This is a genomic window from Sphingobacterium sp. CZ-UAM (assembly GCF_002000245.1).
Classification (GTDB): domain Bacteria; phylum Bacteroidota; class Bacteroidia; order Sphingobacteriales; family Sphingobacteriaceae; genus Sphingobacterium.
On record NZ_MTCM01000010.1, the window covers coordinates 1 to 57,671 of the forward strand.

Sequence of the window (57,671 nt, forward strand, 5' to 3'; positions counted from 1 at the left end):
TAACCCGAAGGTCACTAGTTCGAGTCTGGTCCCCGCTACTAAAGAAGAGAGCCGGTTTGCAATGACCGGTTCTTTTTAAAGAAATCAAAAAATACATTGCGGGGTGGAGCAGTTGGTAGCTCGTCGGGCTCATAACCCGAAGGTCACTAGTTCGAGTCTGGTCCCCGCTACTAATGAAAGAGCCGGTTTGCAATGACCGGTTCTTTTTAAAGAAATCAAAAATACATTGCGGGGTGGAGCAGTTGGTAGCTCGTCGGGCTCATAACCCGAAGGTCACTAGTTCGAGTCTGGTCCCCGCTACTAAAGAAGAGAGCCGGTTTGCAATGACCGGTTCTTTTTAAAGAAATCAAAAATACATTGCGGGGTGGAGCAGTTGGTAGCTCGTCGGGCTCATAACCCGAAGGTCACTAGTTCGAGTCTGGTCCCCGCTACTAAAGAAGAGAGCCGGTTTGCAATGACCGGTTCTTTTTAAAGAAATCAAAAATACATTGCGGGGTGGAGCAGTTGGTAGCTCGTCGGGCTCATAACCCGAAGGTCACTAGTTCGAGTCTGGTCCCCGCTACTAAAAGAAAAGCCGAGGTGAGAGCCTTGGCTTTTTCTGTTTTACACATTCCTGCACTTTTCTTCAGGGTTAGACTCTCCAATGAATGTCTTTCATCTTATTCTTTTTTGTTTGTCTTAAAATGTGAGATTATTTATTGTGTTTCATGGTATTAAAAATATGCTGAGTTTATTAGGTTCATAAATCAACTGCGATGAATAAGGTATAGTCGAAAAAAATGATGCTACAATTGGATAGTTATGCAATCGTTTGTTTGAAATAGCGCAATCGATTTCGTTGTTTTTGCATTTTGATATGCCCGTATCTTATTCTAGTTTTAGCATTCATGTACCTAAATTTTGATTAGCACGCTAATCAATTTTTAAACTAACTTTTAAATATTATGATTTCAAAGATTCTCGACAATCACAAGTTGAGTCTGTTATCGTTAGCTTTACTGATTTCAAGTACACACATTTCAGCTAGTGCTAATGGTCTTAAATTTGCAGACCACAATGTTCTGTTGAATAATGCTGTTTTTCAGCAAAAAGTAACGGGGAAAGTGCAGTCAACGGAAGGGGCGTTAGCAGGTGTAACTATTAAAGTCCGTGGTACTTCACGATCTACTTCAACAGGAGCAAATGGGGAGTTTAGTATTGATGCAAAGAATGGCGATGTATTGATCGTTAATTACGTCGGCTATAAAGCTCAAGAGATTACTGTAACTGGGCCAGTTGTCAATATTAAGCTTGAATCCAATAATGAAACATTGGAGGAGGTTGTTGTGGTCGGTTATGGTATTCAACAGAAAAAAGAAAGTCTAACAGGCGCGTTACAAACTGTGACTGGGGGTAAACTGCGGGATGTAACAACTCCAGCTGTAGAAAACATGTTGAATGGTAAAGCGGCAGGTGTATTTGTGTCACCAGGGGCAGGTAAACCGGGGTCACGTGGAGCGGTAGTAATTCGTGGGCAGGCTAGTATCAACGGAACGACTAGTCCGTTATGGGTAATTGATGGGGTGATTGTAGGATCCAATCCAGGAGATATTAACCCCGATGATATCGAGAATTTGACAATTTTAAAGGATGCGGCTTCAACATCTATTTATGGTTCTCAAGGAGCTAATGGTGTAGTAGTCGTAACGACTAAAAAGCCAAAAGTACAGAAAATGGCTCTAAATTTCTCTAGCAAATTAGGTTTTAATCAGCTTAATAATGGGAATTTGGAAGTGATGAACGGAGCAGAGCTCTATGACTATTATGCATCTTTCGCCAATGCAAATGAAATTAAATTTACACGTTGGAAACCTGAATTGCGTAATGACAATTTTGATTGGTGGAAAGTAGCGACGAAAACGGGGTTTGTCCAAAATCACAATATTTCCTTACAGGGAGGAAATGAAACTTTACAGTCATTTTTATCGTTGGGATATTATGATGAGATAGGGGCTGTTAAAGGTTATGATTACAATCGCTATAATGTGCGTATGAATACTGTCTATAAGCCGTTCAGCTGGCTATCCATTAAACCTTCCTTATCAGGAGCGCGTAGAGGAGTAGACGATAAACAGTACTCTACAACAGCAATGTATTCTAATCTTCCTTGGGATAGTCCTTATGATGAAAAAGGGAATCTGGTACCACATAGATACAGTGGCTGGGTAAATACACAAAATACAAACTACCTTTATGATCTACAATGGAATTTTGGTGAAAATACCAATTATGAGTTGATGGGTAATTTGGATTTTGATATTAAATTGACCGATTGGTTGACTTTTTCATCTGTAAATAATTACAGATATAATACGTATGCATCTAGTGGATATACAGATCCTCGCTCAAATGGTGGATTAAGTGTAAATGGAAGGTTGACAGACTACAGATCTGAATATGCGCGTCGTTACACAAATCAAATATTGCGTTTTAACAAGACTTGGGGTAAACATTCAGTCAATGGAATTTTGGCTTATGAATTTAACGATTACTGGTCAAAAACATTAGATGTTTATGGTACTGGATTTATTCCAGGTTTTGAAGTATTGGATGTTGTTCAGAAACCGGAACGAACAAAAGGCGGAATTAGCGAATGGGCTACACAATCATATTTATCTAACGCGAATTATGCTTACGATGACAGGTATTTGGCACAAGTCTCCTTTCGGCGAGATGAAGCTTCTAACTTTGGTAAGCAATTTGGTAATTTCTATTCGGTCAGCGGGGGATGGAATGTACATAAAGAAAGTTGGTTCAATGCTCCATGGGTAGATAATCTGAAGCTAAGAGCTGCTTATGGTACCGTCGGAAATCGTCCGAATATGTTATATCCACAATATAATTTATATTCTGTGTCTACAGCTGCAGGATATAACGGATTGCCGGGGGCTCTTATTGATCAGATAGGAAACCAAGGGTTAACGTGGGAAGAAACAGCAACCACAGGTCTTGGTGTTGATGCAGCATTTCTGAATAAACGTGTAAGAGTAAATTTCGATTGGTATGATAAAAATACAAAAAATATTCTTTTTAGAGTTCCTATATCTTTAATGACTGGGGCATCTGGTATATGGAAGAATATTGGTGAAATGAACAATCGAGGGATTGAGTTGACGTTTGGAGGTGATATCGTACGTAACAACGATTGGTTATGGAGTGTGGACGTGAATTTGGGTCGGAATAAAAACAAATTGACTGATATATATAAAACCAGACAGCCTGATGGAACTTATATTGCACGTCCAGTTATCACAGGAGACCCATTGGGTATAGCGGGGTCCGCGAATAGAATTCTAGAAATAGGGTTACCAGTAGATACTTACTACCTACCGGAATGGGCTGGAGTTAATTCGGAAACGGGAGCACCTATGTGGTATAAGGTTACTAGGGATGCTAGCGGTAACGAAACTGGACGAGAAACTACGTCCAATTATGCTCAAGCAACCCAAGAGAGAATAGGTAAGGCATCTCCTGATGTTTTTGGGGGTATTAATACATTTTTGAGTTATAAACAATTTGATCTAGCCGCAGTGTTTGGTTATTCTATAGGCGGACAGATTTATAATTATGCACGTCAGGAATATGATTCAGATGGTACATATACAGATAGAAATCAAATGAAACTGCAAGATGGTTGGACTCGTTGGGAAAAACCTGGTGATAATGCTACACACCCTATCGCAAAATATAACAACCAAGATAAGGGAAACTCTTTTTCGTCCCGTTATTTGGAAGATGGTGATTTCTTTAGAATGCGTTCGTTGACACTTGGATACAATTTTAATCTAACTAGATATAATATAAAAAATATACGCGTGTTTTTTACGGGAGAGAACTTGTTTACTTTGACAAAATATTCCGGTGTGGATCCGGAAATTCCAGTACGCGAAGATAATGGTGCTATTGTAAGCTCAACTGGACCTGGAGTATATCCAGCGGTGCGTAAATATATGTTTGGTGTTAATGTTTCATTTTAAAATAGAGAAAGAGAGTTTTATGAAAAAGATATTATTTATTCTTTTAGCTGCGGTATCTATAACCGCTTGTGATGTGGATCGTTTTCCCTATGGATCTATGGATTCTGATCAGATAACACAGAATCCTGAAGCATTATTGGACGGATTGCTGAATGGGGCTTATGCGCAATTAAAAGCTTGGTCTGATCCAATGCATAGAGCTGGTGAATATGCGGGTGATAACATGATGATCCGTGGATCTTCTACGGATGCATTTTACGAATTTATTTCCTTTGCACGGACCCCAAATAATGGGCGGCTGTCTCAATTTTGGGATTCGGGATATAAGGCTATTGCCCAGACATCGAATATTATTAAGATGGTGAAAGAGGGACAGAGTGCAGAAGTAGATAGCAAGTTAGGTGAATGTTATTATTTGCGAGGTTTGATGTATTTTTATCTTGTTCGCGCTTATGGAAGACCCTACTATCAAAATCCAGAAAAAAACCTTGGTGTGCCAATAGTGAATGGTACACCTGATGATGTGGTGAATAATTTGAATTTACCAGATAGGTCTACTGTGAAGGAAACTTATGAGCAAATTATCAGTGACCTCAAAAAAGCAGAGGCTATGATTACAATAAATCGAGGATCTATATTTGGGTCAAAGGAGGCTGCTCAGGCAATGCTTTCTCGTGTGTATCTGTATATGAGTGGTACTTATACTTCTCCAAATGCTGCTTATGCGCAGCTGGCTGTTGATTATGCAAATAAGGTTATCAATTCTGGAAAATATAATTTGCTGTCTAGAGCTGATTTTATGAAATATAATACATTTCTTCCAGAAGCAAATAAGGAAACAATTTTTGCTGTAAAACGTGTAGCGTCAGAATTTTCGGGTTATGATCACTATTATGGAGTTGGGGGTATGTATGCGAATATTGGCGGTATGGGCTGGGGCGAAATGTTTGCCAGTGCAAAATACATTGATTTGTTGAACGAAACCGGACGAAATGACTGGAGACCGAATAGCTATAAAATAGTAGATGCCCGGGCAGCATTTATCGAACCTACTTATGCAAAAGATGCTGCCACAGGTTCTTATACTGAGGTTTTCCGTTTTGTTAAACAGGACGGGGCGAATGTATTAAATTATGTGCAAGCTAAAGTAACGAAGTCAGGTGCTACGGTAACCGCAACAGAAGGTGCTGATAGCTATACACTGGTACCGGTTGACGCTTCACAAGGAATTTATAATATCAATTACAAGGATGGTAAGACTTACAAAGGCGTGTTAGATTATTTTATTTCTTTAAATAGAGTATACCCACAGTTTTATATTACCAAGTGTTCCAGAGAAGGTGAGGATTCTCATTTGCATTCACCTGTAATCAGTAGATTAGGTGAAATTTATTTAAATCGTGCGGAAGCGTATGCTAAATTGAGGAACTATGGTGCCGCATTGGGAGATTTGAATACAATAAGAAACCGATCTATTGTAAATGGGGGATATACTTCTCTAGATGCTACTAATGCAAGTGAACGAATTGACAAGGAACGTCAATTGGAGTTAGCTTATCAAGCTGAACGTAGCTATGATGTGTTCCGTAATGGGACTTCGTTAACCCGACATTATCCAGGGCCACATAAGCAATTTGAAGATATTCAACCAACTGACTTTAGAGTTGTGTTCTTTATTCCTCAATCGGCGATCAATTCCTATTCGGGAACTTTAACTCAAAATCCAACGTCTAACTAGACGAATATTTATAATTAGACCCCTATAAGTGGCTTTACCTTGAGGTAAAGCCATTTTTGTTTTTTAATTCGATTAATTCCTTTGTTTTCTTTTTTTATTTTCTTTTGTAATTATTAAAGGTGTTTTATTTAATTTTTGTGTAATTGTGTCGTTTTTTCTATTTTAGAGAAACTCATTTATGAACGTTTTTAAATCTATTCACCAATCTGATGAAACGGATATATTGCAATTATGGCCATTTGTGAATATGATTCAGGAAGAAGATCGATTCGATTCCAAACTTACAATAATAACCGAAGACACTAACGACTAGATAAGATCTAGATCCAGTTCATAATCAGCTTAATAGAATTTCAGTGGGGCAGATGAATAGTGATATCTTTTTTATTAATTCTAAATAATGTATGGTAAAAAATGCGTGGACTTTTATGACGCTAATGGCGCTTTTCTTATTTGCTGGCAATCTCGCTGGACAATCTAATGACCAATTTATTTTAAACGGAGTGATTGACACAATTCCAAATGCGCAATATTTTGTGTCCTTTCAAAGCAAGGGTAAGGTATTTCGTGATACTATTTCATTAGACGAAAAAGGTAGATTTACCTATATAGGAAGAATAAGTGAACCAACTATTTTCAGGTTAAATATCAAAAATGATTTTAATAGCTATTTTGTCGGCGATGCTACTGTTTATAGCTTTTGGGTGCAACCCGGGAAAACGATGAATTTTAAGGGAAATCGGGGTTGGCTGGTTAGAGGTGCAAAAGGGCTAGCGATAAAGGATAAGCAATTTACAATCAAAGGCTCAGATTTTGAAGATATTGAACAATCCTTTAAGAGAGAAATTACGGTAGCCATGGAAGTTGCAGAGAAAAAGAAAAAAGCTGATTTGGATAGCAAAGAAAGAATTGAGCTAATTGATAGTATTGTTAATAATTTTGTTTCTCGGCAACCTTTAAACTATTATGGATTGTACTTGCTTCATCAAGAATCAAAAAAAAGGAATTCTGAAGCTGTATCTCTGAGAAAAATATTTGACCAATATCCTGATGAATTAAAGAATACATATCTGGGATTGGAAACAAAAGATAGAGCTTATATTAAACTTCAAACCGAAATTGGGGCTAAATTACCGGATTTTGAACAAGCCGATACCAGTTTGAATTTGGTCAAATTATCTGATTATAGGGGTAAATATGTTTTGATAGATTTTTGGGCATCTTGGTGCCTCCCTTGTCGTAAAGAGAATCCCAATTTAGTTGAGGCTTATAAAAAATATCATGCAAAAGGTTTAGAGATAATTGGTATTTCATTGGATAATGATAAAAAATTATGGTTAGATGCGATTAATAAGGATGGTTTGGATTGGACTCAGTTGTCCGATTTAAAATCATTTGATAATGTCGTGGCTAAAAAGTTTTATATCCATGCAGTACCTGACAATTTTTTAATAGATCCCAATGGAATAATAATAGGGAGGGGATTAATAGGGACCCAACTGTCTGAAATGTTGAAAAAAATATTTGATTGATTTGTGCAATTTCTTGGATTGGATTTTTCAGATAAATGGCTTTACTTCACGGTAAAGCCATTTTTGTTTTTGTGTCGCCATAATCCCTTTTGAATCCGTATCTTTGTACCCTTAACGTGTAATTTAGCATAAAAGTGCCATCTGCTGTGAGAGTGGGTGGATCAAATAAAATAAATATGGCAAATATTGTTGCAATTGTTGGTCGTCCAAATGTTGGTAAATCTACCTTATTCAATCGTCTTACGGAAAGTAGAAAAGCGATTGTCGATGACTTTAGCGGGGTGACGCGCGACCGTCATTATGAGACGGCGGAGTGGATCGGAAAGAAATTTACAGTAATCGATACAGGTGGTTTTGTCCATGGTTCGGATGATGTCTTTGAAGAGGCCATCCGTGATCAGGTATATATCGCTATTGAAGAAGCTTCTGTTGTTATATTCATGGTAGATGTTACTACGGGTATCACTGACTTGGATGATGAAATCGCTGATATCCTCCGCAGAAGTTCTAAACCGGTATATGTGGTTGCCAACAAAGTTGACCACGCGAAGTTGCATCATGAATCAGCCGAATTCTATGCATTCGGTCTCGGTGAAGTATTTAATATTTCTTCTGCTACAGGTTCTGGTACCGGAGAATTATTGGATGCTGTTGTATCACACTTTGAAGAGGAGCAGGAGGAAGAGGAAGCCCTACCGAAATATACAATTGTAGGTCGTCCGAATGTGGGTAAATCCTCGCTTACAAATGCCTTGATCGGGAAAGACCGTAATATTGTGACGCCTATGGCGGGTACAACACGCGATTCTATCCGTATTCACTACAACCAATATGGACATAATTTCCTTTTGATCGATACAGCTGGTCTTCGCCGTAAATCAAAAGTAAATGAAGATATCGAATTCTATTCGGTCATGCGTACCATCAAAGCCCTCGAGGATTCTGATGTGACGATTTTGATGTTAGATGCACAAGATGGTCTGGAAGCCCAGGATGTGAATATCTTCAATCTGGCTGAGAAGAACCGTAAAGGGATTGTGATCGTGGTCAACAAATGGGATCTGATCGAGAAAGACAACAAGACCATGAAAGCTTTTGAAGATCGTATCCGCGAGAAAATTGCGCCATTCACGGATGTGCCGATTATCTTTACTTCCGTAACGGAAAAACAACGTGTCCTAAAAGTATTGGAAGTGGCGGATAAGGTATATGCCAATAAAACGAAAAAAATCCCTACATCGAAGTTGAATGAAGTGATGTTGGATATTATCGAGAGCTATCCACCTCCATCCTTAAAAGGAAAATATATCAAAATTAAATATGTGACACAATTACCTGGTAGAACACCAATGTTTGCCTTCTTCTGTAATTTGCCACAATATATCAAAGATCCATATAAACGCTTTATTGAGAATAAATTGCGTGAGCACTTTGACTTTACAGGTGTGCCTATTCAAATATATTTCAGACAAAAATAGATTTCCAAGCAGATAACAAACATGGACCATAATCTCTTTTTATACAATACGCTTTCGCGAACAAAGGAAAAATTCGAACCTATCCACGCCAACCTGGTTGGGATGTATGTCTGTGGACCTACCGTTTACAGCGATGTACATTTAGGTAACTGCCGGACTTTTGTTTCCTTTGATTTGATTTTTAGATATCTACGTCATTTGGGCTATAAAGTACGTTATGTGCGGAATATTACAGATGCCGGGCATTTGGAGGGCGATCGTGATGAAGGAGATGACAAATTTGCAAAAAAAGCTAAATTGGAACAGCTGGAACCAATGGAAATCGTACAGAAATATACCATCGGTTTTCATGATGTGTTACGTCTTTTCAATACCTTGCCTCCAAGTATCGAACCCACTGCGACAGGACATATTTCAGAGCAGATCGAAATGATCGAACAGATCATCAGCAATGGTTATGCTTATGAGACGAATGGTACTGTCTATTTCGATGTGGAAAAATATGTGCAGCAGTATGATTATACCGTATTGACCAATCGCAAATTGGAAGATATGTTAAACAATACCCGTGAGCTGAGCGGTCAGGATGAGAAAAAGGGACGCTTGGATTTCGCTTTGTGGATCAAAGCTAAGCCCGAAACAATCATGCGCTGGCCAGCCCCTTGGAGCGTCGGGTTTCCCGGATGGCATATCGAGTGTTCGGCGATGAGCAGAAAGTATTTGGGCGATCAGTTTGATATCCACGGAGGTGGAATGGATTTGGCGGCGACGCATCATACAAACGAAATTGCGCAGTCCGAAGCATGTAACCATACCACACCTGCCAAGTATTGGATGCATACCAATATGTTAACGGTAAATGGGGCGCGGATGTCCAAATCTGCGGGTAATGGATTTTTGCCAGGAGAACTCTTCACGGGTAATCATCCTTTGTTAAATAGAGGATATTCGCCAATGGCTGTTCGTTTCTTTATGTTGCAGGCGCATTATAGAAGTACATTGGATTTTTCCAATGAAGCACTTGACGCCGCTGACAAAGGATATAAACGCTTGATGAGTGCAATAGGACTCTTGGATAAACTAAAAGTTTCAAAAGGAGCTGATTCATTCAATCTGGCTGAGATCCGTAATAAATGTTATGCGGCAATGGACGACGATTTCAATAGCCCGGTTTTGATTGCAGAACTGTTTGAATTGGTGCGGATCATTAATTCGATCTATGATGGCAAAGCCAAGGTCTCTGAAGAGGGACTGGAGAAGCTAAGAGTTTTCATGAAAGAATTTGTCGAAGACATCCTTGGACTGCGGAATGATCAAGCATCCGGAACGGATGATATTGATGATGTCATGAATTTGGTGATCAAATTACGTAACGAAGCAAAAGCGAATAAGGATTTTGTCACTTCAGATCGTATCCGTGATGAACTTAATGCAATTGGTATCCAACTGAAAGATAGTAAAGAAGGTACACTTTGGAATAAGATTTGATAGATAAAAAATCGAATTTAAAAAAAGGGCAATCAATTGCCCTGAAAACCGAGTGTAATGCGTTCATCTGAAACAATAAGATGAACGCTGATAAATAATCATTTGCATATGAATTTTTGGAATAGGTTATCCGTTGTTGCATTGATGAGTACAATGGGAACAACATTGTACGCACAGATACCCGAAAAAGTAGGAAGTTTGCTGCAGGCCGATAAAGATGCCGCCGCATTATCTAAAGCTTCTACTCCACATCAGGCGTTTTTATCTATTATCGATAAGGAATCTACATTTTACGTACCTTCGGCGGTCAATGCATACAATTACCTCAATAATAGACCTAATATTCCAGATGTATTAAATTGGCAGCCTACTTTTGCCCTTGTCGCAAAGAGCTTGGAGTTTGGCGTAACATCAGGGTCCATGGACTTTCAAAAAGTAGGCGCGCGGTTGCGTCACGGGGAGTACTTGACCGTCTGGAAACGTAATAAGAAAGGTAAATGGTTGGTTGATATCCGTGCCGAAGTGGAAAACAACGGTAAAGATAAGGATGGTGAATTTGATCTGGAATATATAGAACCAACGGATTCCTGGTACCTTAAGCATCGCTCTAAAGTACGTCTGAACCAACGGGAGGATATTGTACTGGAAACAGATAAGCTGATGTCTACTGTCCTTAAAGCGGATAATCCCACAGCATACAAAGAATTTTTAAGCGAAGATGTCCGGTTTTTATTTCCCTGGACCAGTCCAATGGAAGGGAAGAGTAAGATGATGGCTTATCTGAAGAAACAACGCATGACGATCGAGACGGTTCCTGAGGAAGTAAAACGTTCGTATAGTGGGGATTTTGCTTATACAAAAGGAACGGCGACCGTACGGCAAAAAGATAAGGTCGTCAAGTATAATTATATCCGCGTATGGCAGTTAAGCGAATTAGCAAAGGATGATGTGAAGAAAGCGAATTGGAATATTCTGATCGAAATGATGTTTGAGAAATAGATAACCGAACATAATATACGCATAAAAAAGGCTTGAATATTGATTCAAGCCTTTTTTATGTGCGGAGCATATTAACTCCTATTTCTTTCTCCATTTTTCTAGTTCCTCACAGGCTCCAAAATCATCGCTGATATCAATGAATGTGTTCTTCGCCTTGTCGTCAAACCATTTGCTTAGGTTCCGACGTACTTTATCTTCTTTCGCAGCTTCTTTGATCTTTGTAAAGTCCTGATCTAAATTTGCTTTATGTGGCGCGATACGGGTTTTTAGGTAGTTAAAACGATAACCTACATCGCCAGTTTTGTCTGTGAATTGTTCCGGTTTAGAATATTCCCCTGGTTTTAATGGGTCAATGGCTGTAAATACGGCCTTATCCAATCCATCCATCGGAATTAAAGTTGTACGGCTGGATCCTTGTGGATTTAAAACCATACCACCATTAAATTTGCTTTCTTCAGCATCAGAATTGTTCGTTGCAGCGTGATAAAAATCTAATTTCTTGTCAACAACCAGTTTGTAGATACTGTCCAGTTTATTTTTGGTTCGCTCCATTGCCGCAGCTCCGGGATTCATTTTCATCAGGATATGACGGGTGTGTACCTCTTCGCCACGTCTTTCAAGTACCTGAATGATGTGGAAACCATACTTTGATTCTACAATTGGTGATATTTCCCCCGGCTTTAGTTTAAACGCCATTGCAGAGAACTCTTTTACATAGTTGTCACGGGTACCGAAGCCAAGGTCTCCGCCATAAGGTGCAGAACCTGGATCTTGGGAGTAGAGGCGCGCCATCGTTCCAAAATCCGAACCGTCGACAATCTGCTTGCGGATGCCTTCTATTTTCTCCCGCTGTTCTTTTTTCTCTTCGTCGGTCAATTTTGGCATCATGACAATTTCGCCGATTTCAACTTCTGTATTGAAATAAGGAAGACTATCTTTATTCAATCCTTCAAAATAACGTTTTACTTCCAATGGCGTTACATCCACTTTCTGTACGATATTTTGTTGCATCTTATTCGCTTTCAGCTGCTCAAAAACACTTGCACGCATTTCTTCCTTGTATTGTAACAAAGAACGGTTCAGGAACTTCTCCAGGCGTTCCTGACCACCAGCTTGTTGGGACATATGGCGCAAACGGGAATTTAAGTTATCATCCACCTCGGTTTCAGTGACGTCGATTGAGTCAATTACCGCCTGTTGGGAAAGTAATTTCTGAATGATCAATTGTTCAAGAACTCCACATTTGAACTTTTCATCAGGTTTATTTCCCTGCGCAAGCCATTGTGAATATTGCATGTCCAGATCGGATTGTAGGATAATCCCTGAACCCACCGTAGCCACTACCCGGTCAATAACCTGACGTTGTGCAAAGCTGGCTTGAATGGATACAAACAGCAACAAAAACAATATATATATGTTTTTTTTCATCTAAATAATATGTTTCTAAACGCCGATGAAGCAACCATGACCCGTTTAATCATATACAAGTCGTACAGATTGATGTCACAGTAGATTCATCTAAATCACTAATAATCTCCCGATTCTATCGTTCAATATATACTATTTTGAACAACAGCACAAAATTATCAGATTATATGAATTATTCGTATTTTTATTTAACAATATTTTTATAATCCCAATATTTCAAATGGGAATTTTAGACTTGTTAAAATTGATTCGCTAAAAATACGGATTTGCCTCTTAGAAAGGGCGGTTTTAACCTAATTTAACAAGTTTCTCAGCAACAGTAATAACATAAGAAGGTATCTTTATTTTTTTGTGCTACACCGTTAGCAAGAGGAAAATTCGTTGATTATTTTTAATAAATTGTACACACATGAAAAAAGCTTTTATTTATCTGATGACATTTCTGCCTTTTGCAAGTATTGCACAACAGATTCCAATGTTTGTTGGAACTTATACGAACAAAACAGAAAGTAAAGGTATTTATATCTATAATTTCGATACAAAAACGGGTGAAGCTTCCTTGATCGGCACGCAGGAAAGTAAGGATCCTTCATTTCTGGCTCGAAATAACAACTTTATCTATGCTGTCAATGAACTTCCAAATCAGGAGGGTACTGTGTCCGCTTATTCCTTTAAGGATGGAAAGCTGACCTTCTTGAACTCGCTGCCTACTGGAGGGGAGTCACCTTGTTTTGTTGAAGTGCACCCTAAAGGAAATTTATTGGCTGTAGCTAATTACACGGGAGGATCAGCAGCATTATTTGAGCTTGAAACAAATGGTGTCCTGAACAAAAGAAGCCGACTGATCCAACATGAAGGTAAAGGCGTTGATCCTGTCCGTCAAGAAAAACCCCATATACATTCTACTTTCTTCTCTAGTAAGGGTGATCGTTTATATATACAGGATCTCGGTTTGGATCAAATTTCTGTATTTCCTGTCAATAAATCCGGAAGCGCTTATAGTCTGGCAGAGGAACCTGAGGATTTCTTTACCCCGGCAGGTGGTGGCCCTCGCCATATTGTCTTTGATAAGAAGGAAAAATTTCTCTATGTTGTATTGGAAATGACAGGGCAGGTGGCGAGCTATAAGAAAGAAGGCGATGATTGGATGTATCAAAACACTTACGAAATTAATCCAGAGGGATTCAAGGGCCAGAATGGCGGCGCAGATATCAAAATATCTGCCGATGGCAAGTTTTTATATGCGACCAATCGTGGTGACGCAAATACGATAGCGACCTTCGCCGTGGAGAAAGATGGGGCATTAAACAAATTATCCAATACTTCGGTCAAGGGGAGAGGACCACGGAATTTTAATCTTTCTCCAGATGGGAAATACTTGCTGGTTGCGAATCAATATACCAACAATATTGTGCTGTTTAATCGGGATACAAAGACTGGACTATTAACGGATACAGGAAAAGAAATCAAAGTGCCTGCTCCGGTCTGTATTATATTTTAGTCTTTCGATTTAAGGGTACGGAGACTTATCCAATGAAAAGATCTTGGAAAGATAAGGCATCAAAACACTGTTGTGATGCCTTATTTTTTTGATGAAACTCTGTCGACAGTATTCTTTTTAAGAATATCTCCGGAATAGCTTAAAAATCTTCTTTCCGACAATCCAGTTGGCCTTCTTTTTCCAAATCGTTTAAGACAGTTCCTTTCCAGGTCTTGACACGCTGTATATAAGCTGCCCGTCCGATCATATGGGCCGCAACCGGAGCGGTCAGGATTAGAAAGAAACCAATTGCTATTGCCTTGGTCGTCACAGATACATCCGGGAATGTCATCGCAGCACAGATCAACAAGAGGCCGACCCCTAGGGTTGCAGCTTTTACAGTCACTGAGAGGCGCAGATAGAAATCAGGCATCCGTAAAATGCCAATCGATGCAAATAATATGGCCAGTGCACCGATGGTGCTTAAAATTGCTAAGGTAATATCAGTCATCATTGCGTTGTTTTTCCAAATAAAATGAAAAGGCTATAGTTCCCAAAAATGCGATAAGTGCTAGGATCATGGCAATATCTAAAAATACTTCCTGCGAAGTGCGTATACTATAGACTGTAATAATTCCGATTCCGATTGTGATAATGAGATCCAGTGCAATGACCCGGTCAAAGATCTGTGGACCTTTGTATAAACGGATAAATGCCAGAATAACCGATAAGGCTAATATGGGGAGGATAACATAATCGAAGTAAGTAGCTAAAGTCATCGTAAGAGTTCTAAAAGTCTTCGTTCAACATTGTTTTTTAGGGTGGAGACAAATTGTTCTTTGCTCTTCATGTACATCACATGGATAAAAAGTGTTTTTTTGTCCTCGCTCACATCCAAAATAAGCGTACCAGGCGTCAGTGATATAAAAGTAGAAAGCAAATTGATCTCCAGGTCTGTCTTGGCATCCATCGGATACTTGACAATAGCCGGGTTGATAAAAAACTTTGGCGTGATCACATCGTAGGCAACCTGAACATTGGCGACGATCATTTCCCATAAAAAAAAGAGGATGAAACTCACCGTTTTGGGAACACGATAGAAATAACGCTGGTCGGCCTCATTCTTGTTCATAACCCAAAGAATCGCGAAACCGAGTAAAAAGCCAAACAGGAAATTCGTATAATACATCGATCCCGTCAGTGCTACCCAGATAAAAGATAGCATCAGGTTCATTAAAAACTGTTTTATCATATCAATTCTGCCCTCCTAATACAGCATTTATATAAGGTGAAGTATCCAGTAATTGTGTAGCGATCTTGTCTGCAACATGTATGATAGCTTCTGCATTAAATCCGATATACAACGAAGCTGAGGCCAACATAATCACAGGTAAGAGCAGCATTGTTCTTTTATAGCCGATCATTCCCGCGAATTTATCTTCAATGATGTCGGGCTTGGGGGTATCTTTCCAAAATACCTGCGCCCACATTTTGGCAATCACAAACAGTGTAATAAAACTACCGATGATCAAAGCGCCTGCAAAAGCGTATTTTTCCAGTTGAAAGGCATCTCTAAAAAGATAGATCTTGGGCCAGAACCCAGATAATGGCGGGATACCGACTAAAGAGAAAAGTACCACCGCAAAAAGCAGGGAAATCTTCGGATACTGTGCATATAGGCCTCCGAGCTTGTTCATGTCCATGGTTCCCCGAAGCTGGCGGATAACACCGGCCATTAAGAACAGGTTTGTTTTCACCATAATATCATGAATAAGATAAAAGATTGCACCTAACAGCGCCCATTTGTTATATAATCCCAAACCACCGATCATAAAACCGATATGGCAGACAATCAGGTAAGAAAATAATCTGCGGACATTGGTTTTTATTAATGCGCCAAAAGCACCTGTTAAAATGGTCAGTATGGCCAAAACGACCAACAGTTCTTTGGCAAAATGGTTTGGGATAAACAATAAAGAAAATACCCTAAACAGTGCATAGATCCCAACTTTAGTCAAGAGTCCGCCAAAGGTTGCGGCTACAGCCGAAGGCGGTGTATGATAGGAAGAGGGCAGCCAGAAATAAAGTGGGAATACTGCCGATTTGATACCAAAGCCGATCAGGAAAAAAGTGGCCGTGATTTCGACCAGTGCCTGATTTTGTATTTTGGGTATACGCAAAGCCAGGTCTGCCATATTGAGCGATCCTGAGATGCCATACAGAATTCCGATACCCGTCAGGAAAAAGGTAGAGGCCAATATATTCATGGCCATATATTTTACAGCTCCTTCCAATTGTGATTTACGGCCACCAAGTGTCATCAATACAAAGGATGAAATAATGATCACCTCAAACCACACATAGAGATTAAAAATATCTCCGGTCAGAAATGCGCCATTTAGCCCCATCATCAGAAAATGAAAAATAGGGAAATAGCCGTATAAAATGCGTTGTCTCCCGACACCGACACATGAAAAAATCGATACCGCAAGTCCGGCAATGGAGGTCAGGACGACCAGGGTACTACTAAAAAGGTCCGCGACAAAGACAATCCCAAAAGGGGCTTTCCAATTGGCGGCATTCATCGTCAGGATTCCGCCATCATAGACCTTGAAAAAGAGCTTAAATGCAAGAATAAGTGCTAAAAGGCTTCCTCCCACGCTTAGAAAACGTTGCGGGGTAGATTTGCGCCAAAGCATCAGCTGGACAATAGCAATAAAAAGGTGCACGATAACCGTGGCAATAATCTGGTTGTCTATCATATATCTTCTTCCTCAGGCGTATTCAAATTATCTAAATCGTCCGTGCCCAATAAGGCGTAAACACGTTTAAGTAGTACAATAGCGAACGAAGTCAGCCCAAAACTGATAACGATTGCCGTTAAAATTAGGGCTTGCGGTATGGGATCGGCATAAATATCCGTGAAGACCTTTAGGTCAGGGCCGATGATCGGTGGTTTACCTTTGACAATATTCCCCAACAGAAAGATCAATATATTGGTCCCATTGCCCAATAACATAATTCCCAATAAAAGTTTCACCATGCTGCGTCGCAAGATGAGGTATATTCCGGCGGCATATAGAATACCGATCAATAAAACGAGAATCAGCTCCATTATTCCTCCTCCGTATTTAAAGCAATTGTGAATAAAATAGTCAATACAACGCCAATGACGACAAAGTATACGCCGAGGTCAAAAAATAAGGCTGTACCGATCATCCCAATGACGGGAATTTTTTCCTCCAGCCAAAGTCCGGTCATAACGGGATAGCCAAAGAAAGTTGGTAGAAACATGCTCACTGCGGCAATGCCCAATCCGATCGGAATAAGGGATAACGGTTTGTATTGGATAAGCTTCATGGTGTTGTGAGGACCAAAAGCGAAACTATGCAGTACGAAAGCAATTGAGGCCACCAAGCCCCCCACAAATCCTCCTCCGGGATAATAATGCCCCCGAAGTAGGAGAAATACAGAAAACAATAAAAGTATTGGTAGGAGATACCGCGTTGCGGTTTGTAATATCGTGCTATTCATTTATTCGAGTATTTAGATATTAGTATTGAGTATTGAGATTCCGGTGATACAAACCAATGGGTTTTCATAGATCGTCCATCGCTCCTAATCATCATTACTCCACTAACGTGTCATAAAATATTTATTCTTTATCAGAAGATTTTAAACGTAATTTCAATAAACTGTACACGCCAAGTGCCGCGATGCTTAGTACCACAATTTCAAACATGGTATCAAAGCCTCTAAAGTCAACGAGCAGTACATTGACAACATTCTTTCCTTTGGCCATTACATAGGCATAGTCACCATAAAAGTCACTGATATCGGTGGTTGTAGGTTCATGTAACACACGTAAAGCAACCATAGATAACATAATCCCAAATATAATCGCTACTACTGCATCCCGAATAATGGTGCGACGGTTTGCCAGATTTAAAAAAGATGGCAATTTAAACAGAACCAGTACAAACAGAACAACGGTTAGGGTATCGATCGTAAATTGCGTCATCGCTAAATCTGGGGCGCTGTAAAAAACAAAGATGAGACATATCGCATAGCCCACAACACTGGTGGCCACCACTGCAGTTAACCTTGAGGACGTTCGGATTGTTAACACAATAGCCCCGATGAGAATACATACGGTTGTTACTTCATAAAAGCTCACTGGTGACAAGGTATCCCATTTAATGTGCAGTGGACCGCCCAAGTACAATTGATAGCCGATCAATAATTCTGCAAATAAAATAATCTTCAATAAATAGGAGCGTAGGTAGCCATTGTGCATCTTTGCGGTAAAAAAAGCAGAAAATAATTCGATTTCCCGGGCAACTGCGTTGAAGATATTGGCAGGTGAAATTTTTTCAAAAGTAGTGATCCAGGCCAGTTTCTTGTGACTGGGTGTGTTGGAGACAAATACAAGCGTCCCGACAATGATGGTAATGGCACTCAATAAAAGTATGAGGTTAAAGCCATGCCATATCTTTAGATGAAAAACCTCTTGCTGAGCCAGGATACTATTTGTGGTTGGTCCAGCGATCCAGTCGCCAATAGGTCCCGGAGCACAGCCGAATATGACACCCAATAATGCCAATAAAAGTGGTGGGATCCACATGGATTTGTAGGGCAGGTGTACATGCGCAAACTGTTCCGGTAATTTCCCTGTAAAAGGTTTGATTCCCGCCATAAATCCAGCGGAGACAAGCAGTATGTTGGTCAGCACAGCAGCTGTCGTTAAATATAGGAACAACTGCGGATTGCTTTTTAATGTGGCGTCGTAGATCAGATCCTTCCCGATAAATCCAAAGGTCAAAGGTACGCCCGCACTTGATAATGCAGCCAAAAAGCCTGCGATAGCAACTGGAGATAAGACTTTACGTAATCCGCGTAATAGCGTTAAGTCACGTGTTCCGGTTTCATGGTCGATAATACCCGTAATCAAGAACAGCGCTGCTTTGTACAATGCATGCACAAGGATAAAGACACTTGCGGCGATCACAGCTTCCTTAGTCCCAAGACCCAGTAAGAAGACTAAGATTCCCAATGCGGAGATGGTGGAATAGGCGAGTACTCCCTTGAGATCTGTTCTGAAAAGTGAATGAAATGCTGCATAGAGCATGGTAACTCCGCCTATAATGATTAATGAATACGTCCAGATCGGGTTCCCGCCTAAGATCGGTGAAAAGCGGGCCAGCAGATATATCCCCGCTTTTACCATGGTGGCTGAGTGTAAATAGGCAGATACCGGTGTAGGGGCTTTCATAGCGCCAGGCAACCAAAAATGGAAGGGGAATTGTGCTGACTTAGTGATAGCACCAAGCGCTACCAGTCCAAAAATAAGCGGAAAGAGGGGATGTTGTTGAATTAAAGCAACCTTGCCCACAAGTTCGGTGATATTATACGTGCCGGCGATATTGCCCAATAGTACAAAGCCCGCAAGCAGAAAGAAGCCACCTAAACCTGTAATGGATAAGGCCGTTAAGGCACTTTTTCGGGAATCCGCATGATCGTTGTTGAATCCGATGAGAAAAAATGAACTAATGGATGTTAATTCCCAAAAGATAAAAAGCAATAGCATGTTGTCCGAAAGCACCAAGCCCAACATGGCAGACATAAAGAGACAGAGGTAGCCAAAAAATCGGTCGATGTATTTATGTCCCTTGAGATAGGCATGTGCATAAAAAAAGATGCAAGCACCAATTCCGGTAATCAATAATGTGAAGAGTAGAGACAGGCCATCTAATCTGAAATCCAGATTAATGCCTAACGAAGGTACCCATGCTGTCGATTGTATAAAATAAGATCCCTGACCAATAGGCACTACAAATTTTATATAATACAGAAATAGAAGTACCGGTAAAAATGCGAGAATAAAACCCCATTTGGATTTGAGGAATCTACCAAATGGAACAATAAGGCTCGATGTTATTAATCCTGATAGAACAGTAAATAGCATTTAGTCTTTGTTTTAAATTTTATGAAAGTTTACAATATAGTAAAAAAACTCGAAAAACGAGCGCTTTCTGCATGTTTTGCTTCATATAAATACTAAAAATTGAGGTTTTGTTGTGTCGGAGCGAGGATTTGGTTTTACGAATTTTTTATAAAAAAACAATTTAACCCCGTATTGCTTGTAACCCTATTTTGTAATTAGATTAGTATTTTTTTGCATTTCTTTAATTGACACTTGATGAAGACGTTTTTAGTGGATTTATTTTAAGCCGCTATTTTTTTGAACCCAAGATAAAATCTGAAGATTAACGGGACTATAAGTAAAATATGTCTCGTTAATATTTTGTGACAATCTAATCCCAGCTGATTGAGATTTTTTACGACTACTTATACCTCAATTTTCTGTAGATATTTTGTTTTTAATAATCTCAAAGCAGTTTCCTCTACTTTTATTTCTGATTTAAATGTATTATTGGAATTTAAAATATATAAAAATCATTTTTTCGGCATATTTTTTTGTGAATAATAAAAAATATTAGTCATTTTTATGACACAATTATTATGAATATTGACCGCTAATACCTAATACCCTAAACTATCGTGTCATAAATGGGATAGAACAAGGAATATCGATGTAATCTAAGCTATGCAGAAGGAAGAATTATTATTCAAGACACATTATAACGGGCTTTGTCATTTTGCTTGGAAGATATTGGGAGATCTTACTGTAGCGGAAGATCTCGTACAGGATGCCTTTATTGCTTATTTTAGGAATACAGATCAGGTCAGCACCAATGATATTGCAATAAAGAATTACCTCTATAGTGCTGTCCGTTTTGCCTGTTATAATCATATCCGACACGAAAAGGTAAGACAAAAATATTGGAAGGTGGTTGGCTTTACCGAGGAGGATAATACTGCACTAGAGTTAAATATGATTCATAGTGAAGTTATCCAGGAGATATACAAAATCATTGAACAAATGCCTGCCTCCTGCCAGCAGATCTTTCGGTTGGGATACCTCGAAGGTTTATCCAATCTGGAAATTACCAAAGAATTGCAGATTAGTATCAACACTGTAAAAACACAAAAACAACGTGGCATGAAAATGCTACTAAAACGCCTAAACCCTGAATTTATCCCGCTCGTTATTTTTTTGTTAAAAAATATTTAAATTCTTGTCACCCCTTTTTTTGTCTTGCGTTTCTTTAGTGTAATATATGAAAGAAAACACAGGACATATTGCGAATATCATCCGGAAGTTCCTTAGTGACCAATTGACTATAGAAGAGCAAATTGAACTTGACGAATGGCTGAACGCGAATGCGCAGCATAAACAATTGTTGGAATCATTTCGTGAAGCAAAAAACATAGAGGAAGATTTGTCTATCGTTCGAAAATTAGATGCGAATAAGGCATGGGATAAGTTGAATGGTAAAAATCACAACTCTGTAAAGCCTTTTGGAAAATGGACTTTAGGGGTAGCTGCATCTATTATTTTTCTAATGGGTACCTTCTTATTATGGAAAACCAAGTTTTTACCGGATCATTCTGGAAGAATACATGTCGCTATTAAGAAGAAACAAGATGTTGCACCGGCGACAAGCGGAGCGGTCTTGGTATTGGCTGATGGAACGAATGTACCATTAAATGGAGATTCTACGAAGACTTTGAGTAAAAATAATAACTTGATCGGGAATGGCAGTGAATTAATTGTGAAAGATGTTGATAAGCCTATTCCTTCCCAGTACAATTTATTAATCGTGCCTAAGGCCAGCTTTTATAAAATGACCTTAGTTGACGGAACGAAAGTATGGGTAAATGCGTTGTCAAAATTAAAGTTTCCATCCCAGTTTTCTGCCACCGAACGAAGGGTATTTTTAGATGGAGAGGCCTACTTTGAGGTCGCACACAATCCAGATCATCCATTTATCGTCGAATCTAAGGGGAATGAAATTAAGGTGTTGGGGACACATTTTAACGTGAATTCCTATACCGATCTAGTACGTACAACGCTAGCCGAGGGAAGGGTAGAAGTATGGCAAGATAATCAGCATGTCGCACTGTCTCCAGGAGAATATGCAGCTGCCGCTAAAGGACATCTGATAAAAGGAAAAGCAAATTTACAACAAGATCTATCCTGGCATAATAATGAGTTTTACTTCCGGAAAGAAACAATTGTGAATATTGCACATCAATTATCACGATGGTATGATTTAGACGTGAAATTTAGAGGAAATGTGCAAATGGACAAAGAATATACTGGAAGTATTGAACGGGATGTGAAACTATCCCAAGTTCTGGAGATGTTGTCCTATGTTAGTGATCTCAGGTTTGAAGTGGATGGTAAAAAATTAACGATAGAAACGAAGAACTAAAAATTATACCGAGTTTTCACCTAACCAAATGCTTATGATAAAATAATAACTAAACCAAAATGACCTAAGAAAAGAGAACAGGAATGTTGGCGCATCCCTGTTCAGAAAAAATGTGATAACCAGGTCCAAAATTAGAAGTAACAATTAGAAACCCCAATTAACCACAAAATGTAAATGTATGAATAACTTACCATTTAGCAAAAAGTGGTTCTTGATCCCTCAAGATCCACGATTTTGCAAACCCCTACGTATTATGAAAATTAGTACATGTCTTTTATTTGCATTTGTGACGGGCGTACATGCGAAAGGTACAGCTCAAAAAGTCACTTTGAATATGAAAAATGCACGTATCGAAGAAGCACTGTCTGCTATTTCCAAACAGTCTCATTTACGTGTACTGTACAGTGAAAACCTGAATGCTAAAGCACGGATTTCTGTCAATGTCAAGAACGCTTCTGTAGAAGAAGCCTTAAATGCAGTATTAAAAAATAATAATATTGAGTATAAGATCATTGCTAATACGATTTCTGTCAATAGTAACTCAAAAACGAGTAGGAGCAGCTTGACAGAGGTTCCACAACAACCTGTCACAGGTACTATTAAAGATAAAAGTGGGAAAGGACTAAGTGGAGCGACAGTGACCGTAAAAGGTACATCAATTTCTACGCAAGCGGACGAAGCTGGTCATTTTAAAATTAATGCTTCATCGAATGCCACCTTGGTGATTCGCTATGTTGGTTTTGTGAGTACAGAAGTAGCCGTTGGCGGAAGAAAAGATGTCAATATCACTTTGGAACCAGCAGATCGTACATTGGAGGAGGTGAATGTTGTTGCCACAGGATACCAAAATTTGGATCGAAAATTATTCACCGGTGCTGCTTCGAGAATAGATGCGAAAGAAGCAGAACGTGCTGGGGTTCCCGATGTTTCACGCATGTTGGAAGGACAGGCTGCTGGGGTTTCAGTTCAAAACGTATCAGGTACCTTTGGAGCCGCTCCTAAAATCCGCGTTCGTGGTGCAACTTCATTAACAGGGGATAATAAACCACTATGGGTAATCGATGGTGTTATTTTGGATGAAGCTGTTAATATCTCCAATGAAGCCTTGTCAACAGGGGATGCCAATACGCTATTGGGCTCTTCAGTTGCCGGTTTAAATCCGGATGATATTGAATCTATTACAGTCCTGAAAGATGCTGCGGCAACAGCATTATATGGCGCCGCAGCTATGAACGGTGTCGTCGTTGTGAATACAAAGCGAGGTAAAAATACAGAAGGTCAAACGCATTTTAGTTATTCTGGCAACTATACAACCTATATCAAGCCTAATTATAACCAATTCGATATCATGAATTCTGCGGAGCAGATGCAGTTGGTGATCGACATGGAAAATAAGGGCTACCTCAATCACTCACAGGTCTCACGAGCCGGAACAGGTGGAGTTTTTACCAAAATGTATAATCTGATGTACGAATATGATCCGAAGACGGATTCTTTTAAACTCAGAAATGATGCCCCCTCACGGTACAAATTTTTGCAACGCTATGCAAATGTAAATACAAACTGGTTTGACTTATTGTTCCAGAACGGTTTGGTGCATGACCATTCATTAAGTATGAGCACGGGAACACAGAAAGCGCAAACTTACGCTTCGACCAGTTATATGAATGATCCAGGATATACTCTGGGTAACCAGGCCAAGCGTTTTACCGCCAATATTCGAAATAACTACAAAATCAATGATAAACTGAGTACCGAGTTTATTTTTCAGGGAAATATTCGGGATCAACGGACACCGGGTACACTAAATCGTAATTCTGATGCGGTATATGGTAGCTATTCCCGGGATTTCGATATCAATCCTTACTCTTATTCTTTAAATACCAGCCGTATAATTACTCCGTTTGATGAAAATGGCGATCGGGAATATTTTACAAGGGATTATGCTCCATTTAATATCTTAAATGAACTTGATAATAATTACATCAAACTCAAATTGATGGATATCAAAGTGCAGGCGGGTATTACCTATAAAATACTCCCCTCTCTTACCTATTCTGCCAATGGAATGTATCGCTATTATAATTCCGAAAGACAACATATGATTACCGAAAATGCGAACCTTTCAAAAGCATACCGGGCAAATCAAGATCAGACGGTGAATAGTGGAAATCGTTTTTTATATGCTGACCCCGATTTTCCAAATACGGATAGTTATGTTATTCTTCCAAGCGGCGGTTTTTTCAATTTGGCCAATAATAATATGATCAGTTATTATATGCGTCACAACTTGGAATATAATCAAAAATGGAACGACCATACGGTGAATTTATTTGGAACTTATGAACTCCAGTATGCGGATAAACAGAGTCATGATTTTAATGGGCCGGGAATAGAGTATGACAATGGTAATCTGGTTTTACCGACATACCGATATTATAAGAAGCAACTTGAAGCTGGCGGTACTCCATTTGCCATGAATTATACCTATGATCGTAAATTAGCTTATGCATTGCGTGGAGCTTATAACTATAAAGATAAATACTCCTTTAACTTCACTACCCGTTACGACGGATCGAATAAAATGGGGCGAACCAATGTGGCAAGATGGTTGCCGACCTGGAACCTGTCGGCAGCCTGGGATATTGACCAAGAGAATTTCTTTAATAGAGATAACAAGATTCTTTCGCGCGCCAGACTACGGGGAACCTACGGCTTAGTGGCCAATATGGGCAATGCATCTAATTCAACTGCCGTGTTTTATAATGTTATTACCTATAGACCCTATGATGGTGAGAAAGAAGGAAAGATTAACATAAGTGGTTTGGAAAACTCGGAGTTGACCTGGGAGAAGATGTATGAGCTTAATATTGGTACCGATTTAGGTTTCTTAAATGACCGTATTGACCTGAACTTTGATTATTACAAACGTAATATATTTGATTTAATCGGGCCGATTCGTACCTCTGGAATTGGTGGACAATTTGAAAAATTAGCCAATTATGCGGATATGGAGGGGCAAGGGGTTGATATTCAGCTTGGTGGGTTTCCGTTTAAAGACCCTAATGGTTTTACCTGGCGCACACAGCTTACCCTTGGTTTTAACAAAACAAAGATTACCAAACTAAATGTAACACGCAATATCTGGAATCTGATTGCAAGTGAGGGCGGAGCAATGATCGGTAGGCCACATAGGGGCTTGTACTCGCTGGATTTTGATAAACTGGCCGCCAATGGAGGGTACCCAACCTATATTGGTACAGATGGTACTCCGGGCGAAACCTATTTTTGGTTTCAGGATACGCAGACGGATTTCCTAAAATATGAGGGACCGGTAGATCCTACACTCGCTGGGGGATATTACAACCGGCTAGACTACAAAAATTTTAGCTTATCCTTTCTGCTTAAATTTGGTTTAGGCAATATGGTGCGCTTGCAGCCTAACTATTCACCGGTCTACCTGGATATGTACAATGTCTCAAGAGAGTTGATAAATCGCTTTATTTATCACGGCGATGAGTACCTGACCGTAATCCCTTCCACACTCGATGGCTTAACAGCTGAATTTGATGTTGAGAATGCAGCTGGTAATCGTACAGCATCCGTTTACTCCTACAATGCATATAACTATTCATCTGAACGGGTTGCAAAAGGCGATTACCTCCGTCTGTCGCAAATCTCTGTGGGTTATAATATCCCAAAATCTGTGGTCAACAAAATTAAATTTAGAACAGCACAAGTAAACCTGGTCGGGAATAACCTGTGGTTAATCTACGCGGATAAAAAGCTCAATGGAGTCGATCCAGAATTTTATAGCAATGGTGGTGTGGCACTACCAGTTCCAAAACAAGTGACCTTATCTGTGAAATTAGGATTCTAAACGATTAAATTATGAAACTTACACACCTTACATATTTATTTATTTCTTCCACATTGCTATTTAGCAGTTGTAAGAAATACCTGGATCAACAACCAGATATGCGTGCCGAAATCAATACGGTTGATAAAGTCAAGAGATTGATTACATCTGCCTACCCTTTTGCCAATTATCTAGCTATGTCTGAAACTTATTCAGACAATGTGGAAGATAAAGGAGTCGGTGATTTGTATCAACCTGTGCCTGCCCTGTATCGTTGGCAAGATGTCAAAGACAGTGATACGGATAGTCCCAATAGTTATTGGAACAATTGCTATGAGGCGATTGCCGCTGCCAACCATGCCTTGGCTGCAATAGAAGCCAATGATTTTGGCAATGATATTTTAGCCTTTAAGGGCGAAGCCTTGGTCGCACGGGCCTATGCACATTTTATGCTTGTCAATTTCTTTGCAAAAGTTTACGACTATAAGAAGCCGGAAAGCAATACATCGCCCGGTATTCCTTATGTCACGGAACCGGAAACCGTAGTTATCAAAAAGTATGACCGCGGGACAGTGAAATCTGTTTATGACAATATCCGTAGGGATCTGGAGGAAGGTCTAGCGCTGCTAGATGCAAATCCAGCGGAGTGGAATGTGCCTAAATACCATTTTACACCTGCTGCTGCCCATGCTTTTGCAACACGGTTTTATTTGTTTACCGGTGAATGGCAAAAGGTGGTAGACAATGCCAACAAAATTTTTGCGGGTGGAAATTTCGCTGGAAAATTGATTCCATATAACTCCACTTTTAAAAAGATGACCTTTGAAGAAGTGCATAATGTTTTTTCTAAAGCAGATCAGCCTTATAGCTTATTGATCAATGAAACCTACAGTGGCTATCAGCGTTGGTGGAATAATCGTTACGCTATGGGAATCAATGTTTTTCAAAATATTTATAATGGGGAAACCGCAGCGGGAGCCAAGTTTTATAATTTCGGTGTATCCTACGGCGCTCCGCATTATACAACCTATATCTGGAAGGAATTCTGGTATGTGACAAATCCAACGGCCAATACAGGTTACCCAATGCTTATGGTTCCCGTCTTAATTACAGACGAGGCCTTGATGAATCGGGCTGAGGCGTATTTAGAATTGGGGAATACTGCTGCTGGTATTGCTGATTTGAATTTAATGGCAAGCAACCGAATTGACAATTACAACCCTGCTAACCACGCTGTAACCGCGGCAAAATCCAAACAATTTTTTAAGGTACAAGATGATAAGGAAGCGCTGATCCAGACCGTCTTACAGTTTAAGCACATTGGCTTTATGTCGATGGGCTTGCGTTGGTTTGATATTATTCGTAAGGGAATAACGGTTAGACATCTCCTTATTGCAAATGATGAAACGGAGAGTTATATCGAATTAAAACCAGAGGATCCGCGACGTGTTTTTCAGATCCCGCAAGAAGCAGAATTGTCAGGTGTTGAACAAAACCCAAGGTAATTTATGAAAACGATTATAAAAGCAACCCTACTGGCCGGTCTTTTGGTTGGCATATACTCCTGTACGAAAGAGGAGAAACTTAATGTAAAAATTGAAAACTACGATACATTTGTACCCGGGAAAATTGACGAATGGATCAAAACGAACTTAACCGATCCGTACAATATTGAGGTGGTCTATCGGTATCAGCGTAATATGCATGATATCAATAAGAATATAGCACCAGCCAATGAGGATAAGGTAATCCCGCAAATGGACGTTGTCATTAAAGGTTTTTTGGATATCTATAAAAAAGTTGGTGGCGTACCGTTTATAAAGACCTATACACCAAAACAGTTTGCATTGTTTGGATCAGGCGATTATGATGTAGATGGGTCGGTGAAGGGGGGGACAGCAGATGGAGGAAGGCGCATCACCTTGTACGGAATAAACAATTTTGATGAAACAAATCCCAACTCTGTCAGTGGAAATCTGCAGGTTATTCATCATGAATTTACGCACATCCTTAACCAGATGAGATTTATTCCTGGTGAGTTTGGAAAAGTATGTGCGGGGGATTATTATTCAAACTGGACGGCACAGGAGAATACCCAGGCTAAAGCAAGGTCATTGGGTTTTATCACGCCCTATTCGAGAAAGGCAATCGGTGAGGATTTCGCTGAAGTCTTGTCTCACCTGATTGTTGCGGGCCAATTGTATTATGATGATTTTGCTTACGACAGTGGCAAGGATGCGTATCCTAAATTTAAACTGAAAGAATCTATTGTAAGGGATTATATGGTTCAGAATTTTAATATTGATGTGACGCAGCTTCAGATTGAATTCCAGCGTATCATGGCTGAAAAATACCATTCTACCCGATATGAAGCAGCAACAGCTCTTAGCAACGATTATTTGGGCTCTTTGGATTGGGATATTCGAAGTACTTGGGGGCTAGAAAATACGCTTTCCAATAAACAAAAGAATCTGTTTACGGCGATCTTGGATGAACTCGGGGGCTGGACCACAAAAACGATGGCATTCAAATTCGTTTCTGCGACAAAAGCAACACTGAACATTACATTTGGTGATAAAGATAATACCTGGACTGCAGCATATGATTTTGATATCGCAAAGAATGCGGACAATACATTTAAAATCTCTAAATCTGCTACGCAAGGGACAGGGGCCATTTATGACAATGGAAATATTAGCTGGATATTGAAAGATACACAGCCCTTAATTGATTATCTAGGTAGTACGAGCTTTGCCGCGTCGTGGAAGAAAGTTGATTTAGCGGTTAATCCTAGCGATTATCTACAATATTTTATCTTGAAAGATACAAAGGATCCAAATGCAACATTGATGGGTAAAGTAAATTTGAGGAAGTATTAAATTATGAAAAAGATATTTTATTTAATGTTTTTGGTATTACTGGCTTTCAGTTGCAGTAAACCACGGGAAGTGGATCAATTATTTGGCGATCCAGATAAAAGAGTGGCCGATACCCTTGCCTATGTGAAATCCACGCTTGTTAAAGCTCCTTTTGGTTGGAAGGCCTATTTAAGCACGGAATATTCAGGTGGTTATGGCTTTTATATTCAATTTCAGGAAAATGATCGGTTAAAAATGATTGCAGATTTAGATCAAGAGACTTCATCAGAGCTCAAAGAATCCACATACAGAATCAGGCAGATCATGTACGCAACATTATCATTTGATACGTATAATTATATAACAATGTTGCAAGATCCAAACCCAGATGTGTATGGTGGTCAGCCTGGTAAAGGCATGGGGAGCGACGTTGAATTCGATTATATAAAGACACATGCAGATACTTTATTTTTTGAAGGTAGAAAATTTAAAAAATCGCTAGTTCTGATAAAAGCAAAAGAATCCGAAGCGAAAGCCTATTCAAGTAAAGGATATACGCAAGCAATTGAAAAATTCAACAAATTCTTTACTGAAAATGCTAATCCATATATTGAAGAAAACGGACAGAAATATCAAATTACAATTAATAACGATTCAAAAGAAACAGGTGCGACTACCATTCTTCCAGGAAATAAAGTAGAGAGTTCGACAGCTAAGTTTTGTTATACGTTGGACGGAATTATTTGCAATGTTGAGTCACCGCTCAAGGCGGGAAAAATTAATCTTGTAAAGATCTCTTGGGAGAGTGATAAGCTAACAGCTATTGATTCAATTGGTAGAAAATTTGAAGTAAAAAATTCCGCTCAACCATTAATTCCATTGCACCTGTTGATGGGAACAAAATACGCGAAACTATATTTACCATTTAATACATTATTGCCTGAAAACTCGCCAAAAGGAACAGAGATCTTAAATCGGTATTTCAAAGGACTGGGAAGTGGTGCGACGGGGTACGTGTTTAATTGTGGAGATATCAGTTTGGTTTGGAATCTTGCGAATAAGAGGATTTCGTTTGTTGGATTAGCCAGTCAAAATAACTGTGGCAGTGGTTGGTCAACTACTATTGTATACGACTATACCATTGATGATGCAAGTGGCGTACTGAAATTAATCAAAAGGTCAGGTGCCTCCGGTGGATATAGTGCCAAGATTATGGATCAGCTTGACGATTTTCTGCTCAATAGCAGCTTTAAACTGGAGTATGTAATTGATGGAAAAAATCTGTATGCAAAAATTGTAGGTATAGATCGACCTGATGTTGCAATGACATTTACTTTGCAATAGTACTTCTTCTACTTTCGTCCTGTGATAATGATGGATAATGTTATCACAGGGCGTTTGTATTTAATCGCAACGCTCGATTATCCTTTACCTTTGATCAAGCTTCTTCTCCTTATCAATAACGATAGAATCAACGATTGTGCAAAGTAATTTTTAGCGGAGCTGAAAGCAAGGTAATACTGAGTTTTCCACAGGGTGTTAATAACGATGTGGATAACCTGTTTTTAGACTATTTTGGATGATTTCCGTGCAAAGATGCTTCAAAGTCACCATGGCTGTGCCATTTTCCGGAGCAAGATGTTAATACTCTCCTGCTTTTAGATTGTTTAGACCTGTGTTGTCGGTATTTTGTCAAAGGGAATTTTCATTTACCCGTCTGTCCGAATCGTTCTCCGCTATCTGTTTCATTTCACCGCCCTTTCCCCCTTATTCACCGACTTTTTCCGAATGTTAATCTAAATGTAATGAAATCGTAAGCTGCGTTGTCTTAATTTTGAATCAGAATGTTGAGGGAAATGTTGCAACAAAATCAATATTCCTGCGACTACTAATAAAGAGACAATAAAAAACTAACAATATAAAGTAAAAAGATTATGAAACCATTATGATTTATTCAATAAATAAGAACTGAATAAATCTAGTAGCTTCATCACAAAAAAACAATTATAACGATGAAAACTTTAGTAAAGACATTTTTAGCAGCAGCCCTAATCGCAGTATCAACATGTACTATGGCTGCAGACCCAGGTAAAACATTGAACCTATCTACCGCAGACCTGGCGATCGATAGCTACGTTTCGGTAATAACAGAAGGCGCATCGGGTGGTGTTGAGCAACTATTTGCTTCCGATTTCAGCCAAAAGATCCAAGGCCAAACGGGACGTACCAATAAACGCTCGGAGGTAATTTCCTTCCTGAAAAAGCAAAAAGGTGAAAAACTAAACTGCACGACCAATACGGAAATCTTGGAGGAATCCGATAATTATATGGTAGCAAAGATTACCATGAAATTCGAAACATTTACAAAAACCGACCTGGTTACCTTGGTAAATGAAGCCGGAACCTGGAAGGTCACGAGTTCGGTAAACTCATACAAATAGCAACTGTTTAATTAAATTCATATGTTTATTTTTAGCCACGTCGTGATGATGTGGCTATTTTTTTTGCTTTAAAATTGACAGAGGCCTTTGTTATTAACCTCTTTTTGCAGATCAATCAATAGCTAATAAAGGAATTGCGTGAAGATATTAATCCCATTGTTGCGCTGACGTTGACAGAAATCGCCAGGCTTGGGAAAAAGCGTGAATCTTCACGATTTTAGGTTTTCCACATAGTTATTAACATGATGTGGAAAACCCCTTATGAGTAGAATCAGATATTTTATGAAGTGCGATAAAGAAATATGGAGTTAAATATTTTTTATATGCTATCGGATTTACTATACTTGCTCCATTATTTTAACAATCATGATGAAGTATCTGCATTTGACAGCCCAAGTTATTTGTTTTTTTCTGTCTACTTTATGTATATCGGATCTGTATGCTCAGGTTACTTTTACGAGTTATCATAAAAAAGATGGCGATGAAACTAAACAACGCGACTCCGCCTATTTTATGAGAACCATCCATGTGGATGCTGGAGGGAAGGAGAAAACTTATCGCATCGAAGAATTTTATCTGCGTAATGATTCCCTCAAACTTAGTGGTATCAGTAGCAATGCACTTTATCCGTTTAAATTTCAGGGACGCAAGTATGAATTTTATGAACAGGGAACTTTAAAAAGCCTGGAAAACTTTAGCAATGAAAGTGAGCTGATAGATTCGGCATTTTATCTTTATCCCAATAATAAACTGGAAAAAATTATTTTCTATCCAAGTAGCCTAGACAAAAAAGGGAAATTGCAGATAGAAAAGCCCATTTATGTCGTTTACTATGATTCGCTTAACAATAAAAAGCTGAACAATGGAAACGGTTTTATTCGGTTAAACTATGTTTGGAGCTATGAAGAGGGTGAAATGAAAAACAACTTACGGGAGGGTGAATGGAAAGGCAAAATGGGCAAGGACAGTTTCATAGAAACGTACAATCATGATCAGTTAGTGTCGGGCGTCAAAACCAAAGCGAATGGTGAAGTTTTTAATTATGATTCCACGAACTTTATGAGTCCGCCGGATTATCCCGGTGGAATTTCCAGACTGATGGGGTTTGTTAGCAGCCATTACAACTACAGCCCGGGAGCAATTAGCAATAACGTAGCGGGTATTGTGCTGATCGAATTTATCGTAGACAAAGATGGTAATATAAAAGATCCAGTTGTAAAAAAAGATCTAGGCTTTGGAACGGGGGCTGAAGGAATCCGAGTGATAAAAAAGGCCGGAAAATGGAAGCCCGGAATACAGCGTGGTGAGAGAGTTAATGTGAAATATACCATTCCAATACGGCTTAACTTATCGAGATAACAGAAGTTAAATAACAAAGAAAGCCTCCCTAATGGGAGGCTTTCTTTGTTAAAGATTATAGAACTATTTTTTCAAGCCTTCGGCACCTTGTATGATCCCTTCGACTACTGTAGGATCCTGCAACGTAGAGGTGTCTCCCAGGTTGCTGATATCTCCTTCGGCAATCTTGCGTAAAATGCGGCGCATGATCTTTCCGGAGCGTGTCTTTGGAAGGTCATTGACAAACTGGATAATATCCGGTTTGGCAATAGGACCAATGATACGCGATACTGTCTCCATGATATCCTTCTTGGTTGCTTCAGCATCCGTATGGTGATTGGCGATTACATAGGCATAAATACCCTGGCCTTTTACCGGATGTGGATAGCCAACGATCGCAGACTCCACAACGTCAGCATGCATATTAATGGCATTTTCCACTTCGGCAGTACCGATGCGGTGACCAGATACATTCAATACGTCGTCCACACGGCCTGTGATTTTGTAATACCCCTCTGGACTGCGGAAACATCCATCACCTGTAAAGTACATGTCTTTGTAAGTGGAGAAATAGGTCTGACGGCAGCGGTCATGATCTCCCCATGTCGTGCGGAGCATGCCCGGCCAAGGAAATTTGATGCACAGATTGCCTGTTACGTCATTACCTTCAATCTCCTTGCCGTTCTCGTCCATTAAAGCGGGTTGGATGCCCGGCATAGGGAACATGGCATAACTTGCTTTTTCTGGTGTAACACCAGCTAAGGAAGTGATCAGGTGCCCACCATTTTCCGTTTGCCAATAGGTGTCAACAATAGGGCAATTCTTTTTACCTACTTTCTCGTTAAACCAGTTCCAGGCTTCTTCATTGATCGGTTCACCTACTGATCCCAATACACGCAAGGACGAAAGGTTATTTTTGTCGACAAATTCATCCCCGAAAGCCATTAAAGAACGCAGTGCTGTAGGGGAAGTATAAATGATATTAACCTTAAATTTATCAACAATATCCCAGTAACGGCTTGCATCAGGGAAAGTCGGGATACCTTCAAACATCAATGAAGTTGCGCCTTGCGATAATGGTCCGTAAACAATATAGCTATGACCAGTAATCCAACCAATGTCGGCTGTACAGAAAAATACATCATTTGGCTGATACTGGAAGGTATTCATAAAGGTGTATCCAGTGTAGACCATATAGCCGCCACAGGTATGGACTACTCCTTTCGGTTTACCCGTAGATCCAGAAGTGTAAAGGATAAATAAAGTATCTTCGGCATCCATTTCCTCAGCTGGACAGGCCGGATTGCCCTGGGTTTCTACTTTCTTAATCTCATCTTCCCACCATACATCACGCCCCTTGATCATAGATACTGGTGTACGTGTACGTGTTAATACAATGACTCTCTCCACAGTATCACATTGCATCAATGCATCGTCCACAATATTTTTAAGTCCAATGGTTTTATTACCGCGGTAACTGCCATCGGAGGTTACGATCAATTTACATTCCGCATCTACGATACGGTCAGCGATCGAACGCGCAGAAAACCCTCCAAAAACAACCGAGTGGATGGCACCTATACGTGCACAGGCCAATACCGCAATCACAAGCTCAGGAACCATCGGTAAATATATACAGACACGGTCGCCCTTTTTGATGTTGTTGTTCTTTAATACATTGGCAAATTGCTCGACCTTCTGTAACAATTGTTTATAGGAAAGGATGCGGTGGGCTTCATTGGGGTCATTGGGCTCCCAGATAATTGCAGGTTTATCGCCATTTGCATAAATATGACGGTCCAGGCAGTTTTCGGTAATGTTTAATTTTGCACCTTCAAACCATTTGATATTAGGTTCCTCAAAGTTCCAGTTCAACACTTTGTTCCATTTTCTCTTCCAGAAAAAATGATCCGCTATGCTCGCCCAAAACTCCTCCGGTTGTTCTACACTTCGCTTATATTCACTTTGATATTCTTCAAATGATTTTATTTGTAGGCTCATTGTTATAGGGTTATTATGAATTATTTTAATTTATAAAGTTATCGTTGCGAAATTGTTTTTAATATTTCAATTTCGGTGTACAATTTAGCGGTTTTTGCCCATTTTATCAACAATTTGATGTTTAATATAATGTTAAACTACTTTTATCTATCAAGATTGTTATCTTGCAGCAAGATTAAACAGGCATGTTGTTTCTAAAAAAGATATTCTATATCAGCATTTATACGAATATTTTGATTGCATTGGCCGCTATGGCGCAATGTGCACTGACTTATATCCTATTTGAAAGGCCGATCAATTGGTCTATTGTTTTGGTGGAAGGCTCCGCAACATTATTGCTCTATAATTTTAGCTTATGGTGGTCCAAGCCCAAAAATCCAAAAGAATCAAAATTTGCCCGTACACGCTGGATTTTTAATAACGAGTGGCTGATGTGGCTCAATAATTTTATCGCATTGGCCGTGCTCGGTTACTGTTTGTTACAGATTCACCTGTACTCGTTTCTTTTTTTAGGCTTTATCGGGATGCTGAGCTTATTGTATGGAATGCCCTTATTTACCTTCCGTGATCGAAAGGTTGGGCTCCGGCAAATCCCCGGTGCCAAGATCTTCCATATCGCGTTGGTGTGGGTTTGTAGTAGTGTGATACTTCCCTATGTCGAACTTCTTAATAACGGGGATGTCATAGATCATTGGGTTCTCGTTGTACTTTGTGTGCTGAAATTTATATTCCTGATCATCTGTACACTACCTTTTGATATCCGTGATATTCAGCAGGACTCCTATTATCATCTGCGTACACTACCGAATATGCTAGGGGAGAAGAAAGCGAAAAATCTTACTTATACGCTGTTGTTATTACATAGTTTATTAATCCTTGTTGCGCCATATTTGCTGTGGGTCAAGTTGGGACTGGTCTCAACCAATATACTGATTTATATACTCTTAAAATTCGCCGTTTTCAGGACCAAGGACCACTACCATTATGCCTATTTACTGGATGGTAGCCTAGTCCTTCAATTTTTGATCGTAGTCGTCCTTAGTATTTGGTATTAAAATTTTGTTTGGACAAGCATGCGGTTCCTCGATCCAATATAACTGAATAACTCGAATTGCCCGTTTATGCATCGAATAACAAGGGCTTTCATTTTGTAGCCCTTGATCGACAGACAGACTCCTTTTGTTACGTATCCTGCTGCTTTAAAAATGCAATAATCTTATCTGCTGCCACTTCTGATAATTTGTAATAGCTTTCAAATGTCCAACCCGCTACATGGGGAGATAAAATGACATTATCCCTGCTGATAAGGTCTGGATACCAGCTCTGTTCTGCCAGTTTTGGGAATTTTTCAACGGGGAGTACGTCAAAAGCTGCCCCTAGGATGCTGCCCTTGTCAAGACCATTCAATACAGCGGGAACCTGTACAATACCACCCCTGGCGCCTAGGAGGAAAAAGATAGCTTTGTTAAACTTTGATAAATAGATGTCATCAATCATTCCTTTTGTCTCTGCGGTTAAGGGGATATGGAAACTAATAATATCAGCTTGTTCGTAAATAGTTTCCATACTGGCCTCAACAGCATATTGGTCGCTGTAGTCCATACGATATTTATCGTAAGCCAGTACGTTCACGTCAAAACCAGAAAGCTTTTTGGCCATTGCCATACCATTGTGGCCATAGCCCACCAAACCAACTGTACGGCCCTTAAGTTCATAGCCACGGTTGGCTTCGCGCAACCATTGGCCAGTCCTTACTTGTCGATCGCCGCGATTGAGGTTGTTCATCAAACTCAGTAACATTCCGATCATATGTTCTCCTACGGCATCCCGGTTACCTTCATTGGCGGGAATTAATGCTATGTCTTTCTGGGCTGCAATTTCATCATCGATATTATCCATTCCGGCTCCAGCACGTGCGATAAAGCGCAGATTCGGTGCTAAGTCAAAGAATACTTTGTCTACCTGAAATTTGGAACGGATGACCAGGCCTGAATAGTTCGCAATAATCTTTTCAGATTCCGTACGGTCAATATCTGGGCGGTAATCATAAGTGATGCCCGCCTGCTCAAATTTCTCCAACATAATTTCGTGGATGTCATCGACAATCAAAATATTAGTTTTCATTCCTTTAAATTTGCTTTTTTGTAATGAAGCGATCAGATTTATTTTTACCTTATGTTATTCCCAACAACTCAGCCGAATACTTCTGGCTCTGATCACCCTCGATTGATGGAATAGATCATGATCGTTCATGATTACGGTTTATTTGCATAAAATCTACTGACAATAGTTTGTTTAGCCGTTGTTGCTTAAGACTATTGGGTAGTATTCTCATCATAAAATTGCGAATACCGATCAAAAAAGGATTTTGCCATTGAGCGATTTTTCCGATCTGCCAAGACGTGTTACAGATATAGTTGACACGGTCCAAGCGACGTTTTTCAAATTGGGCAAATGCTTGTTGGATCGATGTGCTTGTTTTCAGTTCATCCAGCAGTACAGCAACATCCTCAATCGCCTGACAGGCACCTTGCCCCAAATTGGGCGTTGTAGCGTGGCCCGCATCTCCGATCAAAAGAATATTGTCAAAAGCGAGCTGCCCTAACGGTGCGATATCAATAATGTCGTTCCAGATCAGTTCAGCATCCTTAGTCTCTGATAGAATCGTTGGAATCGGATCGTGGTATTCTTTGAAGTTGTTGAATAATTCTGCGGTGGTCCATTTTTTTAATGCATTGTTTTGAGCTATGCTATTGATACAGGCGTACCAATAAATACGGTTGCCAACAAGCGGAGTCATGCCAAACCGACCCTTTGCCCCCCATGTTTCGGTGCTTTTTTTGAGCTGGATACTGCTGTTATCTATTGTTGCCCGCCAGCAGGTGTAACCTGAGTAACGGGGGGTAGACGCTGGGATTAGCTGTTGACGTAGCAATGAATGTACACCATCAGCAATAAGTAATGCTGCGCCAACGACCTGGCTTCCATCCGTAAAATGAATGCAGACTTTTTCCCCTAACCGTTCAAAGGACGTCGCACGTTTGCCGAGATGAATATGGCTTTCGGGAATTTTTGATAAGAGAAACCGGTGTAGATCAGCTCGGTGTATGGCGAAGTTGTCCTGTTTGTATTTTTGGCTGATTGATCTGGTATTGGGCTCGACCAAAATATTTCCCTTTTGATCCAAGACATTATAAGAACCTAGATAATGTCCGATTTGACTGATTTCATCTTTTAATCCCAAGTGATCTAAAGCCTGCATGGCATTGGCTGCAAGTCCAAAACCCGCTCCAATACCTTTAAGTTCAGCTACACTTTCATAAACATGGGCTTCAATTCCTAATTTTTGGAGGCCTATCGCTGCGCACAGTCCGGCGATCCCACCACCAATAATAATAAAAGTGTTATCTGTGGAATCCATATCAGAGGCAATTTGCGATCTCGTTGGTCAAGCTGACGAAATCATCGACAGTCAACCGTTCTGCCCTTAATTCATAAAGCGGATTATCGGACATCTTATCTTTCGGAACTACACCTGAAAGGGAGTTGCGTAAAGTTTTACGGCGCTGGTTGAATCCAGCTTTAACGACCCGCCAAAATAACTTTTCATCACAGGCGAGTTGTTCACGGTCATTTCGGGTCATGCGGATGACCCCTGATAATACCTTGGGTGGAGGGTTAAATGCGCCAGCCTTTACCGTAAAGAGGTATTCAACTTTATAGTAGGCCTGTAAGAACACGCTCAGGATACCATATTCCTTGCTGCCCGCCTTCGCGGTACAGCGCTCAGCGACTTCTTTTTGAAACATACCGGCCATCTGAACAACACGTTGACGTTCGTCCAGAATTTTGAAGAGAATCTGAGAGGAAATATTATAGGGAAAGTTGCCGATTACTGCCATCTTTTCACCGAAATAGTGTGAAAAGTCAAGATTTAGAAAATCGCCATGGATCAATCTTTTTCCCAATTGGGGGTATTTGTCATCCAAATAGGCAATCGACTCATCATCAACATCGATCAGATAGGTCTCATATTCTTCTTTCTGTAATAAAAAATCAGAAAGGACACCCATGCCCGGACCGACTTCGAGTACCTGGCTGAAGCCCAGTTTAGGATCCAATGCTTCTACTATACGTTGGGCCGCATTCTTATCGTTTAAGAAATGCTGTCCTAAATGTTTTTTTGCTCTAACTGTACTCATAGTGCAAAATTAGAAATTTAAAAGCTTTATAAAGTAAAAAGTCAAAATTAAAAAGCAGAGACAGTTTGTAAGCCATGGGCTTGTCTGACCAAAATCTCAATACTCAGATCTAACTGCTCAATACTAAAAAAAAATCCCTATTTTTGATTCAAAGCATTTAAAAAGGATGAGTGATAAACTAAAAATCGGAATTACCGTAGGGGATATTAACGGCATTGGACTTGAAGTAATTATTAAATCATTGGTAGATCAACGTATGTGTGATTTTTTTACGCCAATTGTTTATGGAAATACAAAAGTTGCCTCGTTTCACCGAAAAGCGATAGGAATAAACGATTTTAGTTTCAATGTCATCAATGATGCTGAACAAGCCCATCCCAAAAGGGCAAATATGATCAACTGCTGGCAGGAAGATGTCAAGATTTCTTTGGGCGAGGAGAACGAAATTGGCGGAAAATATGCTTTTTTGTCTCTGGAGCGGGCGATTGATGATTTGAAAGCCGGTAAAATTGATGCGCTGGTAACTGCCCCGATCAATAAGCATAATATTCAGCAGGAAGGGTTTCAATTTCCTGGTCATACCGAATATTTACAGGCCAAAGTTGAAGCTGATGACGTGCTGATGTTTATGGTCTGTGACGAGCTGCGCATTGGTGTGGTGACAGGGCATATTCCTCTACATGAAGTAGCTGCAAATATCACTGAAGAGGCGATACTGAAAAAACTGGCTCTCATGAACGAATCTCTAAAAAAGGATTTTTGGGTGGAGAAACCCAAAATAGCCGTTTTAGGCCTAAACCCACATGCAGGAGATCACGGAATTATCGGTACTGAAGACGACCAGATTATTCGACCAACAATAGAAAAAGCAAATGAGCAGGGTATTTTCTGTTTTGGTCCCTATCCAGCTGACGGTTTTTTTGCCAAAGGAGCTTATGAAAAATTTGACGCAGTATTGGCCATGTATCACGATCAAGGGTTGATTCCATTTAAACATATAGCCAAAGGTGGCGGAGTAAATTATACTGCAGGACTACCTATCGTGCGTACTTCACCGGATCATGGTACCGGTTACGATATAGCCGGTAAAAATATAGCCTCGCCAGGATCATTTGTCGAAGCAATTTTTACTGCTGTCCATATTGTAAAACGCCGCCGGGAACAAGCTGAGCTATTAAAAAATCCATTGGCCTTCCGCAAATTGTCCAAAGATCGGGATTAGGGAGAGCAATAATTGCCGTTTTTTAATGTATAGCTTTATAGAGGTCAAGTTAGAGATGACGAGAATCATAGCTGTTATTAAGGGTTATAATGAATCCTGAGTGACAAGGTAAAGTGCATCTTATCTGCATACAGCTAGTACGGCCAAGCTCCCAATTCTAATATCTCAATACTTATTACTAAAAAAAGTATTACTTTTGCAAACTGTTTGGTTTTTACCCGCTGTTCTAACTATGTGCGATAATTTACAACATCCAATATTTTCTATTATCAAAGAGCTCGCCGAGCAGACAAATACCGAGTGTTATGTCATTGGTGGGTATGTACGCGATTATATAATGAAGCGTCCGTTTAAGAATGATGTAGATATTGTTGTTGTGGGAAGCGGTATTGAATTTGCGGCCTTGTTGGGTGAAAGACTGCATACCAAAGTTGCTGTCTACAAAAATTTTGGAACAGCAATGCTCGTGTTTGAGGGCTTGAATGTAGAGTTTGTGGGTGCACGGCGGGAATCTTACCGCGCCAATTCGCGAAAACCGATTGTAGAAGATGGTACCTTGACCGATGATCAAAACCGTCGTGATTTTACCATCAATGCCATGGCTTTTTCATTGAATAAGACAGACTACGGTGCTTTGGTAGATCCATTCGATGGCGTAAATGATCTTGAACATCGTATTATCCGAACACCGCTCGATCCAATAGAAACTTTCTCGGATGATCCCTTACGTATGATGCGTGCGATCCGTTTTGCAACCCAACTAAATTTTAAGATTGATATTGAGGCCATTAAAGCGATAACAGAGACAAAAGACCGCATCAAAATCATTTCGAAAGAACGGATTATCGATGAAATCAATAAAATCATTCTTTCACCGAAACCCTCGCTAGGTTTTAAATATCTTTTTGATACAGGTTTATTGGAACTGATTTTCCCTGCCATGTGCAACTTGCATGGCGTGGACATTATTGATGGAAAAGGGCACAAAGATAATTTCTACCATACGCTGGAAGTGTTGGATAATGTGTGCGAACTGTCGGATGACCTCTGGTTGCGCTGGGCCGCTATTATGCATGATATTGCCAAACCGGCGACAAAACGTTTTGATAAGAAGATAGGCTGGACATTTCACGGGCATGAAGACCGTGGGGCACGGATGGTGCCGAAGCTTTTTGCCGAATTGAAACTGCCGCTGAATGAGAAGATGAAATTTGTACAGAAACTTGTGCAACTGCACCTTCGTCCGATAGTTCTGGCACAGGATATTGTGACGGACTCCGCTGTCAGACGTTTGTTGTTTGAAGCAGGTGATGACATTGATGCCCTGATGATGTTATGTCATGCCGATGTGACAACGAAGAATGAGTTTAAAAAGAAAAAGTACCGCCAGAATTTTGAACTTGTCAAACAGAAACTAAAAGATGTGGAAGAACGTGACAAGATCCGAAACTGGCAGCCACCGATCAGCGGCGAAGATATTATGACGCTTTTTGGATTAACACCGGGGCGTGTTGTCGGGCAGTTGAAAAATCTGATCCGTGAAGCTATTTTGGAAGGTGAAATTCCAAATTCCAGGATCGAAGCTTATCAATATCTGGTAAAAAAAGCTGGAGACATGGGCTTGGCGGTCAAACAAGAAATCCCGTTGGAAATTTCCAATTCTTAAAATATAGTATTAATTTTAAACTGCTAAAAAGAAGAATACATAGAAGATGGCAATTTATAGATTTAGAGTTACTTTTGAAGATTATGAAGATGTATATCGTGAAATAGATATGCCTTCCAAAAGTACATTTTTAGACATGCACGAGGAAATCCATAAAACGACAGGTTATGCGGCGGATGCTTCTTCCTCTTTTTACGTGAGCAATGACCAATGGAAAAAAGGAACAGAAATTGCTTTTAAGCCAATACAGCGAAAAAGAGATGCAGAGGTCCTGTTAATGGAGAATATTCGCCTGAGTAAGTTTATCGATGATCCGCACCAAAAGTTTTATTATATCTATAATTTTGACCGTCCTTATGATTTTCAGGTTGAACTGATCAAGATCCTAAAGGAAGAAGCGGGCAAGGAATATCCGGCATTGTTCAAATCTGTTGGTCAAGTACCTAAAACAATGACAGCTGCTAATTTCCCTGTGTCCGATTCAGTCGAAGAAGATGAATATGTTGAAGAAGACGACACGCAATATGGTGTGGATGACGAGGACGAATTAGATGGCTTTGACAGTGAAGACGAAGATGAGGAGGGTGAAGGCGAAGAAGAACGTGAAGGATCCAACGGCTACGAAGACGAATATTAATTGAAAATGCTTTCAATGCATCTTTGCGCATTTGAAGCAGATATTATGGCAAAAAAGAAAACACTGATAGCCATTGTAGGTCCGACTGCTGTTGGAAAAACTGCAATGGCTATTTCATTGGCTCAATATTTCAATACCGAAATTATTTCTGCCGATTCCCGGCAGTTCTATCGTGAGATGAGCATTGGCACAGCAAAACCGGATTCGGAAGAACTGGCTAGCGCTCCTCACCATTTTATAAATTCACATTCCATTACGCAAGATTATTCCGCGGGGGATTTTGAACGGGAGGCTTTGCTCAGATTGGATGAACTTTTCAAGCAGCATGATGTGGTTATCATGGTTGGCGGATCTGGGCTTTTCGTGCGGGCACTTTGTGAGGGATTAGATGATCTTCCTAAAGCAGGGGATGAGGTCCGTGAAAGGCTCAACAACGAAATGATCCAACTGGGACTTGAACAGATGAAGGAGCGATTAAAAACAATTGATCCGACCTATTATCAAGTAGCCGACGTAGATAATCCACAGCGCGTGGTTCGTGCTTTGGAAGTATTTGAGGCAACAGGTAAACCCATGTCATTCTATCATAAAAAAGACATGGAGAAAAGACCATTTGATATCTTGACAATAGGCTTAAATATGGATCGCTCCCAATTGTATGCCCGGATCAATTTTCGGGTAGATCGGATGATGGAAACAGGATTGTTGGCCGAAGTAAAGTCATTGGCTCCTTTTAGGAATAAACCGGCTTTGTTGACGGTAGGTTATGCGGAGTTGTTCGACTACCTTGATGGAAATATCAGTTTGGAAGAAGCTGTGGATAAGATCAAGCAAAATTCAAGGCGTTACGCAAAGCGGCAGATTACCTGGTTTAAAAAATATGGCGAAACCTCTTGGTTTCAACCTACTGAGACTGCTGCGATTATTGAGTTTATAAACAGCAAGCTAGCTGATGACAATGAAAAGAGCTAGTTGTATCTAATGACAATCTATCAAGGGACTTAAGCCAATAAACCGGGATGGGATTGTGCGCTGATCCCTTAACGAAAAAATGAGTCAATAAAAGACAAACAAGCGTAAAAAAAGGCAGTTGGTAATCACCAACTGCCTTTTTTTATTGCGGATAACCTGTTTATTTTACCAGGTAGTTCCATCCAAATGGATCATCTACTTTGCCGTAGCGTAATTCATTCAGGTAATTTAATACTTTATTGGAGAACTCGCGGCCTTCTACCGGCGGCAGGTTATAATCTTGTCCTTCAAATCCAATACGGCTAATGTGCGTAATTGTTGCAGCTGTTCCCGCAGCAAATGCTTCAGTCACTGTTCCTGCCTTGATGCCATCGATAAGCTCCTGTACGGATACCTTACGCTGTTCGGTTTTATAACCCCATTTCTCCGCCAATTCCATAATTGTACGGCGGGTTACACCATGTAAGATGGTGTCACCGTGAGGCGTAATGATGGTATCACCGATACGGAAAATTAAGTTTGCAGTACCGGCTTCTTCGATATACTTGTGCTCAGCGGCGTCAGTCCACATGATTTGATCGTAGCCTTCATCGTTAGCCAATTGCGTCGGATAAAGCGATAGTGCATAATTACCCGCATTTTTCGAGAAACCAACACCACCTTCAGCAGCACGGGTATAGTAAGTTTCAACTTTTAAACTGATTGGTTTACTATAATAAGCACCTACTGGCCCAGTGATAATGATAAATTTGTATGATTTGGATGGGTGCACGCCTAAGGCACCTTCAGTACCAAACATAAATGGACGTATATATAAAGAAGAACCTTCTTTAGCCGGAACCCAATTACGGTCAATATCCAATAGTTTGTTTAGACCATCCATAAAAATTTCTTCAGGAACCTCTGGCATCTGAAGACGTGCTGCAGATTTGTTAAACCTCTCCCAGTTTCTGTCGGGGCGAAAGATACTCACTGTGCCATCGGCGAATTTATAGGCCTTAATCCCTTCAAAAATTGCTTGACCATAATGTAAAGCTGACATCGAAGGACTTATGCTGATATCTCCGTAAGGGACGATGCTGACATCTTTCCATTCACCATCATCATAGTCTGCGACCAGCATGTGGTCGGATAATATCTTTCCGAATTTTAGATTGTCGAAATCTACTTGCGAGAGTCTTGAATTTTGAGTTGGCTCTACGCGAATTGAATAGTTCTCTGTCGCGTTCATCTTATTTTTTATATTACTTAGGCTAAGTTAGGAAAAATTGAAATATAAAATGCACTTTGCTATGATAATTTCCCGTTCAGAAAAATGCCTTTTATTTCGGACAGTCATTCTCCAATTTACTACACTTCCCCTATGAAATTGAAAAATAATGGGGGCGAATCTCCAAAAGAGTGTCGCTGTTGATTAAATGTATTAATTTTATGTTAATTAATGCTATTTCTTAATTTATGGCATAAAGTTTGGCAATAAAGACTGCGATCACGGATGGGCAATGGATCGCTTAGCGCTGTAAAATCACTTATCATAAAATAAACTTAGTATGGAATTGACTCACCGTCTTAACAAAAGCAATGAAGTAACATCGGGTGAAACTCGCGAATTGTTACAGCGGGATGTTGAAATTCAAAAGAAAGGTATTTCTGTGAATTTTATCCTTGGTTTTTTTGTGTTTTTGTATAAAACTGCAATCAAACCCTAAAACAAGAAGAGATTAGCCAAGATGATATCGTCAAGATCTTGGCTAATCTCCCAAAGTATGATCTTCCGGTCAGCTCTCCAAAATTCTTAAAAGTGGATCCAGATATTCTCTATTATTACTCAATCGAGGAACCTTATTCTGTCCACCCAATTTGCCTCTGGATTTCATCCACTTATAAAAGGTATCTGCCGGTGCATTATGAACGACTGGCGGTCGAAGTGCCATGTTCTTAAATCGTTTTGCATCGTAATCCGAATTGATTTCCCGCAGCTTGGCGTCCAGTATTTCACAAAAACGATTAAAATCATTTGGCTGCTGTTCAAATTCGATGACCCATTCGTGTGCTCCAGCTTCGGCATCTTTAAAATATACTGGCCCTGCGGTATAATCTTTTATACGTGCATTTGTTAATTTGCTGGCTTCGGCAAGTGCTTGTTCGGCATTGTCAACGATTACTTCTTCACCAAATGTGTTGATGAATTGTTTTGTACGTCCGGATATCTGAAAACGGTAGGGCGACAAGGAAGTGAATTTGATCGTATCACCTATTTTATAGCGCCATAGGCCAGCATTGGTAGAAATAATCAAGGCATAATTCTTGCCGATTTCTACCTGATCCAGGCGTAGCGTAGCGGGGTTTTCCTCATGCATGCGTTCCGTGGGCAGGAATTCGTAATAAATTCCATAATCCAACATGAGCAGAAGGTCTTCGGAATCCGATTCATCCTGCAAACCAAAATACCCTTCCGAGGCATTATAGTTTTCCAGGTAGTACATTCTGTCCGAAGGAATAAGCTTATGGAACTGCTCGCGGTAGGGTTTAAAGCTCACGCCGCCATGACCATAAAATTCCAGATTTGGCCATACTTCCAGGAGGTTGTCCTTACCTGTGATTTCCAATATACGTTTGGCCATGACAATATTCCAGGTTGGTACACCGGCCAGGCTGGTGACATTCTCTTTAATGGTAATCTGCGCGATTTGCTCAATTTTCTCTTCAAAATTCGGATTTAAAGTGACCTCCATATTGGGAGTCCGTTTGAATTCCGCCCAAAAAGGAAGATTGCGGATCAGGATGGATGATAAATCACCATAATAGGAGTCCGGACTAAAGTTGTTGATCTGGGAGGAGCCGCCAATGACAACAGATTTTCCTGTAAAGACGCGGTTTTCAGGCCTATTGTGGCAGTATATCGTCAACATATCCTTTCCACCTTGAAAGTGACATTCTTCCAAGGCCTCTTCGCTCACCGGTATAAATTTGCTGCGGTCGGAGGTTGTCCCAGATGATTTTGCAAACCATTTGATGTCAGAAGGCCACAGAATATTCTGTTCACCTTTGATCATCCGATCGACGTAACCTTTGATATCGTCATAGTCCTGTATAGGTACACGCTCTTTGAAGATTTCGGGTGTAAGTATACTGGTGTAATCGTACTTCTTTCCCCATTCCGTCGCCTCGGCAGTGGAAATTAAACTCTGGAACCATTCTTCTTGTACATCGTGGGGATACTTCATGAAAAGCTCGATCTGATGAATCCTTTTTTTCATGAACCAAGTAAAAATGGAGTTTAATAGGGCCATAGAGAGTATTCGTTATGCTTTAAAATTTTTTCCTTCTTAATTCAAAATGACGACCGAGGTAGAATTTACGTGCCAGCTCATTATCGGCAATTTCTTCCGGTGTGCCCGTAAGCATAATCTTTCCTTCGGTCAAAAGATAAGCTCTGTCCGTAATGGACAAGGTTTCCTGTACGTTGTGGTCGGTGATGAGGATACCAATATTACGTGTTTTGAGTTTCGCAACGATCGTCTGTATTTCCTCTACGGCAATCGGGTCAACCCCCGCAAAGGGCTCATCCAATAAGATAAACGATGGATTTGCCGCTAGGGCCCTGGCGATTTCCGTACGGCGGCGCTCACCCCCGGACAAAAGGTCACCTCTATTTTTACGGACGCGGTGCAGGCTGAATTCGGATAACAGTTCTTCCAGCTTGGCCATGCGTTCTTCTTTGTTGGGGTAATGGATCTCCAATACTGCAAGGATATTATTTTCCACAGATAATTTTCGGAAGACAGATGCCTCCTGAGCCAAATAGCCTATTCCGCGTTGCGCACGCTGGTACATCGCGTCCTGTGTGATCTCCAGGTCATCCAGGAATACTTTGCCCTCATTGGGTTTGATCAGTCCAACAATCATATAGAATGATGTTGTCTTTCCGGCACCATTTGGCCCCAATAACCCGACAATTTCTCCTTGCTCCACATGAAAGGAAACGTTGTTCACAACTGTACGTTGTTTATATTTTTTTATGAGATGTTCTGCCTTTAAAATCATCTTCTTGATCTATCTTTTCGCTGTATTGTTCTTTCCTTAAGCATCTATTCCTTTTCAGTTGTCAAAAAAAATCAGCTAACACTGAATCTGATATGGAAATTGCTGTTGGAACATTTTCGTACAAATCTATGGTAAATATATTTAATATCTTTTTAGAATTATGTATTTAGATGCTAGTATTTAGATCTGAAGAGTGCAGCTATTTTAAGAATCTAATTATACGCATTATTCAAATTAAAACCTTAATATTGGATTCCTTTGATATTTAGTTGCAAGTTTCTTTTATTGCGCCACACATTCTCTTCGATGCTATAACAGATGTCGAAACTTTGTCCTGAATTGATATGGTCAATATGTTCTGCTAATCCAAAACCGATGCAATCAAAAGATGCGGAATCTTCCTGGACAACGGTCATTTTTAAATGATTTGTACCTACAGGGAAAGCCGGTCCCACTGAACTCACCTTTTTGCTCAGGAAAATTGGCGACTCATTTTGCGGGCCGAAAGGTTCAAATTGTTGAAGGATACGGAAAAACTTGGCGTCTATATCTTTCAGATGAAGCTTAGCATCGATCTGGATCTCCTGTGTCAGCATTTCGGGGCTAATCCGTCGGGCGACAACTTCTTCAAAGCGATCTTGAAACAGACTGACATTTTCCAATGACATCGTCAGGCCTGCAGCATATTTATGACCTCCAAATTGCTCGAGCAGGTCAGCGCATTCGCTCAGTGCTTCATATAAATCAAATCCGATCACCGATCGACAGGAACCCGCGATATGGCCATTTGTTTCCGTCAATATAATTGTGGGGCGGTAATATTTTTCGGTCAATCGCGAAGCGACAATACCGATGACCCCCTTATGCCAGTCGGATTTGTATAATACGGTAGATTTTCGGCTCTTGAGAACAACGTTGTCTTCAATCAGCGCCAGCGCCTCTTCGGTTATTTTGAGATCAAAATCTTTGCGGACATTGTTTTGGTCATCAATGCTCGAACTAAAGTCTTTTGCTTCCTGTAAAGATTTTGAAATTAATAACTTGACAGCATCTTTGGCATGGTCAATGCGGCCAGCTGCATTGATGCGTGGGCCGATCTGAAAAACAATATCATTGACCGTAAATATTTTTGTTCTATTATTGGATAGGTCAATCAATGCTTTTAATCCCACACAGGGATTAGAGTTGAGCTTGATCAGTCCGAAATGGCTTAAGATCCTATTTTCGCCCGTAATTGGGACGATATCTGAGGCAATACTGACGGCAACCAGGTCTAAAAACTGATAACAGGTATTGATATCCATGCCATTGGTCAGAATAAAAGCCTGGATGATCTTGAAGCCGATACCACAACCCGAAAGTTCCTTATAGGGATAATCACAATCTGCGCGTTTTGGATCCAATACGGCAAAAGCCTTTGGAAGTTCTTCACCAGGAAGATGGTGGTCGCCAATGATAAAGTCGATCCCCTTTGTGTTGGCATAGTCGATTTTATCAATAGCCTTAATCCCACAGTCCAATGCGATAATTAAAGAAAAACCATTGGCAGCGGCGTAATCAATGCCCTGGGTGGATATGCCATAGCCTTCCGCGTAACGGTCGGGAATATAAAATTCCAATTGACTATGAAATTCTCTGAAAAAGCTATAGACTACAGCGACAGCGGTGGTACCATCCACATCGTAATCACCATAGATCAGGATCTTTTCTTTGTTGCCGATAGCCTGAATGATTCTGGCGATGGCCTTTTCCATATCCTTCATCAAAAAAGGATCGTGCAAATCGGACAATTGTGGTCTAAAAAACTGTTTCGCTTCGTCAAAACTTCCAATTCCCCTGTTGACGAGCAACTCCGCTAACACAGCGTTGATATTTAATTCCTCGCGCAGTTTGTTGGTTATTTTGACATCAGTTTTAGATTTTAGTACCCACCTTTTTTGCATATCTTTGCACAATATTTTAAGTGTAAATATACGTTTTAAGGCTGGACTTACCTAATTCCTAAACCCGGTATTGACCACCCGTTGCTTAACGTGCATATTCCCAATGTTTTAAATATGGTACAGGCATATTCTTTATATGAAGGTTCTTTTTCCGTTGATAAAAGTAGAAAATTTGTTCCTTTTGATCCTTCTGTAGATGACCCAAAAGATCGCCCGGGATCCATGTTTATCCATGTCCACCCTTTTTTGATCAAAACTACGTCAGGTATTGTGCTCTGTGATACCGGCCTGGGGCATACCGATGACCGCTGTGTGCTGAAGTTGCACAACAATATCCGCAAATTGGGGTATGAACCCGATGATGTAAAATATGTGTTGATGTCACATTTGCATAAAGATCATGCCGGCGGTATGGTAAGTATGGAAAGTGGCTCCCCTCGCATTGCATTTCCAGAGGCTGAATATATTGTGCAGCGGGGAGAATGGGAGGATGCCTACTCCGGAATTTCCGCGTCATACCGTACCGAGATTTTTGATGTGGTCCAACGGAGTGGAAATCTTGTGTTGGTCGAAGGTGAGGGCCAGGTAAACGCGGAGATCAGCTATTCGCATAATGGCGGACATACAGCACATCACCAGGCCTTTCATATCTGTAGCAACGGACAGCATTATTTTTTCGGAGGTGATGTACTGCCTGAGCCAGAAGAAATTGTTCATAACTACGTCGCTAAATACGATTTTGACGGAAGACGCTCCAAAGAGCTACGGCAAGTGTACTGGGAAGCGGGAGCTCCAGCGGGTTGGATCTTCCTGTTTTATCATTCCAAAGGGATTACCCTTGGACGTGGCCAACAACGTCCAGATGGTAGCTACAAACTGATCGAGGCAAAGTAAAAATAAAGCAGCTGAAAATAGATCATATACCAATCAAAAAGCCTCATGGATGTTGAGATCCATGAGGCTTTTGCGTAAGGCTTAATATCCGGCATTCTGCGGGAAAGCAGCACCAGTATTGCTGTCAATGACTTCCTGTGGGATAGGCCAAAGAATAAATTCTTTTTTGACCACATCTTTAGATTGTGGGTTAAGTGCCTGTACACGGCGTAGGAAAACGTCTGCTCCGAAACGAGATAATGTCATTCTGCGCATTTCTTCGCCCATAAGCTCTCTTGCACGTTCATCCAATATAAAATCTTCGTTGATTGCCGAGGTATTTATTGGTGAGGCTTTGGCCCGGGAGCGCACAATATTGATGGCATCTTTTGCTAGGTCCGGTTTATTCGCCCGCATGTATGCCTCGGCCAATAAAAGATAAGTTTCTGCCAATCGGATTTTGACCCGATCTTTCATGTTACCTTCAAATGCCGGGTTTGCTGCGGTTTTCCCATAGAAAAATTTGGTAATGGTTGGAAATACATTGCCAGAAGACATTATGGCATCGGTTAGCTCAACCTTTTTGCCATAAAGTTCAGGAACGGAAGGATCATTATAATACCAGTCCCGTTTGATATTGTAAGGTGAATTTCTAACGTCTTGTTTTTCATAACTATCCAACCACCATTGGTAAGGGCGTACGTGGCCAAGACCCCTACCGCCTAGTGAGTCGGCAAGGGCAAAACCTTTTTGTTGGGAATAAAAAGGAACCCATGCACGTTTGCTCCAGTCGGTATAATTGTCTCCACCTCCCTGGGTATTGTATTCCAGCTGAATTGCCCATATAGTTTCTTGATTGCCAGACGAGCGATTTTGATTGTTTTCGATAAACATATCATGGAAATAATCACCCGCTTTATCTTTCTCCGCTCCAAAGCGTTGATCGTTCAGTTTAAAATAACCGCTTTGAATGACCTTATTTGCTGCTTCTGCAGCGAGGTCAGGCTGTCCTGCCTGGATATAAGCCTCTGCAAGGTAATGCAATGCGGCCCATTTTGTCAATTTCCCTTCCTGTACAGTCCCAGGGTTGTCCGGAAGGTTGTCTCCAGCATATTTGAGGTCGTCAATCATATGTGCCAAGACTTCAGCTTTCGCTGTACGGGTAAAATCGCGTCGTGGTGTTGCTGACACCTTGTCTACCCAAGGCACATCGCCATAGAGGTTGATCAAATAACGATAGCTATATGCACGGAAAAAACGGGCTGTAGCTTCCACACGTTTTGGATCATTCTCCTTGTCAGTCCATTGGATTGTGTTTTTAGTTAATGCTTCCAGGATAATATTGGTATTGCCGATAAAACCATAGGCATACTTCCAGTAATTGCGTACATAAGACGAAGCTGGGTTTAGGCTATAATTGCTAAAAGGTGCCAAAGTTGCATCGGTTCCTGTAGTTTTAATCGCGACAATGTCTGTACCGACCTGTAGAGCCTCCTGTGGGGTCGCCCCCTGAGAGAAGATGCTGTTGTTCCAGGTCCAGAATTCCATGCGGGCGTAAGCATAAAGGCCGTTCAATCCAGTTTCGAAACCTTTTGTATTGATGTATGTATTATCTGGCGATTGAAAACTGCTGGTGTCTTCGTTTAAAAAATTTTTGCTGCAACCGCTAATGACTAAGCTTATACCGGCAATGACTGCATATAAAGTTGTATTTTTTTTCTTCATGATGTAGAGATGTTAAAATTGAACATTTAATCCCAATGAGACTGTCCGGGCAACAGGATAGGGGTAGGCAATATTTGTTGTCGTTGGATTTCCTGTTGTTGAACTGACACCCAATGCTTCCACATTATATCCTTTTATCTTGGAGAATGTGTAGACATTGCGGGCGTTGATAAATGCTCTGACAGAGGAAAGATTCAAACGTTTTAAAAAGTCACCTTCAAATGTATAACCTAAACTCAGATCACGGATCCGCCAATAGGCTGAATTGATGTAATAAGTATGGTTGTTGACAGGTGTGTAACCTGGAGAAGGTATGTCTGTACTTGGATTCTGTGGGGTCCAATAGGGCATATCTGCGAGATAATTAGCTCCATTGTTCGGTAAAAAACGCTCTATATTTTTAAAATCATCCACTTTTGTGCCGCCAAAAGCACCGTTCATAAAAATGGAAAGAGAGAAATTTTTGTACGTAAAATCATTGCCGATACCAAGAGTGTAGGGTGAAATTTTGTTGCCCATGACCGTGCGGTCACTCGCATCTATTTTACCATCGTTATTTAAATCAGCTAATTTCGCATCACCTGGTTTCGCTTTCGGCTGATAAGAGTTCGCAATATCCTCACCTTCCTGCCATACCCCAATCACTTTGTAATCATAAAAAATACGAATCGGTTTACCGATAAGCCAAGCATTTGTCAAATCATCCTTACCATCTGCACGCAATTTGGTTATCTTATTGTTATTGTATGCAAAATTAGCTGTTGTATTCCATTGGAAATTGTCATTTTTGACGTTAACAGCATTCAATGTGATTTCAAATCCCTTATTGGAGGTTTCACCAATATTATTCAAAATCGTATTGTATCCATTCATCACCGGTACTTGTTCACTCAGTAAGAGATCTGTTGTCTTGGATGTATAATAGTCAATTGTTCCCGAAAGACGATTTTGAAGAATGCCAAAATCTAAACCGACATTTAAAGATGAAGTAGTTTCCCATGTCAGATTGCTCCCACGGCCATTGAAATTCATCACTAGCCCTTTGACAGGGTCTAATCCATAGATGTAGTCTATATTCGTCAAACGATCATAGGTCTGATAGGGAGATACCGCCTGATTTCCGTTTTTACCATACGAAACCCGCAGTTTTAGCAGATCAAAGTATTCTTGCACACTCCCTTCTTTGGAAATGACCCATGCCCCGGCGACAGAAGGGAAGAAAGCATACCTGTTATCAACAGAAAACGCGCTATAACCATCCGAACGGCCTGTCAAAGTTAGTAAGTAACGATCTTTGAATGAATAGTTGATCCGTCCCATATAAGAAATCATCGCGGTGTTCTCCAGCTTCGATTCCATTTTTAGGTTTTTTGAAGCAGAAGCCATGTTATTGTAGCCGGCGTCCGAAACAAAATCATCGCCAGTCATTTTAGATGTCTTGAGATTGGTCTTTTGCGAGGAATAAAGTCCGACCACGTTAATTTTATGATCACCAAAACTCCGGTCGTAAGTTAGGAGATTCTCCCATGTCCAATCCCAGAAATGATCATTTTTTATTTCTCCCCGTCCATTCACACCCCGGCCCGTCAGGGTATTTGAACCATAATAAGAGTTTTCATTGATATTTCTATAATTTGTGCCGAACGTAGACTTGAAGCTTAGTCCTTCAATCGGAAGCTTGACATCTAACCAAGAGTTTGCATAAACAGTCCGTCTAGTTTCATCCCATTGACCATTTTCGTCAGCGAAAGGGTGACCCCATAATGTCTGTGCGTACATTGGATAGGTGACTGCTGTACCGTTTTCATCCCGGTTTTTGCTATAAGGCGCTAGTTTTACCACGCTCTCTAAGTTGGGTTGAATACCCTCACGGTTTCCCTGTGTAGCCTGCATGGTCAAGCCTAGTTTGAGCCATGAATTTAGGCTTTGATTGAGATTTAGATTGACATTATAGCGTTCGTATGGTGTATTTTTAACTACACCATCCTGATTGAGGTAACTTACTGATGCATAATAATCGGATTTATCAGTACCACCAGAAAAGCTGAGTTGATGTTCGTGAATCGGAGCCCCGCTGTTAAAAACTTCATTTTGCCAATTGACTTCTTGACCTTTCTTATATTGTTCAAGTACATTCGCAAAAAGGTAGTTTTCGGGGTTAAGCTGGTCACCTGTTTTGCCTTTAGAGGCTTGATAGTCACGCATAAACTGAATGTATTGTGGACCATTCATCAATTTCAGACGACGCTCTACACTCTGCAATCCAAAATAACCATTGTAATTGATGCGTGCTTTTCCGGCAGCACCCTTTTTGGAGGTGATTAGGATGACGCCATTTGCCGCCCGTGAGCCATAGATGGCCGTAGAAGAGGCATCTTTTAATACGGAAATGCTCGCAATGGTATTAGAGGCAATATCACCCAATGATCCGCTGAAAGGGATTCCATCCAAAATTATCAATGGACTGTTGGAAGCGGAAATTGAATTTTCACCACGTATATTGATCGCTGCGGTTTCTCCTGGTTTAGCATTTCCAGAATTGATGGCTAAGCCAGAAACCTTGCCCTGGAGCTTGTCCACGATATTCGGAGAATTGATCCGATCTAAAGATTTCGCTTCCACAGTGGCAACACTACCAGTAAGGTCGCTTTTCTTCTGTTTACCATAACCAACAACGACAACCTCTTCCAGCATGTCTTCGGATTTTTTCAAGGTTACTTCAGCGACTTGAGAAGCTGGTAATTCCTGTGCAATAAATCCGATGGAATTAAAGACCAATGTGGCATTTTGTGATGTGACTGTCAGTGTAAATCTACCATCTTGTCCAGTCGTGGTGGCTGCTGTTTTGCCTTTCTCTGATACTGTAACTCCGCTGATCGGTTTTCCAGTTTCGTCCACTACTTTTCCCGAAATGGATTGTTGAGGGACAGCTTGGGCAATGGCAGTCTTAGGATTATTGGGACGCGCTGCTACATAAAAAGGCGCTGCTACTGAGAGAATTGTTAGGGGTGTCAGTAGAATGAGGTGACTCTTTTTGACCATAGTGTGTAATTTAGATTCGCTAGTTTTATTGGCGGCAAGTATAAAGAAATTAAGCGGTGCCGTTTCTTTGCATCTTTGAACAAACGATTGCACGAACTACGAAAACGTTATAGAAATTCATTTTTGTAATAAAATACAACACCGTGTTTTAGAGCCTATAACTAGGCAGTCCCCTCTATGTATGGCTGGTTTAAGGCAGCATGTTGGCATATATCAATAATAAGTATTAAAATTATCGTATTCGTTTACGTTGAGATAGAACCTTTAAAGCTCGTTTTTCTGATCTTTTTTTAGTATATTGGGGTAATCTGCTTGTTCATATATCCTGATGCCGTGTGTGGAGGATTCGTTTAACATTAAATTTTTGGTTAAATTTGTTTTTAGTAAAACGGCGTTTTGCTGTTATTATTGGTATTTATTTAAATAGAAGATTATGTCTATTGTAAGAGAGTCCGATCTGATTGGAATTGGTAAGAAATTTCAAATTGAAACCGATGCGGGAGACAATATGGTTGTTGTGATCCACGATGATGGTCGGCGGGAACTGTATCGCTATGATGACGAAGAGCATGAATCACGTTGCGTAATGACGCTCAATGATGACGAATCCCGTCAGATAGCGGGCATTATAGGTGGTTTGTCCTATAAGCCGAAGGCCTTGGAAACAATTGAAGTCGCTTTGGATGACTTGCGCATCGAGTGGTACAAGCTGGAGGGCAAATGGGAAGGAGCAGGGAAAACAATCGGAGAACTGGAAGTTCGGCAACGTACCGGAGCGTCCATTATTGCTGGGATTAGAGACGATGAAACGGTCATCAATCCAGGGCCTTCTTATCTGATTACGCCGGGTACCACCTTGGTCATTGCAGGAAAGAAAAACAACATCAAACTTTTAAAAGAAATTTTACTGTAATCTATGCTATCACATACCTTAATACTGGAAATTGGAATCGCTGTCGGACTTGTCGCTATTGTTGGATTGATTGCCAACAAGCTTAAGTTTTCCGTTATTCCTTTTTTCATTATTATTGGGATGGTATTGGGGCAACATGCCCCCCAGATCGGGTTGGTGGATCTGTCATTTACGGAAAGCAAACCCTTTATAGATTTTATGGGCAGGTTAGGGGTATTATTTCTCCTGTTTTATCTGGGGCTGGAGTTTTCTGTCAATCGGCTTATTAAGTCTGGCAAAGCTATTGTAACTGGAGGGACAATCTATGTCCTGCTTAACTTTACCTCGGGGCTGCTGATTGGCTGGCTAATGGATATGCCTTTTAAGGAGATGATGGTGCTTTGTGGTATTATGACAAGTTCTTCAACAGCGATTGTGGCTAAGGTACTCACAGATCTCAAACGGACGGCAAATCCGGAGACTGAAGTCATCATGGGGATGATTATGTTCGACGATCTTTTTATCGCAATGCATATTTCCTTTTTATCAGGACTGATATTAACGGGGAGCAGCTCCTTTTGGACGGTTGCTGGGACTTCCCTGTTGGCATTGGGTTTTATTCTGGCATTTTTGGTTTTGGGTCGTAAGCTGGTTCCGGCCATCGACCGTTTGTTGAAGGAGAAAACTTCTGAACTATTTATACTGGTTATTTTTGCCCTGCTTTTTATCGTTGCCGGATTTTCAGAAACCATTCATGTTGCGGAGGCCATTGGTGCATTGATGGCGGGATTGGTACTCGCTGATTCGCAGTATATCAAAAAAATTGAAGCAATGGTATTGCCTTATAAAGACTTCTTTGGGGCAATGTTCTTCTTTAGCTTCGGGCTGTCGATAGATATTATGTCATTGGGAGGAGCAGTTTTTTGGGCTTCAATAGCAGCTTTGGTCACTGTGATGGGAAATCTTGCCTCGGGCTATTTTGCGGCTAAATTTTCTGGAATGAAACCGAAAACATCGTTTGACATTGGCTTTACCTTATCCGCACGTGGAGAGTTCTCCATTATTATGGCCAATATCGGTAAGGCTGGGGCTTTGCTGCCTGTTATCCAGTCGTTCGTCGTGGTTTACGTGTTGATCCTTTCCATTGTATCACCCCTGTTGACCAAAGAGTCCCGTAAGCTATGGAAACTGCTGTTTGGAAGTGATGCTAATACAGCCAAACCGCTGAAGAAATTGAGCGATCTGGAAAATAACAGTGCCGGGTAATTCTAATCTTTTTTGCGCTGCTCTTTCACCGTAGCGATAGGTCAAAATAGTATTATAATAAAAAATGCCTCCTAAATTAGTTTTTGGAGGCATTGCATATTTTTAAGGATGACTATAAGAATCCAAGCTCAAGTTTTGCTTCTTCGGACATCATTTCTTTGTTCCAGGGTGGATCAAAAGTCAATTCGA

Annotated in this window: 42 protein-coding genes and 4 tRNA genes (1 of these 46 running past the window's edge); 27 read left to right on the forward strand and 19 right to left on the reverse strand. The window is 40.4% G+C overall.

Annotated features, from left to right (window positions below; translation table 11 throughout):
- Window positions 1-97 precede the first annotated feature (97 nt).
- From BWD42_RS23135 to BWD42_RS23180, 10 genes are all read left to right on the forward strand, one after another.
- Window positions 98-170 (forward strand) — tRNA-Met (locus BWD42_RS23135).
- Between the two features lie 57 nt (window positions 171-227).
- Window positions 228-300, forward strand: a tRNA-Met gene (locus BWD42_RS23140).
- A 58-nt stretch (window positions 301-358) separates the two neighbouring features.
- Window positions 359-431: transfer RNA gene (locus BWD42_RS23145), tRNA-Met, on the forward strand.
- 58 nt (window positions 432-489) lie between these two features.
- Window positions 490-562 (forward strand) — tRNA-Met (locus BWD42_RS23150).
- A gap of 382 nt (window positions 563-944) precedes the next feature.
- Window positions 945-4,016, forward strand: a complete 3,072-nt coding sequence (locus BWD42_RS23155; RefSeq protein ID WP_077438790.1) for a SusC/RagA family TonB-linked outer membrane protein — start codon at window positions 945-947, stop codon at window positions 4,014-4,016.
- A gap of 19 nt (window positions 4,017-4,035) precedes the next feature.
- Complete coding sequence (locus tag BWD42_RS23160; protein ID WP_077438898.1) at window positions 4,036-5,754, forward strand: RagB/SusD family nutrient uptake outer membrane protein; 1,719 nt, start codon at window positions 4,036-4,038, stop codon at window positions 5,752-5,754.
- Window positions 5,755-6,158: 404 nt separating this feature from the next.
- Window positions 6,159-7,286, forward strand: a complete 1,128-nt coding sequence (locus tag BWD42_RS23165) for a peroxiredoxin family protein (protein ID WP_077438791.1) — start codon at window positions 6,159-6,161, stop codon at window positions 7,284-7,286.
- Window positions 7,287-7,462: 176 nt separating this feature from the next.
- A complete protein-coding gene (gene der, locus BWD42_RS23170; protein WP_077438899.1) occupies window positions 7,463-8,764 on the forward strand; it encodes a ribosome biogenesis GTPase Der in 1,302 nt (433 codons plus the stop codon).
- Between the two features lie 21 nt (window positions 8,765-8,785).
- Window positions 8,786-10,252: a cysteine--tRNA ligase gene (gene cysS / locus BWD42_RS23175; RefSeq protein ID WP_077438792.1), complete on the forward strand. Its 1,467-nt coding sequence runs from the start codon at window positions 8,786-8,788 to the stop codon at window positions 10,250-10,252.
- Between the two features lie 108 nt (window positions 10,253-10,360).
- The gene (locus BWD42_RS23180; protein ID WP_077438793.1) at window positions 10,361-11,251 is read left to right on the forward strand and encodes a DUF4440 domain-containing protein; all 891 of its coding nucleotides are present in this window, start codon (window positions 10,361-10,363) and stop codon (window positions 11,249-11,251) included.
- 78 nt (window positions 11,252-11,329) lie between these two features.
- On the opposite strand, the gene BWD42_RS23185 is transcribed toward BWD42_RS23180, so the two are convergent.
- The gene (locus BWD42_RS23185; protein ID WP_077438794.1) at window positions 11,330-12,679 is read right to left on the reverse strand and encodes a peptidylprolyl isomerase; all 1,350 of its coding nucleotides are present in this window, start codon (window positions 12,677-12,679) and stop codon (window positions 11,330-11,332) included.
- A gap of 409 nt (window positions 12,680-13,088) precedes the next feature.
- Between BWD42_RS23185 and BWD42_RS23190 the strand changes: the two genes are divergently transcribed.
- Window positions 13,089-14,180: a lactonase family protein gene (locus BWD42_RS23190; protein ID WP_077438795.1), complete on the forward strand. Its 1,092-nt coding sequence runs from the start codon at window positions 13,089-13,091 to the stop codon at window positions 14,178-14,180.
- 139 nt (window positions 14,181-14,319) lie between these two features.
- Here the strand turns inward: BWD42_RS23190 and mnhG are convergent, their stop codons facing one another.
- From mnhG to BWD42_RS23225, 7 genes are all read right to left on the reverse strand, one after another.
- Window positions 14,320-14,673 (reverse strand): monovalent cation/H(+) antiporter subunit G, encoded by a 354-nt coding sequence (gene mnhG, locus BWD42_RS23195; protein WP_254846307.1) that lies wholly within the window; start codon window positions 14,671-14,673, stop codon window positions 14,320-14,322.
- A complete protein-coding gene (locus BWD42_RS23200; RefSeq protein WP_077438797.1) occupies window positions 14,663-14,938 on the reverse strand; it encodes a monovalent cation/H+ antiporter complex subunit F in 276 nt (91 codons plus the stop codon). Before BWD42_RS23200 ends, mnhG begins: the two co-directional genes overlap by 11 nt.
- Complete coding sequence (locus tag BWD42_RS23205; protein ID WP_254846308.1) at window positions 14,935-15,393, reverse strand: Na+/H+ antiporter subunit E; 459 nt, start codon at window positions 15,391-15,393, stop codon at window positions 14,935-14,937. Before BWD42_RS23205 ends, BWD42_RS23200 begins: the two co-directional genes overlap by 4 nt.
- A 19-nt stretch (window positions 15,394-15,412) precedes the next feature.
- Window positions 15,413-16,921 (reverse strand): proton-conducting transporter membrane subunit, encoded by a 1,509-nt coding sequence (locus BWD42_RS23210; RefSeq protein ID WP_077438799.1) that lies wholly within the window; start codon window positions 16,919-16,921, stop codon window positions 15,413-15,415.
- Window positions 16,918-17,274 (reverse strand): Na+/H+ antiporter subunit C, encoded by a 357-nt coding sequence (locus BWD42_RS23215; RefSeq protein WP_077438800.1) that lies wholly within the window; start codon window positions 17,272-17,274, stop codon window positions 16,918-16,920. The genes BWD42_RS23210 and BWD42_RS23215 overlap by 4 nt, the downstream gene beginning before the upstream one ends.
- Entirely contained in the window at window positions 17,274-17,693 is a 420-nt protein-coding gene (locus BWD42_RS23220; protein WP_077438801.1) for a Na+/H+ antiporter subunit B, read from the reverse strand. The genes BWD42_RS23215 and BWD42_RS23220 overlap by 1 nt, the downstream gene beginning before the upstream one ends.
- Window positions 17,694-17,814: 121 nt before the next feature.
- Entirely contained in the window at window positions 17,815-20,124 is a 2,310-nt protein-coding gene (locus BWD42_RS23225; RefSeq protein WP_077438802.1) for a putative monovalent cation/H+ antiporter subunit A, read from the reverse strand.
- 642 nt (window positions 20,125-20,766) lie between these two features.
- On the opposite strand from BWD42_RS23225, the gene BWD42_RS23230 reads away from it, so the two are divergent.
- From BWD42_RS23230 to BWD42_RS23265, 8 genes are all read left to right on the forward strand, one after another.
- On the forward strand, window positions 20,767-21,294 hold the full coding sequence (locus BWD42_RS23230) for an RNA polymerase sigma-70 factor (protein WP_077438803.1): 528 nt from the start codon (window positions 20,767-20,769) through the stop codon (window positions 21,292-21,294).
- Window positions 21,295-21,340: 46 nt separating this feature from the next.
- Window positions 21,341-22,498: a FecR family protein gene (locus tag BWD42_RS23235; protein WP_077438804.1), complete on the forward strand. Its 1,158-nt coding sequence runs from the start codon at window positions 21,341-21,343 to the stop codon at window positions 22,496-22,498.
- Window positions 22,499-22,751: 253 nt separating this feature from the next.
- Window positions 22,752-26,378 carry a SusC/RagA family TonB-linked outer membrane protein gene (locus BWD42_RS23240; RefSeq protein WP_175992136.1) on the forward strand — a complete coding sequence of 1,209 codons (3,627 nt, stop codon included), beginning with the start codon at window positions 22,752-22,754 and terminating at the stop codon, window positions 26,376-26,378.
- An 11-nt stretch (window positions 26,379-26,389) separates the two neighbouring features.
- Entirely contained in the window at window positions 26,390-27,862 is a 1,473-nt protein-coding gene (locus tag BWD42_RS23245) for a RagB/SusD family nutrient uptake outer membrane protein (RefSeq protein WP_077438806.1), read from the forward strand.
- A gap of 3 nt (window positions 27,863-27,865) precedes the next feature.
- Window positions 27,866-29,236 (forward strand): substrate import-associated zinc metallohydrolase lipoprotein, encoded by a 1,371-nt coding sequence (locus BWD42_RS23250; protein ID WP_077438807.1) that lies wholly within the window; start codon window positions 27,866-27,868, stop codon window positions 29,234-29,236.
- A gap of 3 nt (window positions 29,237-29,239) precedes the next feature.
- The gene (locus BWD42_RS23255; protein ID WP_077438808.1) at window positions 29,240-30,559 is read left to right on the forward strand and encodes a DUF4302 domain-containing protein; all 1,320 of its coding nucleotides are present in this window, start codon (window positions 29,240-29,242) and stop codon (window positions 30,557-30,559) included.
- Between the two features lie 668 nt (window positions 30,560-31,227).
- Window positions 31,228-31,656, forward strand: coding sequence for a nuclear transport factor 2 family protein (locus BWD42_RS23260; protein ID WP_077438809.1), 429 nt, complete (start codon window positions 31,228-31,230; stop codon window positions 31,654-31,656).
- Window positions 31,657-32,022: 366 nt separating this feature from the next.
- A complete protein-coding gene (locus BWD42_RS23265; protein WP_077438810.1) occupies window positions 32,023-33,015 on the forward strand; it encodes an energy transducer TonB in 993 nt (330 codons plus the stop codon).
- A 63-nt stretch (window positions 33,016-33,078) separates the two neighbouring features.
- On the opposite strand, the gene acs is transcribed toward BWD42_RS23265, so the two are convergent.
- Window positions 33,079-34,995 (reverse strand): acetate--CoA ligase, encoded by a 1,917-nt coding sequence (gene acs / locus BWD42_RS23270; protein ID WP_077438811.1) that lies wholly within the window; start codon window positions 34,993-34,995, stop codon window positions 33,079-33,081.
- Window positions 34,996-35,180: 185 nt separating this feature from the next.
- On the opposite strand from acs, the gene BWD42_RS23275 reads away from it, so the two are divergent.
- On the forward strand, window positions 35,181-36,050 hold the full coding sequence (locus tag BWD42_RS23275; protein ID WP_077438812.1) for a hypothetical protein: 870 nt from the start codon (window positions 35,181-35,183) through the stop codon (window positions 36,048-36,050).
- Window positions 36,051-36,177: 127 nt separating this feature from the next.
- Here the strand turns inward: BWD42_RS23275 and BWD42_RS23280 are convergent, their stop codons facing one another.
- The 3 genes from BWD42_RS23280 to rsmA form a co-directional block, all read right to left on the reverse strand.
- A complete protein-coding gene (locus BWD42_RS23280; RefSeq protein ID WP_077438813.1) occupies window positions 36,178-37,119 on the reverse strand; it encodes an NAD(P)-dependent oxidoreductase in 942 nt (313 codons plus the stop codon).
- A gap of 115 nt (window positions 37,120-37,234) precedes the next feature.
- A complete protein-coding gene (locus tag BWD42_RS23285; protein WP_077438814.1) occupies window positions 37,235-38,416 on the reverse strand; it encodes an FAD-dependent monooxygenase in 1,182 nt (393 codons plus the stop codon).
- Window position 38,417: 1 nt separating this feature from the next.
- The gene (gene rsmA, locus BWD42_RS23290) at window positions 38,418-39,197 is read right to left on the reverse strand and encodes a 16S rRNA (adenine(1518)-N(6)/adenine(1519)-N(6))-dimethyltransferase RsmA (RefSeq protein ID WP_077438815.1); all 780 of its coding nucleotides are present in this window, start codon (window positions 39,195-39,197) and stop codon (window positions 38,418-38,420) included.
- Between the two features lie 166 nt (window positions 39,198-39,363).
- On the opposite strand from rsmA, the gene pdxA reads away from it, so the two are divergent.
- The 4 genes from pdxA (at window position 39,364) to miaA (ending at window position 43,694) form a co-directional block, all read left to right on the forward strand.
- Complete coding sequence (gene pdxA, locus BWD42_RS23295; protein ID WP_077438816.1) at window positions 39,364-40,419, forward strand: 4-hydroxythreonine-4-phosphate dehydrogenase PdxA; 1,056 nt, start codon at window positions 39,364-39,366, stop codon at window positions 40,417-40,419.
- A 232-nt stretch (window positions 40,420-40,651) separates the two neighbouring features.
- Entirely contained in the window at window positions 40,652-42,085 is a 1,434-nt protein-coding gene (locus tag BWD42_RS23300; RefSeq protein WP_077438817.1) for a CCA tRNA nucleotidyltransferase, read from the forward strand.
- 46 nt (window positions 42,086-42,131) lie between these two features.
- Window positions 42,132-42,722: an IS1096 element passenger TnpR family protein gene (locus tag BWD42_RS23305; protein ID WP_077438818.1), complete on the forward strand. Its 591-nt coding sequence runs from the start codon at window positions 42,132-42,134 to the stop codon at window positions 42,720-42,722.
- A gap of 45 nt (window positions 42,723-42,767) precedes the next feature.
- Window positions 42,768-43,694, forward strand: a complete 927-nt coding sequence (gene miaA, locus BWD42_RS23310) for a tRNA (adenosine(37)-N6)-dimethylallyltransferase MiaA (protein ID WP_077438900.1) — start codon at window positions 42,768-42,770, stop codon at window positions 43,692-43,694.
- A gap of 160 nt (window positions 43,695-43,854) precedes the next feature.
- On the opposite strand, the gene BWD42_RS23315 is transcribed toward miaA, so the two are convergent.
- From BWD42_RS23315 to recJ, 4 genes are all read right to left on the reverse strand, one after another.
- Window positions 43,855-44,925 (reverse strand): branched-chain amino acid aminotransferase, encoded by a 1,071-nt coding sequence (locus BWD42_RS23315; RefSeq protein WP_077438819.1) that lies wholly within the window; start codon window positions 44,923-44,925, stop codon window positions 43,855-43,857.
- A 547-nt stretch (window positions 44,926-45,472) separates the two neighbouring features.
- A complete protein-coding gene (locus BWD42_RS23320; protein WP_077438820.1) occupies window positions 45,473-46,987 on the reverse strand; it encodes a GH3 auxin-responsive promoter family protein in 1,515 nt (504 codons plus the stop codon).
- Window positions 46,988-47,006: 19 nt separating this feature from the next.
- Entirely contained in the window at window positions 47,007-47,741 is a 735-nt protein-coding gene (lptB, locus tag BWD42_RS23325) for an LPS export ABC transporter ATP-binding protein (protein ID WP_077438821.1), read from the reverse strand.
- A gap of 242 nt (window positions 47,742-47,983) precedes the next feature.
- Complete coding sequence (gene recJ / locus BWD42_RS23330) at window positions 47,984-49,684, reverse strand: single-stranded-DNA-specific exonuclease RecJ (protein WP_077438822.1); 1,701 nt, start codon at window positions 49,682-49,684, stop codon at window positions 47,984-47,986.
- Window positions 49,685-49,798: 114 nt separating this feature from the next.
- Between recJ and BWD42_RS23335 the strand changes: the two genes are divergently transcribed.
- Window positions 49,799-50,578 carry an MBL fold metallo-hydrolase gene (locus BWD42_RS23335; RefSeq protein ID WP_077438823.1) on the forward strand — a complete coding sequence of 260 codons (780 nt, stop codon included), beginning with the start codon at window positions 49,799-49,801 and terminating at the stop codon, window positions 50,576-50,578.
- Between the two features lie 81 nt (window positions 50,579-50,659).
- On the opposite strand, the gene BWD42_RS23340 is transcribed toward BWD42_RS23335, so the two are convergent.
- Together BWD42_RS23340 and BWD42_RS23345 are read right to left on the reverse strand one after the other, a co-directional pair.
- Window positions 50,660-52,282: a RagB/SusD family nutrient uptake outer membrane protein gene (locus BWD42_RS23340; protein ID WP_077438824.1), complete on the reverse strand. Its 1,623-nt coding sequence runs from the start codon at window positions 52,280-52,282 to the stop codon at window positions 50,660-50,662.
- Window positions 52,283-52,294: 12 nt separating this feature from the next.
- Complete coding sequence (locus tag BWD42_RS23345; RefSeq protein ID WP_077438825.1) at window positions 52,295-55,324, reverse strand: SusC/RagA family TonB-linked outer membrane protein; 3,030 nt, start codon at window positions 55,322-55,324, stop codon at window positions 52,295-52,297.
- A 433-nt stretch (window positions 55,325-55,757) separates the two neighbouring features.
- Between BWD42_RS23345 and BWD42_RS23350 the strand changes: the two genes are divergently transcribed.
- The gene (locus BWD42_RS23350) at window positions 55,758-56,237 is read left to right on the forward strand and encodes a cation:proton antiporter regulatory subunit (protein ID WP_077438826.1); all 480 of its coding nucleotides are present in this window, start codon (window positions 55,758-55,760) and stop codon (window positions 56,235-56,237) included.
- A 3-nt stretch (window positions 56,238-56,240) separates the two neighbouring features.
- Entirely contained in the window at window positions 56,241-57,482 is a 1,242-nt protein-coding gene (locus BWD42_RS23355) for a cation:proton antiporter (protein WP_077438827.1), read from the forward strand.
- Between the two features lie 112 nt (window positions 57,483-57,594).
- Here BWD42_RS23355 and BWD42_RS23360 read toward each other — a convergent pair whose 3' ends face one another.
- Window positions 57,595-57,671 carry the final stretch of an iron-sulfur cluster assembly protein gene (locus BWD42_RS23360; protein ID WP_410528298.1) on the reverse strand. 238 nt of this gene lie beyond the right edge of the window, so the window shows 77 of its 315 coding nt (coding positions 239-315); its start codon lies beyond the right edge, outside the window; its stop codon occupies window positions 57,595-57,597.

Excerpts from the sequence above, each read along its gene's own strand:
- BWD42_RS23255 (WP_077438808.1), top strand. The coding sequence starts at position 29,240 with ATGAAAAAGATATTTTATTTAATGTTTTTGGTATTACTGGCTTTCAGT.
- BWD42_RS23225 (WP_077438802.1), bottom strand. The coding sequence starts at position 20,124 with ATGCTATTTACTGTTCTATCAGGATTAATAACATCGAGCCTTATTGTT.
- der (WP_077438899.1), top strand. The coding sequence starts at position 7,463 with ATGGCAAATATTGTTGCAATTGTTGGTCGTCCAAATGTTGGTAAATCT.
- acs (WP_077438811.1), bottom strand. The coding sequence starts at position 34,995 with ATGAGCCTACAAATAAAATCATTTGAAGAATATCAAAGTGAATATAAG.
- BWD42_RS23215 (WP_077438800.1), bottom strand. The coding sequence starts at position 17,274 with ATGGAGCTGATTCTCGTTTTATTGATCGGTATTCTATATGCCGCCGGA.
- BWD42_RS23260 (WP_077438809.1), top strand. The coding sequence starts at position 31,228 with ATGAAAACTTTAGTAAAGACATTTTTAGCAGCAGCCCTAATCGCAGTA.
- BWD42_RS23355 (WP_077438827.1), top strand. The coding sequence starts at position 56,241 with ATGCTATCACATACCTTAATACTGGAAATTGGAATCGCTGTCGGACTT.
- mnhG (WP_254846307.1), bottom strand. The coding sequence starts at position 14,673 with ATGATGACTGATATTACCTTAGCAATTTTAAGCACCATCGGTGCACTG.
- recJ (WP_077438822.1), bottom strand. The coding sequence starts at position 49,684 with ATGCAAAAAAGGTGGGTACTAAAATCTAAAACTGATGTCAAAATAACC.
- lptB (WP_077438821.1), bottom strand. The coding sequence starts at position 47,741 with ATGATTTTAAAGGCAGAACATCTCATAAAAAAATATAAACAACGTACA.
- BWD42_RS23300 (WP_077438817.1), top strand. The coding sequence starts at position 40,652 with ATGTGCGATAATTTACAACATCCAATATTTTCTATTATCAAAGAGCTC.
- BWD42_RS23265 (WP_077438810.1), top strand. The coding sequence starts at position 32,023 with ATGATGAAGTATCTGCATTTGACAGCCCAAGTTATTTGTTTTTTTCTG.
- BWD42_RS23320 (WP_077438820.1), bottom strand. The coding sequence starts at position 46,987 with ATGGCCCTATTAAACTCCATTTTTACTTGGTTCATGAAAAAAAGGATT.
- BWD42_RS23165 (WP_077438791.1), top strand. The coding sequence starts at position 6,159 with ATGGTAAAAAATGCGTGGACTTTTATGACGCTAATGGCGCTTTTCTTA.
- BWD42_RS23340 (WP_077438824.1), bottom strand. The coding sequence starts at position 52,282 with ATGAAGAAAAAAAATACAACTTTATATGCAGTCATTGCCGGTATAAGC.
- BWD42_RS23200 (WP_077438797.1), bottom strand. The coding sequence starts at position 14,938 with ATGACTTTAGCTACTTACTTCGATTATGTTATCCTCCCCATATTAGCC.
- BWD42_RS23160 (WP_077438898.1), top strand. The coding sequence starts at position 4,036 with ATGAAAAAGATATTATTTATTCTTTTAGCTGCGGTATCTATAACCGCT.
- BWD42_RS23285 (WP_077438814.1), bottom strand. The coding sequence starts at position 38,416 with ATGGATTCCACAGATAACACTTTTATTATTATTGGTGGTGGGATCGCC.
- BWD42_RS23275 (WP_077438812.1), top strand. The coding sequence starts at position 35,181 with ATGTTGTTTCTAAAAAAGATATTCTATATCAGCATTTATACGAATATT.
- BWD42_RS23245 (WP_077438806.1), top strand. The coding sequence starts at position 26,390 with ATGAAACTTACACACCTTACATATTTATTTATTTCTTCCACATTGCTA.
- BWD42_RS23190 (WP_077438795.1), top strand. The coding sequence starts at position 13,089 with ATGAAAAAAGCTTTTATTTATCTGATGACATTTCTGCCTTTTGCAAGT.
- BWD42_RS23235 (WP_077438804.1), top strand. The coding sequence starts at position 21,341 with ATGAAAGAAAACACAGGACATATTGCGAATATCATCCGGAAGTTCCTT.
- BWD42_RS23345 (WP_077438825.1), bottom strand. The coding sequence starts at position 55,324 with ATGGTCAAAAAGAGTCACCTCATTCTACTGACACCCCTAACAATTCTC.
- BWD42_RS23210 (WP_077438799.1), bottom strand. The coding sequence starts at position 16,921 with ATGATAGACAACCAGATTATTGCCACGGTTATCGTGCACCTTTTTATT.
- miaA (WP_077438900.1), top strand. The coding sequence starts at position 42,768 with ATGGCAAAAAAGAAAACACTGATAGCCATTGTAGGTCCGACTGCTGTT.
- BWD42_RS23155 (WP_077438790.1), top strand. The coding sequence starts at position 945 with ATGATTTCAAAGATTCTCGACAATCACAAGTTGAGTCTGTTATCGTTA.
- cysS (WP_077438792.1), top strand. The coding sequence starts at position 8,786 with ATGGACCATAATCTCTTTTTATACAATACGCTTTCGCGAACAAAGGAA.
- pdxA (WP_077438816.1), top strand. The coding sequence starts at position 39,364 with ATGAGTGATAAACTAAAAATCGGAATTACCGTAGGGGATATTAACGGC.
- BWD42_RS23180 (WP_077438793.1), top strand. The coding sequence starts at position 10,361 with ATGAATTTTTGGAATAGGTTATCCGTTGTTGCATTGATGAGTACAATG.
- BWD42_RS23350 (WP_077438826.1), top strand. The coding sequence starts at position 55,758 with ATGTCTATTGTAAGAGAGTCCGATCTGATTGGAATTGGTAAGAAATTT.
- BWD42_RS23230 (WP_077438803.1), top strand. The coding sequence starts at position 20,767 with ATGCAGAAGGAAGAATTATTATTCAAGACACATTATAACGGGCTTTGT.
- BWD42_RS23315 (WP_077438819.1), bottom strand. The coding sequence starts at position 44,925 with ATGAACGCGACAGAGAACTATTCAATTCGCGTAGAGCCAACTCAAAAT.
- BWD42_RS23220 (WP_077438801.1), bottom strand. The coding sequence starts at position 17,693 with ATGAATAGCACGATATTACAAACCGCAACGCGGTATCTCCTACCAATA.
- BWD42_RS23185 (WP_077438794.1), bottom strand. The coding sequence starts at position 12,679 with ATGAAAAAAAACATATATATATTGTTTTTGTTGCTGTTTGTATCCATT.
- BWD42_RS23250 (WP_077438807.1), top strand. The coding sequence starts at position 27,866 with ATGAAAACGATTATAAAAGCAACCCTACTGGCCGGTCTTTTGGTTGGC.
- BWD42_RS23205 (WP_254846308.1), bottom strand. The coding sequence starts at position 15,393 with ATGAACCTGATGCTATCTTTTATCTGGGTAGCACTGACGGGATCGATG.
- BWD42_RS23305 (WP_077438818.1), top strand. The coding sequence starts at position 42,132 with ATGGCAATTTATAGATTTAGAGTTACTTTTGAAGATTATGAAGATGTA.
- BWD42_RS23280 (WP_077438813.1), bottom strand. The coding sequence starts at position 37,119 with ATGAAAACTAATATTTTGATTGTCGATGACATCCACGAAATTATGTTG.
- BWD42_RS23335 (WP_077438823.1), top strand. The coding sequence starts at position 49,799 with ATGGTACAGGCATATTCTTTATATGAAGGTTCTTTTTCCGTTGATAAA.
- rsmA (WP_077438815.1), bottom strand. The coding sequence starts at position 39,197 with ATGAGTACAGTTAGAGCAAAAAAACATTTAGGACAGCATTTCTTAAAC.
- BWD42_RS23240 (WP_175992136.1), top strand. The coding sequence starts at position 22,752 with ATGAAAATTAGTACATGTCTTTTATTTGCATTTGTGACGGGCGTACAT.